Here is a 55154-nt window from a genome sequence, read left to right on the forward strand (position 1 = left end):
GAGGACCATCGACTGCTGCCGGTGCGGGGCGCCGTCCGGATCGGTCTTGCCCATGACGATGAAGACCTGGCAGCGCTCGTCGGCGGCGCCGCTGGTCCACCACTTGTGCCCGTTGATCACGTAGTCGTCGCCGTCGCGGACGATCGAGGTCTGGATGTTGCGCGCGTCCGAGGACGCGACGTCGGGCTCGGTCATCGCGAAGCCGGAGCGGATCTCGCCGGCGAGCAGCGGCTCGAGCCAGCGCTCCTTCTGCTCGGGCGTCCCGAACAGCATGAGCGTCTCCATGTTGCCGGTGTCCGGAGCGCCGCAGTTGGTCGCCTCCGGGGCGATGGTCGGGCTCCAGCCCATGATCTCGGCGACGGAGGCGTACTCCAGGTTGGTCAGCCCGCCCAGCTCGGGGGAGAAGAGGTTCCACAGGCCCCGCCGGCGTGCCTCGGCCTTGAGCTCCTCCAGCACCGGGGGGTGCCCGTGGTCGTCGTGGCCACGCTCGGCCCGCCACCGGTCGTAGACCGGCTCCGCGGGGAAGACGTGCTGACGCATGAAGTCCCACATCCGGCCGCAGACGTCCTCGGCTCGAGCGGAGAGGGCGAAGTCCATCCTGGCAACGTAGAGGGGAGGACCGACCGCCGTCCCGTCGCGGGTCAGTCCCAGGGGGTCGTCTCCCGGTCCGGCGGGACCAGCGTCAGCCCCAGGCCGATGAGGGCGCTGACGAGGTGCACCCAGTTGTTCGCCCAGTCCAGCCCCAGCAGGTCCCACGACGCGCCGGTGGCCACGAGCCCGTACACGAAGGACGCGCCGAAGCCCAGGAGCAGCACCCAGCCGAAGGCAGGGACGCCGTACGGCCGGCGGGCCAGGGCGAGGCCGACGATGCCGACGACCAGGTGCACGAGGTTGTGCGTCGGGTGCACCGCGACGCCGAGCAGTTGGTGGCCGGTGTGTTCCGCGGCGCCCTCGAAGCCGGTGACCCCGAAGCCGGCGATCCCGAGCAGGGTGTAGAAGGCGCCCACGGCGAGAGCGAGCGTCCGGGGTGCGGTCATCGGGGCCGCCCCGTCGGCTGCGGGCATGGCGGCTCCTCCATGCGGACGGGATGGCGCCGTGTCGGTTGGCTGACCACTCTCTCCCACGCCGTGCGGGAACGGCCCCCGGATGCGGATTGGACCTTCGTCGCATACCCACCCGCCGCACCGTCGTACGACCGCACCGCCGTGCCGGAGACGCCGGAGGCCGGACCCCCCTGTGGGAGCCCGGCCTCCGGGGCCGTGGAGGTTGGGGTCAGACCCGCGTGGAACGGCCGCCCACGGCCGTCCGGACCGGGCCCAACGCGATGACCAGACCCACGACCGCGGTCAGCAGGTGCAGGATGTTGTCGGCCCAGTTGAGGTTGAGGACATCCCACTCCGTGCCGACGGCGAAGATCCCGTAGACGAATGCCGCGCCGTAGCCGACGGCGAGCAGCCAGCCGTAGGTGCGCGCCCCGGCGAGCGTGCGGCCCAGGACCAGCCCCGCGACACCGATGAGGATGTGCACCACGTTGTGCGCCGGGTTGATCATGAAGCCGAGCAGGTTCTCGTCGACGTGGTGCGGCGTGCCGGCCTCGTTGCCGAAGAAGTCCCCGAAGCCGGTGATGAAGAAGCCGATGATGCCGATGAGCAGGTAGATCGCGCCGAAGGCCAGCGCCAGCATCTGGGGCCAGGTCATGGCCCCGCGGCCGGCGCCGGTGGTGTCGCGTGCAGCGGACATGGGGTTCCTCCCAGAGTTCGTCGGTCCGCCCTTTCTCGGACGGTCCGGGGCCGGAATACCCCTGGTCCGGACGCCGTAACGGTCGTCCCCCGTCCGGGGGACGACCGTTGCCGAACCGATACCTGGCAGATCCGGCCCCGACACCGGTGTGTTCGGCGCCGGCGGGGAGGGCGGTTCAGCGCGCGGTGGCCCGGGGCCGGCGGACGACGAACGGGCCGATCGCCAGCAGGTCCACCGGCGCGGAGCCGAAGCACTCCAGGGCGTCCCGCGGGTCGTCGACCATCGGCCGGCCGGCGGTGTTCAGGCTGGTGTTGACCACGACCGGGAGTCCAGTGCGCCGCTCGAAGCACTCGAGCATGCGGGCGACCAGCGGCTCCTCGGTGCGGTCGACGGTCTGGATCCGCGCCGTCCCGTCGACGTGGGTGACCGTCGGGATCCGCTCCCGCCAGTCGGGGTGCACGTCGTGGACGAAGAGCATGTACCGCGACGGGATCGGGCCCCGGGCGAAGATGTCCGCCGCGCGCTCGGCCAGCACCATCGGTGCCACCGGCCGGAACTGCTCGCGGCCCTTGACGTTGTTCATCCGCTCGAGGTTGGCCTCGAAGCCGGGGTGGGCGAGCAGCGACCGGTGGCCCAGGGCGCGCGGGCCGTACTCGCTGCGGCCCTGGAACCAGGCGACGATCCCGTTGTTCGCGAGCACCTCGGCGACGGCGTCGGCGACGTCGTGCGGCCGCTCGTAGTCGATGGCCGCGGTGATCAGCCAGGTCTCGATCTCCTCGTCGGTCCAGCCGCGGCCGAGGTCGGCGCCGGGCATGGGCGCGGTCACGTCGCCCAGTTCGGTCGCCACGGCCATCGCGCCGCCGAGGGCGGTGCCGGAGTCGCCGGCGGCCGGCTGCACCCACACGTGGTCGAACGGCCCCTCCGCGTGGATCCGGCTGTTGGCGACGCAGTTGAGCGCGACGCCGCCGGCCAGGGTGAGCGCGGTGTCGCCCGTCCGGCCGTGCAGCCAGCGGGCGAGGTCGAGCATCGTCTCCTCCAGCCGCAGCTGGACGCTGGCGGCGAGGTCGGCGTGCGCCTCGGTCCACTCGTCGCCCTTGCCCAGCCGGGGGGCGAACTCGGTGAAGTCGATCCGCTCGGTGCGGAACCCGCCGTCGCCCGTGGCGTGCACGTAGGACTCGAGCTCGCCGGCGAAGCGCGGCTTCCCGTAGGAGGCCATCGCCATGACCTTGTACTCGTCGGAGCTGCGCAGGAAGCCCAGGTGCTCGGTGAGGTCCTCGTAGAGCAGACCCAGGGAGTGCGGGAGCGCCTGGCTGGCGAGCACCTCCAGCCGGCCGTCGACGTACCGCCCGGCGAGGTGGCTCACCGCCTCGCCGCGGCCGTCGAGGACCAGCACGGAGTTGGTCGGGTACGGCGCGGCGAGCCCGGCCGACGCCGCGTGCGCCACGTGGTGGGGGACGAAGCGGACCCGGTCCTCGGTCAGCCCCGGCAGGTGGTGGGCGAGGAAGGACGGCGCCTTCTCGGCGTACATCTTCCGCATGACGTCGCCCTCGTCGTGGAGCCCGGTCTCCTCGGGGCTCGGCATCAGGCGCGGGTCGAACGAGTAGGCGACGGCGTCCAGGTCGGCGGGGGTGAGCCCGGCCTCGGCCAGCACCCACGCGGCCGACAGTTCGGGCAGTTCCCAGGCGCTCCACGGCAGCGGCCGCTTGCCGTGCTTGCGGCGGCTGAACCGCTCCTCCTCCGCGGCGGCGACCACCTGGCCGTCGACGACCAGAGCCGCGGCCGGGTCGTGGTAGAGCGCGTTGATGCCGAGGACCTTCACCCGTCAACTCCTCCCGCCGGGGGGCGATCCACCCGGTCTCGAGCTCGATGATCACGTCGTCGCCCGCGTTCCGCAGGCCGAGCTGGGACTTTCGGCGCGGAAAGTCGTCAGTCGCGGCGCGCGAGGAGGTCGTTGCCGAGGACGGCGGCGAGCCCGAGGGTCTTGTAGCCGACCTCCTCGAACAGGACGACGACCCGGTCGTCCTCCACCCGCATGACCACGCCCGGCCCCCACTCGGCGTGCTGGACCGCCGTCTGCGCGGGGAACGGCGTGTCGGCGTCGTCGGCCCCGGGCTGCTCCTGGGACGAGCCGGCGGAGCAGTTGTCGCAGTTGCCGCACGGCTTCTCCAGCTGCTCGCCGAAGTAGCCGAGGAGGAACTGTCGCCGGCACTCGGTGGTCTCCGCGTAGCCGCGCATCATCTCCACGCGGCTCTGGTCGACCCGCTCGTGGTGCTCGGCCAGCTCGCGGGCGGCGGCGGCCGCCTCCCCGGGGGCCGGGGCGCTCTCGGCCCGGTGCGCGGCGCCCTCCTCGTCGAGCACCACCGCCGACACCTGCTCCAGCAGGTTCAGGTCGCGGGCCAGCGGGGTGGCGCCGCGGCCGGTCTCCTCGCGCAGCTGCCGGACGTCGACGCCGCCGTCCAGCCCGGCGGCCTCCGCCGCCCCGACCAGCCCGGCGACCTGCTGCAGCTCCTCCTCGGCGGGGACGCCGGCGGCGAAGAACCTGCGCAGCCCGAGGTCCTCCTGCCGGTAGACCAGCACCGCCAGTGCCGGCTCGCCGTCCCGCCCGGCGCGACCGATCTCCTGGTAGTAGCTGTCCACCGAGTCGGCGGGCTCGGCGTGGACGACGAAACGGGTGTCGGGCTTGTCGATGCCCATGCCGAACGCCGTCGTCGCGACGACGACGTCCAGCTCGTCGTCCATGAACGCCCGCTGGGCGTCGTCGCGGTCGGCCTTCCGGAGGCCCGCGTGGTAGGGGCGGGCCCGCAGCCCCCGGTCGGTGAGCGCGGCGGCGAGCTCCTCGGTGCCCTTCCGGGTGGCGCTGTAGACGATCCCCGGGACGTGTCCCTCGCCGACCTCGGCGAGCACCCGGTCGAGCACCGCATGGTGCTTGCCGTGCGCGTCGGCGTGCTGCTCGACCTCCAGCCGGATCTCCGGGCGGTCGAAGCCGGCGACGACGGTGTTCGCGTTCCGCATGCCCAGCCGCTCGACGATCTCCGCGCGCACCGGGGGCGCGGCGGTGGCGGTCAGCGCGAGCACGGTGGGATGGCCGAGCTGCTCGATGACCGACCCCAGCCGCAGGTAGTCGGGGCGGAAGTCGTGCCCCCAGGCCGACACGCAGTGCGCCTCGTCGACGACGACCAGCGCCGGGTGGGTGTCGGCGATCGCCTCGACGACCTCGGGCTTGGTCAGCTGCTCGGGTGCGAGGAAGAGGTGGCGGACCGTTCCGTCACGGAGCCCCTCGAGCGCGCCCCGCTGGTCGCCGGCGGAGAGGGCCGAGTTCAGCTGCGCCGCCTCGCCGTCGAGGCCGTCCAGCTCGTCGAGCCGGTCGACCTGGTCGCGCTGCAGGGCGATGAGCGGCGAGACGACGAGCACCGGACCGTCGGTCAGCTGTCCGGCGACCTGGTAGACGGCGGACTTCCCGGCCCCCGACGGCAGCACCGCGAGGGTGTCGCGCCCCGAGACGACCGACTTCATGGCCTCCTCCTGGCCGGGCCGGAAGTCCTCGAAGCCGAGCAGCTCGCGAGCGACCTCCCGGATGCGGCGGGTGCGGACGGAGGCGGACGCCCCGGCGGGGTTGGTCTCGTCGTTGCGGGGCACCGGCACCCACTCCCCGGGTGGTGTGATCGGCAAACGACCCGCGGTGCGGTCCTGGTCACGACGACCGCCTCGCGTGACCGGGTGTGCTGACCGGCGTTCCGGCGGGAACGCCGGTCAGCTCGTCACCGGTGTCTTCGAGGGGCTGGGTGCCACGACAGAGGCCGCTGGTCACAGGGGTGTGACGTCCCCGCGGGAACGTGGCGCGGTGCGCCGGGAGCGGCGGGGACCGGCGGGCTCGAGGAGGCGGCGCGGCGGACGCGAGGGGACCTGGGCCGGGCGTCGACCCCGGGTCAGCGCACCGAGGGCCGCCGCGGGCCGACGTCGGCGCGGTCGGCCGCTGCCCGGCCGGCGTACCAGCCGCCGCCGTCGACCGATCCGCGGCTCCGGCTGCTGCGTACCCGCGGGAACAACTCGGTGACCACCGCGTCGACAGCCTCCGCCCGGCGCCGGAGGACCGGCACCAGATCAGCGCCGCGCTCGGCGGCGGCCTGCGTCGTGGCGCGCTCGCGGGCGGCCGTGAGCCGTTCGCCCACGCGGTGCGCATAGCCCAGCAGGAAGGCCCGCCGAAAGGCGCGCGACGCCGCGCCCCGTCCCGCGTCCCTCTCCGCCGACGCGAGCGCCCGGGAGGCCTGGAGCAGCAGGGACGTGAACAGCAGCTCCACCGCGGCCAGGTCCGGGGCTGCGCCCACCAGGTTCGCGATCCCGAGGCCCTGGTACCAGACCAGGCGCACGCCGTTGGCGTCGGCCACCGCGCCCAGGAGCTGCATCTTCGCACGCACGTACGGGTCGTCGACGTGCACGCGGCGGGTGCCGATCCCGGCTCCGGCCGACGGACCGGCCTCCGCGTCCAGCAGCGCGGCGTCGACGGCGTGGCGGGTCATGAGCTGCTGCGCCTTGGCGGTCAGGGCCCCGGCCTCGTCGGGGAAGTCGCTCGACTCCGCCTTGGCCAGGAGGCCGCGGATGCGCCGGAGCACCCGCCCGTCGTCCGGCGTCCGGGTGCGTTCGGCGCCGGCCGGCCCCGTGCCTCCGGTGCCCGGCCCCCAGCGGGACGGGGGCGGCACCAGCTGCTCGATGCGGGCCAGCCTGCGCAGCGCGGAGGCGAGCACCAGGACGACCCGCCACGCGTCGGCGGCCGACCGCCGCTCCGCCCGGTGCCAGGCGCCGACGACGCCGACGACGTCGGCGTCGCCGGGGCGCAGGGCACCCAGCTCGCGCAGCTGCTCGAGCCACCCCTCCGGCGCCCGCGACGCGGCGTCCCGGACCCGGGCGTCCTCCGCGATGAGTGCCAGGGTCAGCGTCCGCGCCCGAGCTGTCGCCCCCCGACCGATCACGTGCACCACGTCGGCGGGCTGCCAGCCGCGTTCCCAGGCGTCGTCGAGGGCGGCGAGCAGCGCCCTCGTCGCGCCACCGGTCCGGTCGACCGCGGGGTCGCGTTCGGCCAGGACGGCGGCCGTCTCCCCGGTGTGGCGGAGATCGGCCGGCCAGTCGCCGTGCAGCAGCAGCTCGCGGAGCCAGGCGTCGTCCGCGGGGTCGGTAGCCATGGCCCGCATGGTGCCCGGCCGCTGCGACGGAGCCCGGCTCGTCCTGTGGACGACGGAGCGCTGTCCACAGGTCCGCACCTGCCGAACCGGAACGCGCGGGACGCCGCAGGTGCGGGGTTAGGGTGCGGCGTGGCCGCCTCCTACCGCATCGCCGAGGCCGCCGAGCTGCTCGGGGTCAGCGACGACACGGTGCGCCGCTGGATCGACGGCGGCCGGCTCCCGGCCTCGCGGGAGGGAGGCGGGCCGGCGCACATCGACGGCGCCGATCTGGCCCGCGTCGCCGCGCAGCTGCGCGAGGCGCCCGAGCCGGGTGCCACGCGGCACTCCTCGGCCCGCAACCGGCTGACCGGCATCGTCACGCGCGTCGTCCGGGACGGCGTGATGGCCCAGGTCGAGATCCAGGCCGGGCCGTTCCGGGTGGTCTCGCTGATGTCCCGCGAGGCCGCGGACGAGCTCGGCCTCGACGTCGGCGTGCGCGCGGTCGCGACCGTGAAGGCGACCCAGGTCAGCGTCGACGTCCCCTGACCGACCGAGGGCTCGGACACGAGCGCGCGTCGTACACCCGCAGATGCGGGCGCACCTCGTCTAGTGTGCCGCGGGTGCGGACTCCTGCCTCCCTCGTCCTCGCGGCGCTCCTGCTGACCGGCTGCGGCACCGCGCAGTCCGGTGCCACCGACGGCGGCGGGGAGGGCCGGGACGGCGGCCTGACCGGCACGCTCACCGTCTTCGCGGCCGCCTCGCTCACCGACGTCTTCACCGAGCTGGGCGACCAGCTGGGGCAGGACAACCCCGACCTCGACGTGCAGTTCAACTTCGCCGGCAGCTCCGCGCTGGCCACGCAGCTGACCCAGGGGGCGCCGGCGGACGTCTTCGCCTCGGCGAACCAGGCGCAGATGACCGTGCTCACCGAGGCGGGGCTGCAGGCGGAGGACCCCGTGGTCTTCACCGCGAACGTGCTGCAGATCGCCGTTCCCGCGGGCAACCCCGCCGGGGTGTCCGGCCTGGCCGACTTCGGGCGGGAGGACCTGACGCTCGCGGTCTGCGCGCCGGAGGTGCCCTGTGGCGCGGCCGCCGACGACGTCTTCGCCGCAGCGGGCGTCACCGCCGTGCCCGACACCCTGGAGGAGGACGTGCGGGCGGCGCTGACCAAGGTCGAGCTCGGCGAGGTCGACGCCGCGCTGGTCTACACCACCGACGTCACCGCGGCCGGTGACGCGGTCGAGGGCCTCGACTTCCCCGAGGCCGAGGACGCGGTGAACGACTACCCGATCTGCACGCTGGCCGACGCCCCCAACCCCGCGGCGGCCGCCGCCTTCGTCGACCTGGTGCGGTCCGAGAGCGGGCAGCAGGCGCTGGCCGACGCCGGCTTCCGCACCCCGTGAGACGACGGGGGGCCGGGGTCCCGCTGCCGCTGCTCGTCCCCGCCTCGATCGCCGTCGCCTTCCTCGTCCTGCCCCTGCTCGGCCTCGTCGTCCGCACGCCGTGGACGGACCTGCCCGCGCAGCTGGCGGACCCGGCCGTCGGCGAGGCGCTGCGCCTCTCCCTGGTGTCGGCGACGCTGGCCACCGCGGTCTCGCTCGTGCTCGGTGTGCCGCTGGCCTGGGTGCTGGCCCGCTCGCGGGCCCGGGGCCGGTCGGTGCTGCGCGCCCTGGTCACGGTCCCCCTGGTGCTGCCGCCGGTCGTCGGCGGGGTCGCGCTGTTCCTCGTGCTGGGCCGGCAGGGGATCGTCGGCCGCTGGCTGGACCAGGGCTTCGACGTCACGATCCCGTTCACCACGACGGCGGTGGTGATCGCCGAGACGTTCGTGGCGATGCCGTTCCTCGTCATCAGCGTCGAGGGGGCGCTGCGGGCGGCCGACGCGCGGTTCGAGGACGCCGCGGCAACCCTCGGGGCCGACCGGTGGACGACGTTCCGCCGGGTGACCCTCCCGCTCGTGTCCCCGGGCATCGCCGCGGGCGCCGTGCTCTGCTGGGCCCGCGCGCTCGGCGAGTTCGGCGCCACGATCACCTTCGCCGGCAACTTCCCGGGGACGACGCAGACGATGCCGCTGGCCGTGTACCTGGCGCTGCAGCGCGACCCGCAGGCGGCGATCGTCCTCTCCCTCGTGCTGCTCGTGGTCTCCCTCGCCACGCTGCTGCTCCTCCGCGACCGCTGGCTGTCCCGCGCCGGAACCGCGGCATGAGCCTCGCGGCCTCGATCACCGTGGCCCGCGGCGCGCTCACCGTCGACCTGCACCTCGACGTCGCCGACGGGGAGGTGCTCGCCGTCCTCGGCCCGAACGGAGCGGGCAAGTCCACGCTGCTGCGGGTGCTGGCCGGGCTGCTGCCACCCGACGGCGGCCGGGTGGCGGTCGACGGCCGCGACGTCTGGGACGACGTCGCGGCCGGGGTGCACGTGCCCGCCCACGAGCGCCGGCTGGGCATGGTCTTCCAGGACCACCTGCTCTTCCCGCACCTGACGGTCACCGACAACGTGGCCTTCGGGCTCCGCACCCGGGGGCTGCGGAAGGCCGCGGCGCGGGCGGCGGCGGGGGAGTGGCTGGGGCGGGTCGGGCTGGCCGATCTCGGCGACCGCCGGCCCGGCCAGCTCTCCGGGGGGCAGGCGCAGCGGGCCGCGCTGGCCCGCGCGCTGGTCGGCGACCCCGCCGTCCTGCTGCTCGACGAGCCGTTGTCGGCGCTGGACGCCCGCACCCGGCTGGTCGTCCGCGCGGAGCTGCGCCGGCACCTCGCCGCGTTCGCCGGCAGCACCGTGCTGGTGACGCACGACCCGGTCGACGCGATGGCGCTGGCCGACCGGGTGGTCGTCGTCGAGGAGGGGCGGGTCGTCCAGGCCGGCACCCCGGCCGACGTCAGCCGGCACCCGCGCACCGACTACGTGGCGCGGCTGGTCGGCCTCGCCCTCCTGCCAGGCACCGGCGCGGGGTCCACAGTGCGGCTGGAGGGCGGCGGCGCGGTCGCGGTGGCCGAGGAGACGGCCGGGCCGGTGTTCGTCGCCGTCCGGCCCGAGTCGGTGGCGCTCTACCTCAGCGCTCCGCACGGCAGCCCGCGCAACGTGTGGCCGCTGCGGCTGGTGTCGGCCACCCCGCACGGCGCGACGGTCCGCTGCGAGCTGGACGGCGAGGTGCCGCTGGTCGCCGACGTCACCGCGACCGCCTTCGCCGAGCTCGGCCTGGCCCCGGGGTCGGCGGTCTGGGCCACGGTGAAGGCCTCGGAGGTGGCCGTCTACGCCCGCTGAGAGGCTGGGGCCATGAGCGCAGTCGCAGGGCTCGTCCTCGCCGCCGGGGGCGGCCGCCGGTACGGGATGCCGAAGGCGCTGGTCGAGTACGAGGGCAGCCTGCTGGTCGAGCGGGCGGTCGCGACGGCGCGGGCGGTGTGCGACCCCGTCCTGGTCGTGCTGGGCGCCCGGGCGGTCGACGTGTGGCGCACCGCGGACCTGGACGGCGCGACGGTGCTGGCCAACCGCGACTGGGAGACGGGCATGGCGTCGTCCCTGCGGACCGGGCTGGAGGGGCTGCGCGGCTGGCCGGGACGGGTCGAGGCCGCGCTCGTGCTGCTGGTCGACATGCCGGGCATGACCACCGTGGCCCTGGAGCGCCTGGCCTCGCACGCGGCACCGGACGCGCTGGCGATCGCCACCTACGACGGCGTCCGCGGGCACCCCGTCCTCCTCGGCCGCGAGCACTGGGCGGGGGTGGCCGAGACCGCGACCGGCGACGAGGGTGCCCGCCGCTACCTCGCGGCCCACCCCGTCACCGAGGTCGACTGCACGGGCCTGGCGGACCCCACCGACCTCGACGTCCCGCCTCCGGGCCCGGACCCCGGGGTACCGTCGGCGCCGTGATCGCCCGAGTCGTCGACGCGCCGCTCTCGGTCGCCGAGCACGAGGACGCCGTGGCGGACAAGGCGGCCGGCGCGGTCGTCTCCTTCTCCGGCGTCGTCCGTGACCACGACGGCGGCCGGTCGGTGACCGAGCTGGAGTACGTCGGCCACCCGACGGCGCAGTCGGTCATCGAGGAGCTGGCGCAGGAGTTCGCCGCGCGGCCCGACGTGCACGCCGTCGCCGTCTCCCACCGGGTCGGCATGCTCGGCATCGGCGACGTCGCGCTGGCCTGCGCGGTCAGCGCCTCCCACCGTGGCCAGGCGTTCGCCGCCTGCGCCGAGCTCGTCGACGAGGTGAAGAAGCGGCTGCCGATCTGGAAGCGGCAGGTCTTCACCGACGGCGACGAGGAGTGGGTCGCCTGCCCCTGAGGCGCGGGTGGCGGGTCACCGCTCGACCAGCACCACCTCGTACCGGTCCGCGGTCGGGGGGATGCCGGTGTCGAACTTGGCGTTCACCACGGCCAGGTCGTCGTCGACCACGATCAACGTGGTCGGGATCTGGAAGTCGTCGTCGGTGATCGTCTCCTCGATCGACCCGGAGGTCAGGTCCGGGCTCAGCCGGGCACGGACCACCTGGTTCAGCTGGTTCTGCACGGCCCAGAGGTCGTGGCCCTCGAGCTGGATGCCGTCCACGCTCGGCACGTCGACCCCGGCGATCTCGGCGCTCGCCCCGGTGCCGGGGTCCACGGTGTAGACGCGGCCGGTTCCCGAGTGCGCCACGATCAGCGTGTCGCCGTCCGGCGTGGCGGCGATGCCGTTGAGGCTGATGTCCGTGGGCCGCTCGGCCGCCGGGCCGGTGAGCTCGAGGGTGCGTGCCGTTCCCGGCTCACCGTGCCGGACGGGGACGAAGTGCAGCCGGGGTTCCAGACTGTCGGTGAACCACGCGCCGTCCGGGGTGACGGTGACGTCGTTGACGAAGGACGTGCCCGGGTCGCCGAACTCGTAGGCGGCGACCGTGTTCCCCGTGCAGAGGTCGTACACGTACCCGAGACCACGGGACGTGCTGGGGCCCCCGGGGAAGGCGCCGCCGCCCGCCACGAACAGCAGGTCGTGCCGGAGGTCGGCGAACATGCCGATGGCCATCCGGCCGTCCGGAGCGTCGATGAACAACTCCGCCGTCCGCCGCCCGAGGTCGCCGCGGAAGATGTCCCCGGCGAACAGGTCCCCGGCGTAGAAGGTGTCACCGCCCCCGTGGGCGATGCCCTCGGCCGAGGTCGCGCCCGGGAGCACGATGACGTCGTCGTGCGGGTGGGCCGCCGCGGGGGCGACGGTCGCGGCCCCCAGGCCCAGAGTGGCCGCCACGAGCACTGTCGCGCGGACGGACGATCGGGGGAAGGCAGACCTGGACATCCGTGCCTCCTGATCGGCGCCGCATCGCGCCGGACGGGACTGCGGGGGTCTGGCCGCCACCTTGGCACCACCGGGCTCCGACCGGAAGGGCACGACCGGGAGCGAGCCCTCCGTGGTCAGTCGGCGCGCAGCAGCCGGGCCTCCACGATCTTCGTCGCGCCGGCCGCGTGCATCTCCACCGCGTCGGTCCGTTCCCGGACCCGGTCGAGCATCTCGGTGTCGCTGATCGGCATCGTGACCACGAGGCGCTGTGCCTTGTCGACCTCGGGGTGCTCGAGGACGGCGTCGACGAGCCGGCTCCGGGTGCCCACGGGCAGGTGGCCGGACGCGACGTGCAGCTCGGAGTGGACGACGCCGGTGCCGTCGGTGGGGTGCACGTCGGCGTCGGCGAGAACGCGCCCGCCGGCGAGGATCTGGACGGAGAACGCCCGTACGGGGGACTCGCGGAGGCCGGTGGGGTCGGTCAGGGCGGATCGGTCGTCGGATCGTGTCATCGCTGGGCTCCGCACGGTCGAGGGGGAGGACGGCCCGTCGAGGGCCTCCGCGAGGGGCCCGGCGCCCGGGCCCACGACGGTGCGACGCTGCACGGTCGATCCCAGCCTGGCCGAGTCGCGGCGTGACGTGCACCACGCGATCGGGAAACGCCGCGGAGGAGCGCGCTGCGCGTCGGTTCCGACGCGGAGCGCCACATCGGAGGCCGAGCCGATCAGGAGTCCGGTGCGGGCGGGCGCAGGCCGGCGGCCATGAGCGTGCTCAGCATGCGCGCGACCATCTCCACGAGCGGGAGGTCCCGGCTCGCGCTGCGCGGCCGGGCGCGGAACCCCACCGCGCAGACGGTGCCGAACAGCTCGCCGTCGGCGGTCACCAGCGGAACGCCGAGGTAGGCCGCCACCCGGGTGACCGGTCCGAGGGAGCGCGAGGCGTACTCCGGCACCGCTGCGGTCACCGTCGCCGCACGCGGCGCCTCACCGGCCACCATGAGCCGGCAGAAGCTGTCCTCCCAGGACAGCGACGCCCCCGGTGGCAGCCCCTCCGCGGGGTGGGCGTGCAGCACCACCTGGCGGTCACCGACGACGCGGGTGACCGTCCAGACGTCCCAGCCGAGCTGCTGGTGCAGGAACTGCAGGGCACCGCACGCGGCGGCGGCGAAGTCCGGCCACGGCACCACGTCCGCGATCCCGGGTTCTGGATCCATCGCGACCGGTGCCCCCCTCCGCGCACGGCCTCGGTCCGCGCGTACGGCGCGGCGGGCACGGTCAGTGTCGCGCAGGCGCCTCGCCGTCGTCGCGGGGGGCGCGCTCGGCGGCCTCCTCCTCGGCCTCCCCCTCGAGCCGGCGGGCTTCCCCGGCCGCCTTGGCCGCTTCGTCGCCGTGCGACTCGCCGTAGACCTCCTCGGCGCGGCCGATCAGCTCGGTGGCCTTCGCCCTGGCCCTGCCCCAGATGCTCATGCCGCCATTCTCCGGTGTCGTGATCACCGGTGCAGCACCTCCGCGCGCGGGATCACCGGTGCACGGCGTCGCGGATCTCGCCCACCAGTTCCTCGAGGATGTCCTCCAGCGCCACCACGCCCAGCACCGCGCCGCCCTCCGTCACCGCGGCGAACTGCGCGCCGTCGGCCTGCATCGTCTGCAGCGTGGTGCGCAGGTCGCCGGTGGCCGGCACCCGCGGTAGCGGGCGGGTGATGTCGGCGACCCGTACCTCGGGGTCGCCGTCGGCGACCAGCACGTCCTTGACGTGGACGTAGCCGGTGAACTCGCCGTCGCGGACGACCGGGAAGCGGGAGAAGCCGGTGCGCGCCGCGGCCCGCTCGACGGCCAGGGCGCCGTCGTCGGGCGACACCGTGGTCAGCTGCGCCCTCGGGATCAGCACCGCCCGGGTGTCCCGGTCCTCGAGCGACAACGCGCCGGTGAGCAGGTCGTGCTCGCGCTTGTCGAGCAGCCCGCCGGCCCGGGACTGGTCGAGCAGCCCCGCGACCTCGTCCCGGGTGAAGGAGCTGCTGACCTCGGTCTTCGGGTCCACCCGGAGCAGCCGGAGGATGCCGTTGGCCAGGGCGTTGAGGCCGGCGATCACCGGCTTGAGCACGGTCACCACCGCCGACAGCGGGGGAGCCAGCGCCAGCGCCGCGCGGTCCGGGCCGGCCAGTGCCAGGTTCTTGGGCACCATCTCGCCGATCACCACGTGCAGCGCGACCACGACGGTGAGCGCGATGACGAAGGCGATCGGGTGGACCAGCGCCTCCGGCACGCTCAGCGCCTCGAACACCGGCTCCAGCAGGTGCGCGACGGCGGGCTCGCCGATGGCCCCGAGGCCCAGCGAGCAGACGGTGATGCCGAGCTGGGCGCCGGCCATCATCAGCGAGACCCGCTCCATCGCCGCCAGGGTGGTGCGGGCGCGACGGGAGCCGGCCTCGGCCAGCGGCTCGATCGACGACCGCCGCGCGGAGACCAGCGCGAACTCCGCGCCCACGAAGAAGGCGTTGGCCAGCAGCAGGACGACGGCGACGAGCACTCCGGTCCAGTCACCCACGGGGGGCCTCCTCGGTCTCGTCCCCGGCGGGGATCGCGCCGACGCGGGCGCGGTCGACGCGCGTGCCGTCGAGGGTCTCGACCTCGACCCAGACCCCGCCCGGGTGTCCCTCGGCCTCCGCGGCGAGCTCGGGTGGGAGCTGGCGCAGCGCGGTCACCCGGTCGCCGGGCTCCGGGATGCGGCCCAGGTGGTGCAGCACGAGGCCGCCGAGCGTCTCGTAGTGCCGGTCGGCGGGGACGGCGAGCCCGGTCAGGGCGCTCACCTCGTCGGGACGCAGCAGCCCGGACACCGACCAGGTGCCGTCACCGCGGTCGACGACCTCCTGCTCGAGCAGCTCGTCGTGCTCGTCGGAGACCGCCCCGACCAGTTCCTCGACGAGGTCCTCGACGGTCACCACGCCGTCCGTGCCGCCGTACTCGTCGATGACGACGGCCATCTGCAGCCCGCCGCGGCGCAGGTCGACGAGCAGCTCGTCGAGCTGGCGGGAGGTGGGGACGAACAGCGGCGCGATCATCACCTGCTCGACCGGCACGGTCGACCGCTCGTCCCGCGCGACGGCCAGTGCGTGTTTCACGTGGACCATCCCGACCACGTCGTCGGCCCCGGCCCCGGCGACCACCGGGAACCGGGAGTGCCCGGACTCCCGTGCGGTGGCCAGGACGGCGGCGACGGGGGCGTCCACCGGCACGGTGGTCATCCGGATCCGCGGGGTGGCGACGTCGCTGGCGCGCAGCTCGCCGAAGGCCAGCCCCCGCTCGAGCAGCCTCGCCGTCTCGACGGGCAGCGTGCCGACCGTGCGCGAGCGGCGGACCAGGGAGGTCAGCTCCTCCGGCGACCGGGCCGACGCCAGCTCCTCCTGCGGCTCGACGCCGAAGACCCGGCGCAGGATGCCGTTGGCCCAGCCGTTGAGGAACCGGATGAGCAGCGCGGTGGACTTGGTGAAGCCGCGCTGGAACCCGGACACGGCCTTGGCCACCCGCAGCGGGTCCGAGATCGCCAGGTTCTTGGGCACCAGCTCGCCGAACACCATGGTCAGCACGGTGGCCAGGACCAGCGCGACGGTGATCGACACCGAGCGGGCCGCCGCGCCGGACAGGCCCATCGAGGCGAGCGGGCCCTGCAGCAGCGCGGCGATCGACGGCTCGGCGACGAAGCCGATCGCCAGGTTGGTCACGGTGATGCCGAGCTGGGCCCCGGAGAGCTGGGTGGACAGCGTCTTCATCGAGGTCAGGACGCCGGCGGCCCGGGGCCGGCCGGCCTCGACCTCACGCTCCACGGTGGCGCGGTCGACGGTGACCAGCGCGAACTCGAAGGCGACGAAGCCGGCGCAGCCGAGGATGAGCAGGACGCCGACCGCGACGAGCAACCACTCGATCATCGGACGCTGCCGGCTCGGCGGGACCTCGCGGGGTCGGTCAGTTCAGGGGACGGGCGATGGTGAGGCAGCGCCTTCACGAGCGGGGGGTCATCCTCCGGCGAACGGGGGCAGCACGTCGACGACCGCCCCGGGTTCCAGGGCCAACGCGCGGTCCCGCGTCTGCGTTCCGTCGACGAGGAACGAACAGGCGGTGAGCACCCGCTCCAGCTTCTCGCCGTGGCTGTCCACGATCTGCCCGATCAGCTCGTCGAGCGTGGTCGCGGTGCGGATCTCGGTGTCCACGCCCGCGGCGGCGCGGGCCCCGGCGAAGTACCGCACGGTGACCGATGTCATCGTCGGCCCTCGCGGTCGGCTGCACTCCCGGCCACGTCAGCCACCGATCGCCGACATCGGCCGGGACGGCTGCAGGAAGCTCGGGTCGTCGATGCCGTGCCCGGGCAGCTTGGCCAGCGTGGCGATCCGCCAGCGGTCGGCCAGCTCCTGGTCGGTCGCGCCCTCGCGCATCGGCGTCCGCAGGTCGGACTCCTCGCGGGCGAACAGGCAGTTGCGGATCTGCCCGTCGGCGGTCAGCCGGGTGCGGTCACAGGTGCCGCAGAACGAGCGGGTCACCGAGGCGATGACGCCGACGGTCGCGGGGCCGCCGTCGACCAGCCAGCGCTCCGCAGGCGCCGACCCGCGCTCCTCGGTGTCGGGGGTGAGCGTGTGGGCCGCCGAGAGCCGCTCGAGGATGTCCTCGGCGGTGACCATCCGGCCGCGGGTCCAGGCGTGGTGGGCGTCCAGCGGCATCTGCTCGATGAACCGGAGCTGGTACCCCTGCTCCAGGCAGAAGTCGAGCAGCGGAACGGCGTCGACGTCGTTCATCCCGTGCAGCAGGACGGCGTTGACCTTCACCGGGGTCAGGCCGGCGTCCCGGGCGGCGGCGAGACCGGCCAGGACGTCGTCGAGCCGGTCGCGGTGAGTGAGCTGCTTGAACCGGTCGCGGTCGAGGGTGTCGAGGCTGACGTTGATCCGGTCGAGGCCGGCCGCGGCCAGCGCCGGGGCGATGCGCACGAGGCCGATCGCGTTGGTGGTGAGGCTGACCTCGGGGCGCGGCGCGAGCGCGGTGGCGGCCTGCACGATGCCGACCAGGCCGGGGCGCAGCAGCGGTTCGCCCCCGGTGAAGCGGACCTCGCGGATGCCCAGCTGCTCCACGCCGATGCGCACCAGCCGGGCGATCTCGTCGTCGGTCAGCACCTCGACCTTCGGCAGCCAGTCCAGGCCCTCCGGCGGCATGCAGTAGGTGCAGCGCAGGTTGCAGCGGTCGGTCAGGGACACGCGCAGGTCGGTGGCGACGCGGCCGTGCCGGTCGACCAGCCCACCGGAACCGGGCACCGGGTCGGGCCGGCGCAGCACCGGGTCGGGCAGCGGGCTCGTCGAGGTCACCCCTCGAATGTAGTGGCGGAGGACGACGGTGTGCCGCGTCCCGGACGTGCGACGGGGGCGACCGGAGCTCCGGTCGCCCCCGTCGGGGTGTGTCGGTCAGCCGATCGGGGTGGGGGACACCGGGTCCGGCGGCACCGGGACCGAGCCCTGGATGCGGTTGCGGGCCTGACAGTCGGTGGTGCAGTTGGTCGCGCCGGCCGACAGCTCGATCGCGTCCTCGCCGAGCACGCCGCCCATCCGGCCGCCGGAGGCCACCGACCAGCGGGTCGTCGTCCCGTCCTGGTACAGCTTCGTGGCCACCTGCGGGCTGTCCTTGCCCAGCAGCATCTGGTGCGTCGCGTCCCCGGCGACGCCGTCGCCGAAGTTGATCTTCCCGGTGAACTCGTTGACGAAGAAGAACAGCGTCGGGCCGAGGGTGTGGACGTACTCCACCGGGCCGCCGAACTCCTGTTCCATCTGGAAGATGCCGCCCTGCGGGGCGTCCTTGGCCTGGACCTTGAACTTCCCGCCGGCGGCCGAGAACTCGGCGACGAGGACGCCGTCGCGCAGCCGCAACTCGGTGATCCGGACGCCGCGCAGCTGCGCTGCGGTCAGCTGCGGCACCTTCGAGGCGAAGACGACCGTCGGCGCGGTGACCATGCGCTGCGGATCCGGCGCGCCGGTCAGGGTGTAGGCGTAGACCCCGAGCGTCGCCGGGTCGATCGTGAAGGTGACGTGCCGGCCCCGGACGGCGATCGGCCCGGTGGGCGTCACGTCCCGCAGCCGGGCCTCGTTGCCGGCGGTCGGGTTGGTGGTCCGGCCGTTGACGGTGACGGCGAAGTCCCCGGCGGTCACGGCGCCGCCGCCGGCCCCGCCGCCCCCGTCGTCGGATGCCGCTCCGTCGTCGCTGCCGCCCTTCGCGGCGGCGACGCCCGGGACGAGCAGGACGCCGAGGGCGAGCAGGAGGGCGAGCAGGGGAGCGAGCGGGAGGCGCGGGCGGGCGGTCGGTGGCACGGGGCTCCTCCGAGTGAGGTGAGTGCTCCGCGTGTGCGGTCGCTCACACAGCGTCCATGAAGGTTCATGGACTGCGGCGGCGCCACGCCATCGGCCCGCGAGAATCCGGCGGCGGGCCGGCGGCGGGCGTTGCTACGGTCGAGCGGCCACCCGAGAGACCGGCGGCCAGCCCCGCACTCGCTCGTGGCCAGGAAGCGCGAGAGTCCCGTGTCGCCCCGCACCGTCTTCGCCCCCTACGCCCGCCTGTTCGCCGTTCCCGGCTCGGTGGCGTTCTCCTTCGCCGGGTGGGTCGCCCGGCTGCCCATCCCCATGCTCGGCCTCGGCGCGGTGCTGCTGGTCGCCGGCGAGACCGGCAGCTACGGCCTGGCCGGTGCCGTCTCGGGCACACTCGCCCTCAGCTTCTCCGTCGCCAGCCCGCAGTGGGCCCGCGCGATGGACCGGCGCGGTCAGGGCGCCGTCCTCCGCTGGGCGATGACCGCCTACCTGCTCTCCGGTGTCGCCTTCGTCGCCGCGGTGACCGCCGGGGCGCCGCGCTGGTCGTGGTTCGCGCTCGCGGCGGTGTGCGGGGCGAGCGGGCCGAACATCGGCTCGCTGGTGCGCGCGCGGTGGGTCGCGGCCCTGGAGGACGCCGGCCGCCGGCAGACCGCCTTCGCGCTGGAAGCCGTCGTCGACGAGGTGGTCTTCGTCGTCGGCCCGCCGCTGGTGACGCTGCTCGCCACGCTGGTCGCCCCGCCGGTCGGCTTCCTCACCGGCATCGTGCTCGGCTCGGCCGGCGGGTTCTGGCTGGCCGGCCAGCGCGGCACCGAACCGGCGCTGCACCGGCCCGACCCGGCGTCCCCGGTCCGGCGCTGGGCGGCGGTCAACGCCACGGTGCTGGTCGTCGCGGTGACCTACGTGGCCGTCGGCGCGGTCTTCGGTGCGGTGGACGTCGTCGTCGTGGGGTTCGCCGACGCCGAGGGTGCCCCCGCGCTGGCCGGGCTCGCGCTGGCCGTCTACGCCGGCGGCAGCCTGGTGGCCGGGTTGCTCTACGGCGTCGTCCGGCTGCCCGGCACGCTGACCGCGCGCTTCCTGGCCACCGCCGTGGCCTTCGGCGTCGCCGCCCAGCTGATGTGGGGCGTCAGCTCGCTGGTCGTTCTGGTCGGTGCCGGCTTCCTGGCCGGCCTGGCGATCGCCCCCGTGCTGGTCTCGGGCACCTCGCTGGTGGAGTCCCGGGTGCCGCGCGCCGCGCTGACCGAGGCGCTGTCGTGGACCACCACCGGGCTCACCCTCGGCGTCACCGCGGGCTCGGCGCTGGCCGGGGCGGCCGTCGACGCGTGGGGTGCCGAGACCGCGTTCGCCGTCCCCGCGACGGCCGCCGCGCTGGCCGCTCTCGTCGCCCTGGCCGGCGCGCCGCTGCTGCGCCGCCGACCCCCGGCGGCCACGGGCGCACCCGCTGTGCGGGTTGACGACGGCGTCATCGGGTAGCGGGCTGCCGGGCCGCACCACCGCGACCGGAGTGTGCCGCCCTCCCCGACCCGAGAGGAACTGCCTGTGGCCACCGTGCCCACCATCCGTCTGAACAACGGCGTCGAGATCCCGCAGCTGGGCTTCGGCGTCTTCCAGATCCCGCCGGCCGAGACCGCCGAGGCCACGCGCACCGCGCTGGAGATCGGCTACCGGCACATCGACACCGCGCAGATGTACGGCAACGAGAAGGGCGTGGGCGAGGCCGTCCGCGACTCGGGCCTCCCGCGCGAGGAGGTGTTCGTCACCAGCAAGCTGAACAACAACCGGCAGACGCGCGACGACATCCTCCGCGCGTTCGACGAGAGCCTCGCCCAGCTCGGTCTCGACCAGCTCGACCTCTTCCTCGTCCACTGGCCGCTGCCGACCGTGAGCGACTACGTGGCCCGCTGGACGGTGATGGAGGAGATCTACGCGAGCGGCCGGGTCCGGGCCATCGGCGTCTCGAACTTCCAGCCCGAGCACCTGCGCGACCTCTTCGCGGCCACCGAGGTCCGCCCGGCGGTCAACCAGATCGAGGTGCACCCCTACCTGGCCAACGACGAGGTCCGGGCGTTCGGGGCCGAGCACGAGATCGTCACGGAGGCGTGGTCGCCGATCGCCAAGGGGAAGGTCGCCACCGATCCCGTGATCGCGGAGATCGCGGCCGGCCTGGGGCGGACCCCGGCGCAGGTGACCCTCCGCTGGCACGTGCAGCGGGGTGACGTCGTCTTCCCGAAGTCGGTGACCCGCAGCCGGGTGGAGGAGAACTTCGCGATCTTCGACTTCGAGCTCGACGAGTCGGCGATGGCCGCCATCAGCGGCCTCGACCGGGCCGAGCGGACCGGGCCCGATCCCGACACGTTCGCGTTCATCCCCCAGTGAGCCCGTTGGAGTGGATCCGTGGGCGTGACGCCCACGGATCCACTCCATCAGCGGTGCTGCAGCAGGGCCGCGCGGACGAGCGCCAGCACCGTCTCGCCGTCCACGCCCGCCGCCCGGGCCCGCACGACGAGGTCGTCCGCGGCGCTGCGCAGCCCGGTCGTGTCCGGTGCCGTGGTCGGGGCCCCGGTGACGACGGTGCCGGTGCGGCGCCGGCTGGCGACCAGCCCGGCCGCCTCCAGCTCGGTGTAGGCGCGCGCCACCGTGCCCGTGGCCACCCCCAGGTCGGCCGCCAGGGCGCGCATGGCGGGGAGCCGGTCGCCCGCGCGCAGCAGGCCGGCGTGCACGTAGGCGGCCACCTGGCTGCGGATCTGCTCGTACGGCGGCGTGGGGCTGGCGACGTCGACGGTGATGTCCAGCGCCATGACGGTCAGGCGGGCACCGGCCGGTCGGCGGGGACGCCGGGTGCCCGGACGCAGGCGACGAGCACCCCGGCGAGCAGGGCGGCCAGCCCGCAGCCGCCCACGCCGACGCCCAGTACGGCGAGCACTCCGCCTCCGGTGGTGGAGGAGATGCTCCACGCCGCGTTGCCGGCCACGGCCAGCAACCCGCCGGCGACCACCAGGGTCGTCGCGGCCGCCGCGCGCAGGACGCGGTGCGCCGAGGCCCGGCGCACCGCGTCCTCGATCCGGTCGTCCTCGGTCACGACGGCGGAGCGGGTGGCGACGATCCACAGCGCGGCCACGGTCACCGCGGCCAGGACGAGCAGCCCGAGCCCGGCCGGGCGGCCGTAGACGAGCCCCGGGAACGGGCCCGCCGTCGAGCGGAACGGGGGGTCCTCGACCAGCAGGCTGCGGCCGTCGGGGGCGGCCAGCGCGGCTCCCAGGGCGATGGTGACGACGGCGGCGACCCCGGCGCCCACCGTCGTCCGGACCAGCCACCGCGGCGCGGCGTCCAGCAGCCGGCGGCGCACCAGCCGGGCGCGCCGGACCTGCCCCTGCGGGCGCGGCCAGGTGAGCTCCCCCAGCCCCAGGACGACGACGTGCACGACCCCCGCGGCGACCGGCACCAGGAGGGCGGTTCTGCCGAGGCTGCCGGGCGAGGCGTTCCCCAGCCCCGCCACGCCGACCGCTGTCGCTGCGGCGGCGCCCACCAGCAGCGCCGTCGCCGTCGTGCCGACCGCGTGGGTGCGGGCGGCCGCGACGGTGGTCTCCCGGCTCGGCGGTGAGCGCCGGGCCACCGCGGTGCCGACGGCGAGCGCGCCGGCCAGGGCCAGCACCAGCAGGAGCGGCACCAGCGCCACGACGTCCTCACTGCCTCATTGAGTCAAGCGATTGACACAATGGAGGTCGGGGGCGCCGGGCGCAAGGGCCCGGGCGCTCCGGTCAGTCGGTCGTGACGAAGTCGATGAGCTCCTCGACCCGGCCGATCAGCGCCGGCTCCAGATCGGTCCACGTGCGCACCCGGGCGAGGATGCGCTGCGCCCAGACGTAGCCGGTGTCGTCCTCCCAGCCCAGCCGGCGGCAGACCCCCTCCTTCCACGACTCCCCCTTGGGCACCGTCGGCCAGGCGCGGATGCCGACCACCTGCGGCTTGACCGCCTGCCAGATGTCGATGAACGGGTGCCCGACGACCAGCGCGTGCTCGCCGGTCACCCGGTCGGCGATCCGCGACTCCTTGGAGCCCGTCACCAGGTGGTCGACCAGCACGCCCAGCCGCCGTCCGGAGGAGGGGCGGAACTCCCGCACGATCGCCGGCAGGTCGTCGACGCCGTGCAGCGGCTCGACGACGACGCCCTCGATCCGCAGGTCGTGGCCCCAGACCTTCTCGACCAGCTCGGCGTCGTGCTTGCCCTCGACGTAGATGCGGCCCTCGCGGGCGACCCGCGCCCGGGCGCCGGCGACGTAGGTCGAGCCCGACGCGCTGCGGGCCGGCGCGGCCGGCGCCTGCGGCTTCGGCCGCACGAGCACCACGGGCCTGCCGTCGACCCAGAACCCGGGGCCGAGCGGGTAGGCGCGCACCTTCCCGAACCGGTCCTCGAGGTGGACGACGTCCTTCTCGCAGCGCACCACGGCGCCCACGAAGCCCGAGCTGGGGTCCTCGACGACGAGGTCGCGCTCGGCCTCGACCTGCGGGCTGGGCTTCTTGACGGTGCGCGGGTGGACCAGGTCGTCGTACGGCGAGCGGGGAGGCACGCCGTCCAGGATGAGCAGAGACCGGCCCGCTCACGGAGGCGACGCGCCGGGTGGCGACGAGCACGACACGCCCGGCGGTGTCCCGCTCACCGTTGGTGAACGGATGGACCGGCCGGTTCCGGTTCCCGGCGGCGCCGCGTGTCCGCGCGTCTGACCAGCGCGGACGGCGCGTTGCGCGACCGACGGCCGGCCCCGGCCCGGTGGCGCGTCGGCGTGCCGGGCATGTTGCAACGGCCGTTGACCGTTTCGCGGGCCCGTGCCCGGTCACTCATCTGCCGACCGTTCCACCAGTGCTCAGATGGGAGCGACGAACGACGATGATCGGAACCGAGACCATCAGCCGCGTGATCGGCAAGGACGTGTACGACGAGAGCGGCGACAAGATCGGGTCTGCCTCCGAGGTGTACCTGGACGACGAGACCGGCCAGCCGGAGTGGGTGACCGTGCGCACCGGGCTGTTCGGGACGAAGGAGTCCTTCGTCCCCATCCGGGACGCCGACCTGACCGACGACGGCCTGCGCGTGCCGGTCAGCAAGAGCGCCGTGAAGGACGCCCCGAAGATCGACACCAACGGGCACCTCTCCCCGCAGGAGGAGCAGGAGCTCTACCGCTACTACAACCTGCAGGCCGGCACCGGCACCAGCGGCCGCACCGACACCACCGTCGGCCGGCACGAGACGACCGCCGGCACGACCGACCGGGACCGCGACCTCACCGACCGGGACCGCGACCTGACCGGTCGCGACACGACCGGGGTGGACACCCGTCCCGCCGTCGGCCGCGACACCTCCGGCCCGACCACGGACAACGCGATGACCCGTTCCGAGGAGCGGCTCAACGTCGGCACGCGTACCGAGGAGGTCGGCCGCGCCCGGCTGCGCAAGTACGTCGTCACCGAGAACGTGACCGAGACCGTGCCGGTCTCCCGCGAGGAGGTCCGGGTCGAGCGCGAGCCGATCACCGAGGGCAACGTCGGCAACGCCATGGACGGCCCCGCCATCAGCGAGGAGGAGCACGAGGTCACCCTCCACGCCGAGCGCCCGGTCGTGGAAAAGGAGGCCGTACCGGTCGAGCGCGTGCGCCTGGACACCGAGACGGTGACCGGCCACGAGACCGTGTCGGAGGACGTGCGCCGGGAGGAGATCGACGTCGACGGGGACACCACCCGCGACCGTCGCGTCTGACTCCCCGCCCGGCGCGTGCCGGGCGACCCGCACCGGCAGTGGCCGGCCGAGACCCGTTCTCGGCCGGCCACTGCCGTCCGGGGGGAGCCGCCGCGCCGCGGGTGGGATGCTCGGGGCGTGAGTGAGAGCACGGTCGCCCGCGTGGCCACCTCCGACGTCGGTTTCGCCGACCCCGACGAGCTCGCCGCAGCCCTGGAGGCCACCGGGTACCTGCCCGACGAGGGCCTGGCGACGGCGGCCTACCTGGCCCTGGCGATGCACCGGCCGCTGTTCCTGGAGGGGGAGGCCGGCGTCGGGAAGACGGCGCTGGCGCAGGCGCTCGCCCAGGTCACCAGCCGCCCGATCTACCGGCTGCAGTGCTACGAGGGGCTGGAGGCCAGCCAGGCGCTCTACGACTGGGACTTCGGCCGTCAGCTGCTGCACCTGCGCGCCGCCGAGGCCGCGCACGCCACGAGCGACACCGAGAGCCTCGAGGCCTCGCTCTACGACCGCCGCTTCCTCCTGGCCCGGCCGCTGCTCCAGGCGCTGGAGGACTCGCCCAGCGTGCTGCTGGTCGACGAGGTCGACCGCGCCGACGACGAGTTCGAGGCGTTCCTCCTCGAGGTGCTGTCGGACTTCACCATCTCCATCCCGGAGCTCGGCACGATCCGCGCGGTCACCCCGCCGCTCGTCGTCCTCACCTCCAACCGCACCCGCGAGGTGCACGACGCGCTCAAGCGGCGCTGCCTCTACCACTGGTTGCAGCACCCGGACTTCGACCGCGAGGTGGCGATCCTCCGCCGCCGGCTGCCCGACGTGACCGAGCAGCTGGCCCGCGAGGTCGCCCGGGCGACGGCGAAGCTGCGCACGCTCGACCTGCTCAAGCCGCCCGGCATCGCCGAGGCCATGGACTGGGCGACCGCCCTGCACACCCTCGGCGCCCGCGACCTCGACCCCGACGTCGCGGCCCGCACGCTGGGCGCGGTCCTCAAGTACCGGGAGGACACCGACCGGGTGCACAGCCTGGTGCGGGGGACCCTCTTCGGTGGCTGAGTCCCGCGGTTTTGGAAGCTCTACCCACGTCCGGGACCCCTCCGACGCGGGTAGAGCTTCCAATGCCTCGGCGCGGCGGGACGTCGTCGACACGGTGCTGGGCTTCGCGCGCACCCTCCGGCACGCCGGGGTGACCGCGTCGCCGGACCGGGTCGAGGCGATGCTGGCCGCCGTCGGCGCGCTCGACGTCCTCGACGCCACCGACGTCTACTGGGCCGGCCGGCTGACCCTCTGTGCCGGTCCCGACGACCTCGACCGCTACGACGCCGCCTTCGCCGCGTACTTCGGCGGCGAGGCGCCCCGGCCGACCCGCTCGACACAGCAGCCGGAGCGACAGCTGGCGACGACGGCGCCGCTGGAGCCGGGGACGGGCACGGACGACGAAGCCGACCAGCCCCGCGAGCTCGCCGGCACGGCCAGTGCCGAGGAGGTGCTGCGCCACCGCGACGTGGCCGAGATGACCGTGGCCGAGCGCGAGCACCTGCGCCGGCTGTTCGCCCTGCTGGTGCCCGCGTCGCCGATGCGCCCGTCGCGGCGCCGGCGGCCCAGCGCCCACGGCGCCGTGCACGCCTCCCGCACCGTGCGGCACGCCCTGCACGACGGCGGCGAGGTCAGCCGGCTGCTCTACCGGCGGTCGCGGCCCCGCCCGCGGCGCGTCGTGCTGCTCATCGACGTCTCCGGCTCGATGAGCCCCTACGCCGACGCGCTGCTGCGGTTCGCGCACGCGGCGGTGCGGGCGCACCCTTCCGCGACCGAGGTGTTCACCATCGGCACCCGGCTCACCCGGGTGACCCGCGAGATGCGGCTGCGCGACGCCGACAAGGCGCTGGCGGCCAGCGGCGGGGCGATCCCGGACTGGTCGGGCGGCACCCGCCTCGGCGACGTGCTCAAGGCCTTCCTGGACCGGTGGGGGCAGCGGGGGACCGCGCGCGGTGCGGTGGTCGTCGTCTGCAGCGACGGCTGGGAGCGCGGCGGCACCGACGTCCTGGGCGAGCAGATGGCGCGGCTGCACCGGCTGGCGCACGCGGTGGTCTGGGTGAACCCGCACAAGGGGCGGGAGGGGTACGAGCCGCTCACCGCGGGCATGCAGGCGGCGCTGCCCTCGATCGACCACTTCGTCGCCGGGCACAGCATGGTCGCGTTCGAGGAACTGGTGGGAGTGATCTCCCGTGCCTGAGGCGTTCACCGGAGTGGGTTCGTCGGCGTCACCGCCACGGATCCACTCCGAGCAGAGGAGGAGCAGCGATGCGTGACGTTCTCGAGGACCTGATCGGCTGGTGGCAGGCCGGCGAGACCGTCGGGATGGGGACGGTGGTCGCCACCTGGCGCTCGGCGCCCCGGCCGGCGGGCGCGTCGATGCTGGTCGGCCCCGACGGCACCGCGGTGGGCAGCGTCTCCGGCGGCTGCGTCGAAGGCGCGGTCTACGAGGAGGCCAAGGACGTCGTCGAGACCGGCGTCCCCACGCTGGAGCGCTACGGCGTCAGCGACGACGACGCCTTCGCCGTGGGGCTGACCTGCGGCGGCATCCTCGACGTCTTCGTCGAGCGGGTCTCCCGCGAGTCGTTCCCGGAGCTCGGCGAGATCGCCGAGTCCGTCGAGCGGCACGAGCCGGTCGCCGTCGTCACGTGCGTCGCCGGTCCGGACGACCGGGTCGGCCGGCGGCTGGTCATCTGGCCCGACCGGAGCTCCGGCACGCTCGGGCTGCAGCGGCTGGACGACGCCGTCGCCGCCGACGCCCGCGGCATGCTCGCCGCCGGCCGCACCGGGATGCTGCACGTCGGGCACGACGGTGAGCGCCGCGGCGACGAGCTGTCGCTGTTCGTCAACTCCTTCGCCCCGGCGGCCCGGATGGTCGTCTTCGGCGCGATCGACTTCGCCGCCGCCGTCGCCCGTGTGGGTGCCTTCCTCGGCTACCGGGTCACCGTGTGCGACGCCCGCCCGGTGTTCGCGACGCCCAAGCGCTTCCCAGACGCGCACGAGGTGGTCGTCGAGTGGCCGCACCGTTACCTGCAGGCCGAGGTCGACGCCGAACGGATCGACGAGCGCACCGTGCTGTGCGTGCTCACCCACGACCCGAAGTTCGACGTCCCGCTGCTGGAGGTCGCGCTGCGGATCCCGGTCGCCTACGTCGGCGCCATGGGCTCGCGGCGCACGCACGAGGAGCGCCTGGTCCGGCTGGAGGAGGCGGGCCTGGACAAGGAGGAGCTGGCGCGGCTCTCCTCGCCGATCGGCCTGGACCTCGGCGCGCGGACGCCGGAGGAGACGGCCATCTCCATCGCCGCCGAGATCATCGCTGGGCGGTGGGGTGGCTCCGGTGAGCGGCTGACCGGCATCGAGGGGCCGATCCACAAGACCGCCGACCGCTGAGACTGAGCCGAGGGCAGAAATGGCCATTTCTGCCCTCGGCCGGGTCCCGTCATAGCGGCGGAGGTATACCGTTGCAGGTATGCCGCCGTCGCCGCGCCGGTCGAGGTTCCCGGGTCTGGAGGGCCTGGGCGAGCGGCGCCGTGAGCTCATCGAGGAGCTGGTCCGGGCCCGCCGGGAGAGCGAGCTGAGCCAGACGGAGATCGCCGCGCGGATGGGGACGTCGCAGTCCGCCGTCGCCCGGCTGGAGAGCGGTGAGCTGGACGCCCGGCTGTCGACGCTCGAGCGCTACGCGGCCGCACTGGGCCGCACCGTCGACTGGCGAATCCGACCGTCCGAGGAGTCCCCGTGAGCCGTCCCCTGGGCACCACCCCGCCACTGCCGCCCGAGCCGTTCCCGCCGGAGCCGCCGCGGTTCCCGCGCAGCCCCTGGCAGCCCGAGCCGCGCCCGCCGTCGCACGGGCCGGTGTCGGCGACGGCCTCCCTGGTCGTCGGTGCGCCCGACTGGCTGGCCGAGCGGCTCCTCGACCAGCGCGTGGTGGTCCTCTCCGGGGAGCTGGACGCCGACGCGGTGAACCGGGCGGTGGCCGAGCTGGCGTTGCTCGACGCGACCGGTGACGGACCGGTCCGGCTGCGGCTGTCCGGGGTGGCCGCCGACCTCGACGGCGCCCTCACGCTCGTCGACGCGATCGACCTCGTGGGCGTCCCCGTCCACGCAACCTGCCTGGGCGCGCTGACCGGGCCGGCCGTCGCCGTCCTCGCGGTGGCCGACCGGCGGATGGCCGGGGCGCACGCGACCGTGCACCTGTGCGAGCCGCGGGCGCCGCGGGGGGTGCCCCGGCACGAGGTCGAGGCGTGGGCGGCGGCGCACGCTCGGCAGCTGCACCGGCTGCAGGAACGGCTGGCCGAGGCGTGCGGGCGACCGGTCGAGGAGATCGCGGCCGACATGCGTGCCGGACGGCTGCTCGACGTCGCGGAGGCCCGCGCCTACGGCCTGGTGGACGATTAGGCCCCCTCCCGGGTCCCGCCCCGAGCGTGCGAGGGGTGGGGAGGAGGGGGTCCTCCTCCGGTACGACGTCGAGGTCGTCGGGCTGCTCGCCTCGCCGGTGCACCGGTACGACGGGCGGCCCGGCGTCAGCCCGCCCGACGGGGACGGCGACCATCGCGCGGCGATCGAGGTGCGGGCCGGGATCGGGGTGGTCGGCGACCGCTACGCCGGCCGGCCCGCGCACCGCGACGCCCAGCTCACGGTGCTCGCCGTCGAGGCGCTCGAGGCACTGGCCGCCGAACTCGGGACGCCCCCGTTCGACCCCCTGCTGGCCCGGCGCACCGTGGTCCTGCGCGGCGCCGAGGTGGAGGCGCTGCGGGGGCAGGAGTTCGCGCTCGACAGCGGCGGCGGCCGGGTCCTCCTGCGCGGGGGACGGCCGGCCAACCCGTGCGCGTGGATGGACGTCGTCCTCGCGCCCGGCGCCCACCGGGGGCTGCGGGGGCGCGGCGGAGTGCGCTGCGCGGCGCTGTCCGACGGCGTGCTGCGGCTGGGCCCGGCCGTCCTCACGTCCGCCGTCCCCCTCGACCCCCGTCGCGCCGGGGACGCCGTCGTCCGCAGGCCCGGCCGGGGCAGCTGAGGCGCACGAGGCAGAAGGCATGCTCCGCGACCCGGCTGTGGGCTCGACCGGTGGTGTCGTCGACTCCCGGCTCAGCCCAGCACGGCGCGCACCGCGGCCGGCGCCTGGGTGGGGCGGTGCAGCGGGGCGACCCGGCCGTCGCCCGCCGCGGCGAGCGCGGCGCAGTTGGCCACGGACTCCGGGTCGTCGGACAGCGACAGGACGTGCAGGTGCGCGCCGGCGCGGGCGAGGGCCGCGGCGGCCGGTAGCGGGTCGGGGCTGTCGGTGGGCATGCCGTCGGAGAGCAGCAGCACGTCACGGGCGGCCGCGCGGGAGCGGGCCAGCTGCGCGGCCGCGGTGCGCAGCCCCAGGTCGAGGTCCGTGGTGCCGCCGCCCTCGAGGTCGAACAGCCGGTCGATGACGACGTCGGTGCGCGGGTCGGGCGAGAGCGGCCGCAGCACGACGGCCTGCGACCAGAACGCGACGACGGCCAGCTCGTCCTCCGGGCGCATCCGCTGGGCCAGGGCCGAGGCGGTGAGGACGGCGACCGCCAGCTCGTCCCCGGCGACCGACCCGGAGGCGTCCACCAGCAGCACGCAGGCCCGGCCGGTGGAGCGCCAGCCGCGGGTGTGCAGGTGCTCGGCCCGCCAGTGCGGCTCGGCCCCGCGCGCGGCCAGCGTGGCGTCGAGGTCGATGTCGGTGCCGGTCTCGTCCCGGCGGGTCACCACCCGGCGGGTGCCGGGCCGGTCGGGGACGCCGGCGCGCGGGGTGGCCACCGGCAGCCGGCCGGCCAGCGCCCGGGCGGCGGCGCGCAGCCGCGGGTCGAAGGCCCGCCCCATCGCGGTGAGCAGCCGGTTCGCGGCGTCCGGGTCGCGGGCGGTGAGCTCGCTCATCGCGTCCTCGTCGAGCTCCCCGAGCTGTGGGGAGACCTGCTGGAAGTCCGGGTGCGCGCGGGCCAGCTCCTCCCGCCCGGCCCGCCGTGCGGTGTGCTGCTTGAGCAGCTGCTCGACGTCGTCGGCGTCCTCCACCGGCGCGGGCTGCGGCGGCCGGCGTCCGGGCGGGTCCTTGAGCCCGCCGGCGCCCGGTGGGGGCGGCGGGGGAGGGGGCGGCTCGGCGTCGGGGTCGCCCGGCTCCTCGGGCGTCAGGCTTTTCCCAGCTCCTCACCCGCCCGGCGCCAGATGTCGGCGACGACGTCCTCGACCGGCCGGGCCGTGCCGTCGGCGAGGGTGACCTTGCCGGTGAGCGCGGCGAGCGCGGCGTCCACGCCGGTGCTGTCCTCCACGGCCTCGTTGCCCCGGACGGTGGCGAGCTCCAGCGCGATGAGCACGGCGTCGAGGGCGCCGCGCACCGACGAGCCGATCCGCAGCTCCGGGTGGTCGCGGGTGATCCGCACCGCGCGCACCGCCTGGGCGACCAGCGCCTCCGGGCCGCCGGTGGCCGCGCCGACGACGGCGAGCTCGGCCTCCTCGTCCTGGTAGCCCATCGCCACCCGGCAGGAGCGGTCGTAGAGCGCGGGGGTCACCCGCGCGGTCCCGACGGCGTCGAACGGGTTCATGGCCGCGACCAGCCGGAACGTGGGGCGCGCGGTCACCCGGCCGAACCGGGGCACGTGCATCTCCCGTTCCGACAGGACACCGAGGAGGACGTTCATCGTCTCCTCGGGGACCCGGTTGAACTCCTCGACGTAGAGGATCGCGCCGTCGGTCATCGCCCGGGTGAGCGGGCCGGGCACGAAGTTCTCGGCGCGGTAGTCCTCGGTGAGCACGCGGGAGGCGTCGTGGTGGCCGACCAGCCGGGTGGGGGTCAGCTCGGCGTTGCCCTCGACCAGCACCAGCGGGACGCCGGCTCCGTCGGCCAGCGCGCGCAGCAGCGTCGTCTTCCCGGTGCCCGGCGGGCCCTCCAGCAGGACGTTGCGCCCGGCCGACAGCGCCGCGGCGACGACCTCGGCCTCGCGCAGGCGGGCGACGACCCGCTCCCGGGCGACGCGGACCATGCCGGCCACGTCGAGCCGCCGTGCGGTGGTGGTGCTGCTCACGAAGGGGATGCTCCTCGGGTCGTTCGACGCGCGACCGGGGCGCCCCCCTCAGGGGAGCGCCCCGGTCCCGACCGGCCCCCGTCAGGGGGTCCTTCCTCAGTCGTGGATGATCACGCCGCGGAGGTTCTTGCCGGCGTGCATGTCCTCGTAGCCCTGGTTGATGTCGTCGAGCTTGTACTTGTTGGTGATCAGCTCGTCGAGCTTGAGCTTCCCCTCCTGGTAGAGCCGCAGCATCTTCAGCATGTCGGCGCTGGGGTTCTGGTCGCCGAACAGGGCGCCGCGGATCTCCTTGGTGAACAGCGCGAGCATGCTCGGGTTGATCGGGATGCCGACGTCGGTGAGGTCACCGAGGCCGGTGACGACGACCCGCCCGCCCTTGCCGATCGCCTCGAACGCCTGGGCCACGTGCTCGCCCTTCAGCACGCCGACGGTGATCAGCGCCTTGTCCGCGCCCTGGCCGTTGGTCACGCTGCGGCCGAACTCGGCGGCCTCCTCGATGCTGCCGAAGGCGTGCGTCGCGCCGAACTCCTGCGCCTTCTCGCGCTTGAACCCGACCGGGTCGACGGCGATGACGTGGCTGGCCCCGGCGTGCGCCGCACCCTGCACGGCGTTGATGCCGATGCCGCCGATGCCCATGACGATCACCGTGTCGCCGGCCTTCACCTCACCGGCCTGTACCGCGGTGCCCCAGCCGGTGCCGACGCCGCAGCCGACGAGGCAGGCCACCTCCAGCGGGATGTCGTCGGGGATCTTCACCGTCGAGCGGACGTCGACGGTGGTCACCTCGGCGAAGGTGCCCAGGCCGCACATCTGTCCGACCCGGGTGCCGTCGGAGGTCTGGAAGCGGAAGCTCTCCGCGTCGTCCCAGCGGGAGCCCACGAGCAGGTTGGCGCCGGAGTCGCAGATGTACTGCTGGCCGTTGGCGCAGTAGCGACAGCGGCCGCAGCCGGGCAGGAAGGAGAAGACGACGTGGTCGCCCTCCTTGAAGCCCCTGGTCCCGGGACCGACCCCGGTGACCACGCCGGCGCCCTCGTGGCCGCCGAGGAAGGGGTAGTGGCCGACCGGCATGTCGCCGGTCGCGATGTGGTCGTCGGAGTGGCAGAGACCCGAGGCGGCCACCTTGACCTGGAGTTCGCCGGCCTGCGGATCATCCGCCTCCAGCTCGACGACCTCCCACTTGCCGGGAGCGGAGCGCAGGATCGCTCCGCGCGTCTTAACGGGCACAGGTGACCTCCTCGTCGCCCTCGTCGTCGAGGGCTCTCGCGCATGCAGGGCGCATGACCGTGCCGACCACGCTATGGCGTGGCTCACACGAATGGGAAGCCGGGTGCAACCTTTCCGCTACCCCGCTCCGACCCCCTGGGAGAGTGGCCGCGTGGGAGGCAGCCCGGTCGTCGTGGTGGGCGCCGGCCCGGTCGGGCTGACCGCGGCCCTGCTCCTCGCCCGGCGCGGGCCGGCCGTGGTGGTGCTCGAGCGGCAGCCGGCCCCGTACGACCGGCCGCGCGCGGTGCACCTGGACGACGAGGCGCTGCGGGTGCTGGCCGACGCCGGGGTCGCCGCGCCGTTCCTGGCGGCCAGCCGGCCCATGGCCGGGCTGCGGCTGCTGGACGGGCGGCGGCGGGTCCTCGCGGAGTTCCGCCGGGACGTCGCCGGCGGGGTGCACGGCTGGCCGCAGGGCTCGATGTTCCACCAGCCCGACCTCGAGGACCTGCTGCTCGCCGCCGTCCGCCGCACCCCGGGCATCGAGCTGCGCACCGGCGTGGAGGTGGTGGGGCTGGGCCGCGACGGCGGGCTGAGCGTGACGGCCGTCGACCGCTCCTCGGGCGCCCGGACGGAGCTGGCCGCCGCCGCGGTGCTCGGCTGCGACGGCGCGAACAGCACCGTCCGCGGGTTGGCCGGGTTGCCGATGCGCGACCTCGGCCGCCCCGACCGCTGGCTGGTCGCCGACCTCCGCTCCGCCACGCCGCTGCCGGTGTGGCCCGGCGCGCACCAGGTCTGCGACCCGCACCGGCCGGCCACGTTCATGCCGGTCGCCGGCGACCGCTACCGCTGGGAGTTCCGGCTGCGGCCCGGGGAGACGGCCGACTCGCTGTCCGGCCGGCTGCCCGAGCTGCTGGCCCCGTTCGGCGCGGCGGACGCCGAGGTGGTGCGCGTCGCCGAGTACGCCTACCGGGCCCAGGTGGCCGACCGCTGGCGGGCGGGCCGGGTGCTGCTGGCCGGCGACGCGGCGCACCTGACCCCGCCGTTCATCGGGCAGGGTCTGGGCCTCGGGCTGCGCGACGTCCACCAGCTGTCCTGGAAGCTGGCGGCGGTGCTGGCCGGGGAGGCGGACGAGGCCCTGCTGGACACCCACGGCGCCGAGCGTGGCCCGCACGCCCGCTCCCTGGTGCGGGTCGCGCTGCTGATCGGCGTCCTCATGACCGGTGGCGGACGCGCAGCGGCGGTGCTGCGCCGGGGGGTGCTGGCCGGCGCCGGCCGGCTGCCCGCCGTCGCCGGGCTGGCCACCGACAGCCGGACGCCGCCACTGCGCCCGGGTCCGCTGGTGGTGCGGCGCGGCCGGGCGGGACGGCGGCTGGCCGGCACCCTGCTCCCACGCGCGCCGGTGGCCGACGGCGGCCGGACCTGCCCGGTGGACGACGTCCTGGGGGCCGGGTGGGCGCGGGTGCGGCTGCTGCGGCCGGGGCGGGTGGCGGTGCGTCCGCGGGGCGGCGCGGAGGTCGAGGTGGCCGACGTCGAGGGCGTGCTGACCGCGTGGCTGCGGCGGGCCGGGGCGGCCGAGGTCGTCGTCCGCCCGGACCGGATCGTCGCGTCCGCGCGCTGACCCGTGCGGACCGGCTCGCGGCGGCTGGGCATCCTGGCGGGGTGAGCTACGACGTCGACGCCGTCCGGTCCTGCTTCCCGGCGCTGCGTGCCGGGGCCGCGCACTTCGACGGTCCGGGTGGGTCGCAGGTGCCCGAGTCGGTCGCCGCGGCGGTCGCGGCCACGCTGACCGCACCGATCGCCAACCGCGGCCGGGTGACGCAGGCGGAGCGCAACGCCGACGACGTCGTCGTGGCCGCGCGCCGGGCGGTCGCGGACCTCGTCGGCGGGGACCCCGGCGGGGTCGTGTTCGGGCGCAGCATGACCGCGCTGACCTATGACCTGTCCCGCGCGCTGTCCGCGGAGTGGGGCCCCGGCGACGAGGTGGTGGTGACCCGGCTGGACCACGACGCCAACGTCCGGCCGTGGGTGCAGGCGGCGCAGCGGAGCGGGGCGACCGTCCGGTGGGCGGAGTTCGACCCGGCCACCGGGGAGCTCCCGCCCGAGGCGGTCGGCCGGCTGCTCACCGACCGGACCCGGCTGGTGGCGGTGACCGGGGCGTCCAACCTCATCGGCACGCGCCCGGACGTCGCCGCGATCACCGCCCTGGCGTCGGCCGCCGGGGCGCTCAGCTACGTCGACGGGGTCCACCTGACCGCGCACGCCCCGGTGGACGTCGCGGAGCTCGGCGCGGACTTCTACGCCTGCTCCCCGTACAAGTTCCTCGGCCCGCACTGCGGCTGCGTCGTCGCGGCGCCCGCCCTGCTGGAGACGCTGCACACCGACAAGCTGCTGCCCTCCACCGATGCCGTCCCCGAGCGGTTCGAGCTGGGCACGCTGCCCTACGAGCTGCTGGCCGGGACGACCGCGGCGGTCGACTTCCTCGCTGGCCTCGGCGGCCCCGAGGGCGACCGCCGGGCGCGGCTGCGCGCCGGCCTGGCGGCGGTGGCGGCGCACGAGGACCGGCTCCGGGAGCGCATCGACGACGCCCTCGGCGCGCTGCCCGGGGTGACGGTGTGGTCGCGGGCGCGGTGGCGCACGCCCACCCTGCTGCTGACCTTCGCCGGGCGGGACGCCTCCGACGCCGCGCGCGCGCTCGCCGCTCGCGGGGTCAACGCCCCGGCCGGCTCCTTCTACGCGATCGAGGCCTCGCGGTGGCTCGGGCTGGGCGACGCCGGCGGCCTGCGGGTTGGGCTGGCGCCGTACACCGACGACTCCGACGTCTACCGCCTGCTGGCCGGCCTGGAGGCGTGGGCCGCCGGCTGACAGCGGTCCGGCTGGACGGCGAGGCCGGCTGGACGGGCGGGGCCGGCTGGACGCAGCCTGGGAAGTTGCTGTGATCAACCGTCTGCCAGGCCGGTCGCACCGTCGGTGAGGACACGACCGCGAGCGGGTGCCCACCCCCCACAACAGGGCGCTGGACGCGCCCCACCTTCCGGGTGGGAGGCCGTCGACCTGCCGGGGACTCTTTCGGCGATACCAGCTCGGGGGTCCCGGAAGGAGCCACAACCGTGCCCAACCCTCGTCTCACCCGCCGCGACGCCCTCAAGGTGGGAGCCTTCGGGGCGGCCGCCGTGGCGCTGCCGTTCGCCGCGACGCTCCACGCGGCATCGGCGTCGAAGATCGCGGCCAGCAAGCTGCCGAAGCCGTACACCGTCCCCTTCGACGCGCCGGACCCCGCGGTCGGCACCGTTACCACCGCCCACGGCGGAGCCACCTTCTACCGCCTCGAGCAGAAGCTCGCGACGCCGGAGATCATCCCCGGCTTCAAGACCCCCCTCTTCGGCTACAACGGCCTGGTCCCCGGCCCGACGATCATCGTCAACCAGAACGAGCGGGTCGTCGTCCGCCAGGTGAACTCCCTGCCGGAGAACCACCCGGCGCTCGCCTACCGGGACTGGACCTCCACCCACCTGCACGGCTCGCCGTCCAAGCCGCAGTACGACGGTTACGCCAGCGACATCACCCAGCCGGGCGAGTGGAAGGACTACGTCTACGAGAACACGATGAACGCCCGCACGCTCTGGTACCACGACCACGGCGTGCACCACACCGCCGAGAACGCCTACATGGGCCTGGCCGCCATGTACATCGCCTACGACCCGGTGGAGCGGGGGCTGCCGCTGCCCAAGGGCTACAAGAAGTACGACTGGCCGCTGATCCTCAGCGACAAGGCGTTCGCCGCCGACGGGTCCCTGCTGATGGACGACCGGGGCCACTCCGGCATCTACGGCGACGTGGTCCTCGTGAACGGCCGGCCGTGGCCGACGCAGAAGGTCCAGCGCCGCAAGTACCGGTACCGGGTGCTCAACGCCTCCACGGGCCGCAGCTACCGGCTCGCGCTGAGCGACGCCTCGTCGTTCCAGGTGATCGCCACCGATGGCGGCCTCATGCAGGCGCCGCAGACGATCACGGACTTCCGGATCGGCATGGCCGAGCGGTACGAGATCGTCATCGACTTCGCGAAGTACCAGGCCGGCACCAGGGTCCAGCTGGTCAACAAGGGCCTGCCGAACTCCCCGAACTTCGACAACACCGACAAGGTCATGCAGTTCGAGGTCGTCGCGGACCCCCCGGAGGACCTGGCGAACAACGCCGTCCCCGACGTCCTCTTCCCGGGGACGCCGGCGATGGACCTCACCCGGGGCCAGGTCAAGCGCGAGCTGCAGGTCACCCGCGACAACGGCATCTGGACCCTCGGCGGGCTCACGTGGGACCAGGTCGTCGAGTCCGAGTACGACAAGGTCTTCGCCAACCCGCAGCCGGGGACGACCGGCGTCACCGAGCAGTGGACGATCGTCAACAGGTCCGGCGGCTGGTTCCACCCGGTGCACATCCACCTCGTGGACTTCAAGATCGTGGCGCGCGACGGCAAGCCCCCGCACCCCTACGAGAAGGGGCCCAAGGACGTCGTCTACGTCGGCGAGAACGAGCGGGTGGACCTGCTCATGCGCTTCCGGCCGGAGGACCACGGGCGGTACATGATCCACTGCCACAACCTGTCCCACGAGGACCACGACATGATGACCCAGTTCCGGGTGGGCGACGAGAAGCCGGTCCGCGCCGACGCCGACCACCCCGAGCTGGGCGCGCACTTCACCGACGGCGACCCGTTCCTCGACGACGACGGCGAGCAGGTGGCCTGCGACGTGGACGACCCGATCTTCGCCGCGCACCCCTGCGCGCACGGGGAGACCGAGGTCTGAGCGACCCGCGTCCCTCCGCCGGCCCCGGGCACGGGGCCGGCGGAGGCGTCAGCGGGTGCGCAGCGTGGGGAAGCCGGCGGCGAGCTGGTCGAACGCGGTGTGCAGGTCGTCGGCGAGGGACGTCGTGCCGTCGGCGAGCCACACCTCGAAGGCCGTCGTCGCCGCGGCGCGGGTGGTCGTCGCGACCAGGCGCGGGAGCAGCGCGGCGGGCGTCTCGCCGGTGCGCCGGCCGACGTGCTCGGCGACCACCCGGTCGACGTCGGCGTAGCGCACCTGGGAGTGCGCCTGCAGCGCCGGCTCGCCGAGGATCAGCGCCATCCGCTGGCGCAGCATCGGCAGGTCGGCCGCGGCGTAGGCGTTGACCTCGACGTAGGCCGCGCAGATGGAGGCCAGCACCGGCTGGTCGGTGCGGGCGGTGGCGAGCAGGTGGTCCAGCCGGTCGACGTGCGACGCGAAGTCGCCCCACACCGCGTCGGCCTTGGTGGCGAAGTAGCGGAAGAAGGTGCGCCGGCTGATCCCCGCCACGTCGGCGATCTCGTCGGTGGTGACCTGCTCGAAGCCCTTGCGGGCGAACAGGTCCAGCGCCGCCTGCTCGATGCGGGCGCGGGTGTCGGCGCGCGCATCGGGCAGCAGGTCCGTCACGGGTCCATCTTGCGCCACACCGGAGCCGAACCGGCGCGACTGCACGGCGCGCACCGCCGCCCGGTCCCCCGGACGCGGGACCCGCTGGCGGCGGCCCGCCCGGCCGGACCCCGGTGTTGCCGGTGGCACTGGGTGTCACTAACGTCCCCTTCGCTCCGTAACCCCGATCACAGGAGGCGCCATGCCAGAGACCACCGACACCCAGGCCGCCGAGGCGCCCGCCGCGGAAGAGGTCCTGGTCGAGGAGTCGCTCGTCGAGGAGGTCTCCATCGACGGCATGTGCGGGGTGTACTGATCGACGCCCCCGCCGCGACGCCGGCGGCACCCGTGAGTGACGCCGGCGTCGCACCCTCGTTCGACCCGTCCCTGCCCTGGCGACGGGCCCGCTCGGTGGCGCTGCGCCCCGAGCCGTTCGGCGCGCTGGTCTACCACTTCGGCAACCGGAAGCTGTCCTTCCTCAAGTCGAAGACGCTGGTCACCGTCGTCGAGACGCTCGCCGACCACCCCAGCGCCGAGGCCACCCTCGTCGCGTGCGGGGTTCCCGAGTCCCAGCGGCCCGCCTACGTCAAGGCGCTGGCCGACCTCGCACGTTCGCAGATGATCGAAGTCCGGGAGAGCCCTGCATGAGCACCCCACGACGTTGCGCCGCTCCGCTCCACGACGCAGCGGGGACCCCGCGGTGACCGCCGTCCTGCCGTCCCGCGCCCCCGTCCCCGAACGCCCCGTCGGCGGCCGGCTCATCGACCAGTTCGAGTACGGGCTGGACGCGCCGATCTGCCTGACCTGGGAGCTCACCTACGCCTGCAACCTGGCGTGCGTGCACTGCCTGTCCTCGTCGGGCCGGCGGGACCCCCGCGAGCTCAGCACCGCCGAGGCCGAGGCGGTCATCGACGAGCTGCAGCGGATGCAGGTCTTCTACGTCAACGTCGGCGGCGGCGAGCCCACCGTGCGGCCGGACTTCTGGCACCTGCTCGACTACGCGATCGACCACCAGGTCGGGGTCAAGTTCTCGACCAACGGCGTGAAGCTCGACAAGACCCGCGCCGCGCAGCTGGCCCGCACCGACTACGTCGACGTCCAGATCTCCCTCGACGGCGCGACCGCCGAGGTCAACGACGCCGTCCGCGGGACCGGCTCGTTCGCCACCGCCACCCGGGCGCTGGAGAACCTGGCCGAGGCCGGGATGAAGGACTTCAAGGTCTCGGTCGTCGTCACCCGGGAGAACGCCGGCCAGCTCGACCAGTTCAAGGCGCTCACCGACTCCTACGGCGCCCAGCTCCGGATCACCCGGCTGCGCCCGTCCGGCCGCGGCGCCGACGTCTGGGACCAGCTGCACCCCACCCAGCAGCAGCAGCGGGAGCTCTACTCCTGGCTGCTGGCCAACGGCGAGCACGTCCTGACCGGTGACTCGTTCTTCCACCTGTCCGCCTTCGGCGAGGCCCTGCCCGGCCTGAACCTGTGCGGCGCGGGCCGCGTGGTGTGCCTGATCGACCCGGTGGGCGACGTCTACGCCTGCCCGTTCGCCATCCACGAGAACTTCCTCGCCGGCAACGTCCGGGACGAGGGCGGCTTCCAGCGGGTGTGGCAGCGGTCGGAGCTGTTCGCCGACCTGCGCAGCCCCCAGACCGGCGGCGCGTGCACCAAGTGCAGCCACTTCGACGCCTGTCGCGGCGGGTGCATGGCGGCCAAGTTCTTCACCGGCCTGCCGCTCGACGGGCCCGACCCCGAGTGCGTGCAGGGCTACGGCGAGGCGGCCCTGGCCTCCCGCGACCTCGAGCTGGTCACGCCCCGGAGCCACATCGACCACTCGCACACGGGCCCGGTCCGCGGCCAGCCGACGCTGCTCGGCATGCCGTCCGTCCCGCCCGCGAAGATCTGCGACGAGTCGCCGCTGGCCGGGCTCGACCTGCGCTGAGACTCCTCGACCCGCTGGTCCTGGCGGGCCGGACGGCGCCCTCGCGGGTGCTGTTCGGCCCGCACGAGACCAACCTCGGTCGCGGGCGGTCGCTGTCGGAGCGGCACGTCGGCTACTACGCCCGCCGGGCCGCCGGCGGTTGCGGGGTGCTGGTCACCGAGACCGCCTCGGTGCACGGCAGCGACTGGCCCTACGAGCGCGCTCCGCTGGCCGCGGACTGCGGCCCCGGCTGGGCCGACGTCGTCGCCGCCTGCCGACGGCACGGCACGCTCGTCCTCGCCGGCCTGGGCCACACCGGCGGGCAGGGCACCTCGGCGTACGCGCAGACCGCGCTGTGGGCGCCGTCCCGGGTGCCCGACGTCGCCACCCGCGAGGTGCCGGCCGAGATGGAGCTGCCCGAGATCGTCGCGCTGGTCGACGGCTTCGCGGCGGCCACCCGCCTCGCCACGGCGGCCGGGGTGGACGGCGTGGAGGTCGACGCCGGGCCGCGGTCGCTGCTGCGCCAGTTCGCCTCCGGGCTGACCAACACCCGTACCGACGCCCACGGCACCGACCGGTGGCGGCTGCTGCGCGAGGTGCTGTCCGCCGTCCGCGGAGAGCTCGGGTCGGGGCGGGTGCTGGCGCTGCGGCTCTCCTGCGACGAGGGGGCGCCGTGGGCCGGGATCACGCCCGAGGTGGCCTGCGCCGCCGTCGCCGGGCTCGCCCCGCTCGTCGACCTGCTGGTCGTCGTCCGGGGCAGCGCGCTCGCGCCGTCGGCCTACCGGCCCGACGGGCACACCCCGCCGGGCTCCACCACCGGGCTGGCCCGGGCCGTGCGCGCCGCGGCCGGCGGGACGCCGGTGGTGCTGCAGGGCTCGGTGGTCGACGTCGCCGCGGCCGAGGCCGCGCTGGCCGGCGGGGTCGCCGACGCCGTGGAGATGACCCGCGCGCAGATCGCCGAGGCCGACCTGGTGGCCCGGGTCCGGGCGGGTCTGCCGGTACGGCCGTGCACCCTGTGCAACCAGGCCTGCCAGGTGCGCGACGTCCGGAACCCGCTGGTCAGCTGCGTCGCCGACCCGGGGAGCGGCCACGAGACCGAGGAGCCGGCCCCGGAGGGCAGAGATGGCCATCCCTGCCCTCCGGAGCGGGAGGTCACCGTCCTGGGTGGCGGGCCGGCCGGGCTCGAGGCCGCGCGGGTGCTGGCCGGTGCGGGGGCGGCCGTCCGGCTGGTGGAACGGTCGGACCGTCTGGGCGGGGCACTGCCGCTGGTCGCGGCGCTCCCCGGGCGCGAGCGCTTCACCGACCTGGCCCGGTGGCTGGCCGACGAGTGCCGGCGGCTGGGGGTCCGCGTCGAGCTCGGCACGGCCGCGGCGGACGGCGACGTCGTCGCGACCGGCGCGCGTCCGCGGCCGCCCGCACCCGTCGGCGCGGTCGCCGCCGCCGACGTCCTCGCCGGCGCCGAACTCCCGGCCGGTCCGGTGGTCGTGCACGACCCCGCCGGCGGTCCGGCCGGCACGGGTGTGGCCGAGCTGCTGGCCGCGGAGGGCCGGCCGGTCACCGTGGTGACGCCGGACGACGTCGTCGGCGCGCGGCTCGGCGGCGACCTGGCGCCGGCCAACACCCGGCTGCTGCGGGCGGGGGTGCGGCGCGAGACCGGGTGCGTGCTGCGGGCGGTCGGCGACGGCGAAGCCGTGGTCGCGGACCGCTGGACGGGGGAGGAGCGCCGCATCCCCTGCGCCGTGCTGGTCGACGCCGGCCCCCCGCTGCCCGGCGAGCCGTCGGGCTCCGGGATCCCCGCGGGGGACGTCGTCGCGCCGCGCACCGTGCTGGAGGCGGTGCTGGAGGGCCGGCGGGCCGCGTTCGCCGTGCTCGCGGGAACGGGAGGTTGTCCGCCGGCATAAGGGCCGCATAGTTTGTGGCCCACCTCACAGCGCGTGACACGGAGGAGCGGCATGGGCAGGCTCGACGGCAAGGTCGTCTTCATCACCGGTGCGGGGCGGGGCATGGGCCGCAGCCACGCGGTCCGGTTGGCGCGCGAGGGCGCCGACGTCATCGGGATGGACATCTGCGGGCCGATCCCGAGCGCGAACGGCCCGGTGACCACGCCGGAGGACCTCGCCGAGACCGTCCGCGCCGTGGAGTCGCTGGACCGTCGCATGGTGTCCTTCCAGGCGAACGTCACCGACGAGGAGGCGCTCACCGCGGGCCTGGCCGAGGGCGTGGCCCAGCTCGGCCGGCTCGACGTCGCCGTCGCCAACGCCGGCATCGGCGTCCCGCCGCACGAGGTCGCCGAGACGCCGGCGCAGGAGTGGCGGGACATGATCGAGACCAACCTGACCGGCGTCTTCCTCACCGCCAAGGCGGCGATCCCGCACCTGCGCGCGCACGGGGACGGCGGCGCGCTCATCCTGATCAGCTCCGCGCTCGGCCTGCGCGGCATGCAGAACGTCGCCTCCTACGTGGCCGCCAAGCACGGCGTGGTCGGGCTGATGCGCAGCCTGGCGATCGAGCTCGCCCCCGACAGGATCCGGGTCAACTCGATCCACCCGACGAACGTGGACACGCCCCTGATCCAGAACGAGAACGTCTACAAGCTCTTCCGGCCCGACCTCGAGCACCCCACCCGCGACGACGTGAGCGACGTCTTCCAGTCGCTCAACCTGCTCGCGACGCCGTGGGTGCAGCCGGAGGACGTCAGCGAGGCGGTGCTGTACCTGGCCGCGGACTCCGGTCGCTTCGTCACCGGCACCCGCCACACCGTCGACGCCGGCTGGATCACCAAGTGACCGGGGCGCGGTGAGCAGCACCGCGCCGTCCCGAGAAGAGGGGAGCACGCCGTCATGGGCAAACTGGAGGGCAAGGTCGCGTTCATCACGGGGGCCGCGCGCGGGCAGGGACGCTCGCACGCCGTCCGCCTCGCCCAGGAGGGCGCCGACATCATCGCCGTCGACCTCTGCGAGCAGATCGGCACCGTCCCCTACCCGATGGCGACGCCGCAGGACCTCGACCAGACGGTCAAGGAGGTCGAGGCGCTCGACCGGCGGATCGTGGCCGGCCAGGCCGACGTGCGCAGCATCTCCGCCCTGCGGGACGCCGTCCGGGACGGCGTGGCCCAGCTGGGCCGGCTCGACATCGTGCTCGCCAACGCCGGGATCGCCCCGGTGGGCGACGGCGACGACCCCGACCAGGCGTGGCAGGACGTCATCGACGTGAACCTCACCGGCGTCTGGAACACCCTGCGGGCGGCGACCCCGGCGATGGTCGAGGGTGGCGGGGGTGGCGCGATCGTCATCACCAGCTCCACCGCCGGCCTCAAGGGCATCGGCGGCGAGGCGGCGGGCATGCTCGGCTACACCGCGGCCAAGCACGGCGTCGTGGGCCTCATGCGCTCGTACGCCACCGCCCTCGCACCGCACAGCATCCGGGTGAACAGCGTGCACCCGACCGCGGTGAACACCCCGATGGTGGTCAACGACTTCATGCAGAAGTGGCTGGAGGAGGACCCCGCCATCGCCGGCGCGATGACCAACATGCTGCCGGTGGAGATGATCGAACCGGTCGACATCAGCAACGCCATCGTCTGGCTGGTCAGCGACGACGCCCGGTACGTCACGGGCGTGACCCTGCCCGTCGACGCCGGCTTCACCACCAAGTAGGGAGTGGGAACGTGCCAGGACGCGTCGAGGGCAAGGTCGCCTTCATCACGGGGGCGGCCCGCAGCCAGGGCCGCAGTCACGCGCTGCGGCTGGCGCAGGAGGGTGCCGACATCATCGCCGTCGACATCTGCGAGCCGGTGCCGAGCATCCAGATGTACCCGCCGGCCACCGAGGAGGACCTCGCCGAGACGGTCCGCCAGGTGGAGGCGCTCGACCGGCGGATCGTGGCCACCAAGGCCGACGTCCGGGACACCGCGGGACTCAGGGCGGCGGTGGACGACGGGGTGTCGCAGCTGGGCCGGCTGGACATCGTGCTGGCCAACGCCGGCGTCTTCGAGCTGGCGCCGGCGCTGGAGCTCGGCGACGACGCGTGGCAGGAGATGATCGACATCAACCTCACCGGCGTCTGGAACACCTGCAAGGTGGCGCTGCCGCACCTGATCGACGGCGGCCGCGGCGGGTCCATCGTCATCACCAGCTCGACCGCCGGGCTCAAGGGGACGGCGAACACCATCCACTACACCGCGGCCAAGCACGGCGTCATCGGCATCATGCGGACGCTGGCCAACGAGTTCGGCAAGCAGGCGATCCGGGTCAACACGGTGCACCCCACCGGCGTCGACACGGTGATGATCCAGAACCCGAAGACCTGGGGGCTGTTCACCCCGGACGACCCGGAGCCCAGCCGGGAGAAGTTCGCCGAGCTGTTCGAGACGCTGCACCCGCTGCCGGTGTCCTACGTGGACCCGGTCGACATCTCGAACGCGATCCTGTTCCTCGTCTCCGACGAGGCGCGCTACATCACCGGCGTCACCCTGCCCGTCGACGCCGGCTACACCATCCGCTGAGCGCACCGGGTGCGGCGGCCGGCCGCCGCACCCGGGCCGTCAGAGGTCGACCTTCGCGTTCTCGCCGGCGTCGATGCGCTGACCGGTGGCCTTGGCCTTCACGAAGCTGAACGCGGTCGCCAGGCGTCCGCCGGGGGCGTCCCAGTACTCCGCGGAGTCGGCGTCGACCTTCACGAGGACCACCGAGGGGTCCTCGGGCCCCTGGGGCAGCCACGCCTCGGCGCCGCTGTTCCACAGCTCCTTCTTCTTCGCCGGGTCGGTGACGACGAGGGCGTGCCCGGTCAGCGACACCCACGTGCCCCCGGAGCCGACGCCCACGTTGACCTCGGGCGACGCCGCGATGTGGGTGATCCAGTCGGAGTCCCGCTCCGCGAAGAACCACAGGTCGCCGTCGAACTCGACCTCCTGCAGCGCCATGGGGCGGCTGGTCAGCTTCCCCTCGGGCGTCGTGGTGGTGAGGAAGCCGAAGCGCTCCCCCTGGAGGAGCTCGGCGACCTTGCGGGTGTCCTCGGCGCTCATGTCGTCCTCTCGTCCTGGAACCGGTGTCCTCCCCTCCCTGCCCACGCCGCCGGACCCCGACACCGCAGGGCAGAAATGGCCATTTCCGCCCTCGAGGGGCCTTTGTGGCCACGATGACCCTCAGAGGGCGTCGAGGTAGCGCCAGGCGCCGTCCTCGCGGACGAACCGGCTGACCTCGTGCTGGGAACCCGTCTCGCCCTCGTGCCGGTACCAGGCGCGGAACTCGACGGTCCCCTCGCCGGCCAGCAGCCCGCCGCCGGTGGTCGCGAGCACGTCGAGCCCGGTCCAGCGCACCGCGGGGTCGAGCGCCAGCGACGCCGGCCGCGTCGCCGGGTGCCAGGTGGCCAGCAGGTACGCCGGGTCGCCGACGGCGAAGGCGCTGTAGCGCGACCGCATGAGCTGCTCGGCGGTCGCCGCGGCGGCGGTGCCCTCGAGCAGCCGGCCGCAGCACTCGGGGTAGGGCAGACCGGTGCCGCACGGGCAGTGTCGCGGTGCCATGCGGGAGAGTGTCCCGGGCTGGTCGGGCGGGAGGAGGCGGAGTGGGACACGAGCGGCTGTCCGCCCCGCTCCGGGTCGGCCCGGTCACCGTCCCCCGCCGGGTCGTCTTCCCGGCCCACCTCACCAACTACGCCGTCGACGGGCTGCCCACCGCGCGGCACGCCGCCTACTACGCGGCCCGGGCCGCCGGCGGCGCCGGCCTGGTGGTCACCGAGGAGTCCACGACCGACCCGGCCGACCGGCCCTACGAGAAGCTGGTCCGCGGGCACGACCCCGCCGTCCTACCCGGGTACCGGCTGGTCACCGACGCCGTCCACGCGCACGGGGTGCCGGTGTTCGCGCAGCTCAACCACAACGGCGGGCAGTCCGACGGCCGGCACACCCGCCGGCCGGTGACCGCACCGTCCGCCGTCCCGGACCCGCTGTTCCGCGAGGTGCCACGGGCGGCGACCACCGCCGAGATCGCCCGGCTGGTCGCGGGCTACGCCGACGTCGCGGCCCGCTGCGCCGCGGGCGGGTTCGACGGCGTGGAGGTGCAGGGCTCGCAGTCCTCGCTGGTCCGCCAGTTCCTGTCCCGCGCCACCAACCGGCGCACCGACGGCTACGGCGGTCCGCTCGAGCACCGCGCCCGCTTCCTGGTCGAGGTGCTCACCGCGGTCCGGGAGGCGCTCGGGCCCGGTCGCGCGCTGGGCGTCCGGCTGGCCGGCGAGGAGGGGGTGGACGACGGGACGACGCTCGACGAGGCGGTCGCCACCGCCCGGCTGCTCGCCGCCCGCGGCCTGGTCGACTACGTGAGCACCACCGTCGGCGTCGCGACGGCGACCCTCCACCTCGTCATCCCGCCGATGACCACCCCGCCCGGCTACGCGCGGCACGTCGCGGCCGCCATCCGGGCCGCGGTCGACGTCCCGGTCATCGGGGTCGGCCGGTTCCTGACCCCTGGCCAGGCCGAGCGGGCGCTGGCCGACGGGGACTGCGACCTCGTCGGCGTCGTCCGCGGTCAGATCGCCGACCCCCAGTTCGCCGCCAAGGCGCTCGCCGGCCGGGCCGGGGAGATCCGCACCTGCCTGGGCTGCAACCAGGAGTGCGCCGGAGCCGTGGGGGTGAACCGGCCGCTGGGCTGCGTGACCAACCCCCGCGCCGGGCGGGAGGCGCCGCTCCCGGTGCCGGTCCGCCGCCGCCGGGTGCTCGTCGTCGGCGGCGGGCCGGCCGGGCTCCGGGCCGCCGCGACGGCGGCTCAGCGCGGGCACGCGGTCACCCTGCTGGAGCGGGGAACGGCGACCGGCGGCGCGATCCGCCTCGCGGCGTCGGCCCCCGGCCGGGAGGGGCTGCGGCCGCTGGTCGACGACCTGGCCGCCGAGTGCGCCCGGGCCGGCGTCGACGTCCGGACCGGGGTGCGGGCGACCGCCGACGTCGTCCGCGCGCAGGCCCCCGACGTCGTCGTCCTCGCCACCGGCGCGCGCCCGGCCCGGCCCGCGTGGGCGGGGGGAAGCGACCGGGTGGTCGACGTGCGGGAGGTGCTCGCGGGCGGGGCCGCCCCCGCCGGCGACGTCCTGGTCGTCGACGAGCTGGGTGCGGCGGCCGCGACCTCCGTCGCCGAGCTGCTCGCCGGGCGCGGCTGCACGGTCGAGGTGACCACCGCGGCGATGGTCGTGGGCCAGGACCTCGGCCTGACCCTCGACCTGCCGCGCTGGCGCCGCCGGGCCGCCGAGCTGGGCATCCGGCTGGGCACCGACCGGGTGGTCGAGGGGATCGAGGGACGGCTCGTCCGGCTGCTGCACCACCCGACCGGGGTCGTCGAGACCCGCACCGTCGACCGGGTGGTGGTCGCGGCGCCGGCCGAGCCCGCCGACGAGCTGTGGCGGACGCTGCGCGGCAGCGGGCTGGAGGTGCACCGGATCGGCGACTGCCTCGCCCCGCGCCGGGCCTCGGCGGCCACCCTGGACGGCGAGCGGCTGGGCGCGGCCCTCTAACGCTCGTACCGGGTGCGCAGGCCGGCGACCAGCAGGTCCAGGCCGAACTCGAAGGTGGTGCGGTGCGGCTCGTCGAGCACCTCGGTGATCGCGGCCAGCAGGGTCGGGTGCCCGGCCAGGATCTCCTCGCGCAGCGCGGTGAGCTCGGCGTCGTCCTTCGTGGGCAGCGGCTGGCCGGCGCTGCGCTCGGCCTCGGCCTGCCACTCGATCGCGCTGCCGAGCACGTAGGAGCCCAGGGCGAACAGGGCGTGCTGGGCGTCCCCCGGGGCCAGGCCGGCGTCGACGAGGACGGCGAGGGCGCGGTCGATCGAGGCCAGGCTGTCCCGGCTCGGCCGGTTCCCGGCCAGCACGCGGGGGGCGTCCCGGGTGGCGACGAGCGCGTCGAACATCCGCTCGGCGTCCGCCCGCAGCCACTCCCACCAGGGCTGTCCCGGCGCGGGCCCGGCGTGGTCGACCCCCGCGCGGCGCAGCAGCTCCTCGGCCATGAGGTCCATGAGCTGGCGCTTGTTGTCCACGTGCCAGTAGAGCGTCGGCCCGGCGACGCCGAGCCGCGCCGCGATCCGCCGGAACGACACCGCCTCCAGACCGCCCTCGGCCAGCAGGGCCAGGGCCGCGTCGACGACCGCCTCGCGGGTCACCGGGGAGCGCTCTGCCGCTTTCACGCTTGACACCCTAACGGTGTTAGAGAACTCTCCTCGCCGTGCCTGACGCTGCGAGAGTGCCGGCCATCGAGGTGGCCGGGTTGACCAAGACCTACAAGACCGGCGACTCCGTCGTCGAGGCGGTCAAGGGGATCGACCTGCGGGTGGAGACCGGGCAGACCTACGGCTTCCTCGGCCCCAACGGGGCGGGCAAGTCCACGACCATCGAGATGCTCTGCACGATCCGGAACCCCAGTGCCGGCGCGGCCCGGGTGGCCGGCTTCGACGTCGTCCGCCAGCGCGACCAGGTGCGCCGCCGGATCGGCCTGGTCTTCCAGCAGCAGACGCTGGACCTGCAGCTCACCGCCGAGCAGAACCTGCGCTTCCACGCCGAGCTCTACGGCCTGCCGCGCGCGGTCGCCGAGCGCCGCATTCGCGAGGTGCTGGAGATGGTGGCGCTGACCGACCGCCGCACCGACACGGTGCAGCGCTTCTCCGGCGGGATGAAGCGCCGGCTGGAGATCGCCCGCGGGCTGGTGCACGCCCCGCAGGTGCTCTTCCTCGACGAGCCGACGATCGGCCTGGACCCGCAGACGCGCGCCGCGATCTGGGACTACCTGCACGACCTGCGCCGGACGACGGAGATCACCGTCTTCGTCACCACGCACTACATGGACGAGGCCGAGCACTGCGACCGGATCGCGATCATGGACCACGGGGAGATCGTCGTGGAGGACACGCCGGAGGCGCTCAAGTCCAGCATCGGCACCGACCGGATCGCGTTGCGCACCGACGACGACGAGCTGGCGATCGCCCGCGTCCGCGAGCGGCTGGGCATCGAGGCGGGCATCCACGAGGGCCAGGTGACCCTCGCCGTCGCGCACGGCGCGCAGGTCGTGCCCCGGCTGTTCACCGAGCTCGGCGTCGGCATCCGGTCGGTCACCGTGACCCGCCCCAGCCTGGACGACGTCTTCCTGACCTACACCGGCCGCACCATCCGCGACTCCGAGGGGCCCGGGCACCCGGCGTTCCCCTTCGCCGGGAGGCGATGACATGACCGACTCCGTCGACGAGCACGACATGACGACCCGCGACACCGCCGTTCCGCCCGCGCCGAGCCCGGAACTGCTGCCCGAGGTCCGCAGCGACCTCGCCCACGAGCTGCGCGCCACCTGGGTCGTCATGCGCCGGGAGCTGATCCGGCTGCGCCAGGACAAGGCCCGCATCCTCACCATGCTGCTGCAGCCGGTGCTGTTCATCTTCGTGATGGGCACCGGGCTGGCCAGCATCGTCGACACGGGCGGCGGCACCAGCTTCCGCACGTTCCTCTTCCCCGGCGTGCTGGCGACGTCGGTGCTGTTCACCGCCGCGTTCGCCGGCATCTCGCTGGTGTGGGACCGGGAGTTCGGGTTCCTGCGCGAGATGATGGTCGCGCCGATCTCCCGCGAGGCGATCATCTGGGGCAAGTGCCTCGGCGGCGCCGTCGTCGCCACCGTGCAGAGCCTGGTGCTGCTGGCGCTGGTCGGCACCGTCGGCATCCCCTACTCGCCGCCGCTGCTGCTCGCCCTGGTCGGCTGCCTGTTCCTCGGCTCGCTGCTGCTGACCGCGCTGGGCGTGCTGCTCTCCACCCGGATCAAGACCATCCAGACGGCGATGCCGGTCAGCCAGCTGCTGATCATGCCGATGATGTTCCTGTCGGGCGCGCTGTTCCCGGTCTCCGCGTTGCCCGACTGGCTCGCCGTCCTGACCCGGCTCAACCCGCTCACCTACGTGGTCCAGCCGATGCGGTACCTGACCCTGCAGCACCTGGCCCTGACCGCGGAGGAGCGCGAGCGGCTGCTCCCGGTGCTCACCTGGTGGGGCTGGGAGGTGCCGGTCGGCGTCCAGCTGCTCACCGTCGCCGTCATCACCCTCGGCCTGGTCACCCTCGCGGCACGGGTCTTCCGGACGACGGAGTGACAGGACCCCGTCCTCCTCGCCGCTCGCAGCGGGACCCTGGACGGGGCCGTCCGTAGGCTGCCCCGGTGAGTTCCCTCGCCGGGGCGTTCTGGCCCGAGCTGCCCGAGCGCCCGCTCCTCCTCGTTCCGCTCGGCGCGGTCGAGCAGCACGGCCACCACCTCCCCCTGGCGACCGACACCACGGTCGCCTGCGCGGTCGCCGGGACCGCCGTCGACGACCTGGACGGCGCGCTGCTGGCCCCGGCTCTGGCCTACGGCGCCAGCGGGGAGCACGAGGGCTTCCCGGGCACCGTGTCGATCGGCACCGAGGCCCTGACCGGGCTGCTCGTGGAGTACGGGCGGTCGGCGTGCCGCTGGGCCGGCCGGCTGGTGCTGGTGAACGGGCACGGCGGCAACCTCGACGCGCTGCGCACGGCGGTCCCGCAGCTGCGGTCGGAGGGCCGGGACGTCGCCTGGTTCCCGTGCGGGTCGCCCGGCGCCGACGCGCACGCCGGCCGCACCGAGACGTCGCTGGTGTTGCACGTGGAACCTCGGGCGGTGCGGCTGGACCGGGCGGTGGCGGGGGAGACCGCCCCGATCGCCGAGCTGCTGCCGCGGCTGCGCGCCGAGGGCGTCCGCGGGGTCAGCCCCACCGGCGTCCTCGGCGACCCGGCCGGCGCCTCGGCGGAGGAGGGCGCCGCGCTGCTGGCGGACCTGGCCGGCCGCCTGGCCGGCGCCGTAGGAGCGTGGGACGTCGACCCGGCCGGCCGGCTGCGGGGCTGAGCGCGGACTTCCGCGGTGTGGGCGTCAGCCGCTCGCGGCGCCTGTGCGGGTCCCCGCGCACCGTGTGGTGATCTCGGCAGGGCGTCGGCCGGGACGACCCCGGCGGGCGAGATCCGGGCGCTGTCAGACAGTCCGGTCGGCCTGCGTACGGACGCGGAAGCGGAGGATGGTGGCGTCGCCCGACCGCGTGCTGCTGATCGGTTCCAGATCTGTCCGCGCCACGCCCGGTGACGAGAAGCGGATGCCGTCGCCGAGCAGGACCGGCAGGACGTACACCAGGATCTCGTCGACGAGTCCCCGCTGCAGGCACTGGCCGGCCACGTCGGCACCGAGGATCTCGAGGTCCTTGCCGCCGGCAGCGTCCAGTGCCGTGGCGACCGCTTCGCCGATGTCGCCGGTGAGGATCGTGACGTTCGCGTTCGGCGGCACCAGCGGCCTGTGGGTGAGGAGGAACATGGATCCGGAGAAGGGGTAGTCGGCGCTGCCCGGCTTCTCGGCCTTCATCCGCTCGCCCACCTCCCAGGTCCGCCGGCCGACGAGCATGGCGCCGGTGGCCGCTGCGATCTGCGCGAGATCGTCCGGTGCCACGAAGTCGGCGAGATCCCGGTCGTCCCCCCAGTCCATGGAATCGCCGGGACCGGCGATGAAGCCGTCGAGCGACATGCACCGGTTCACGACGACCTTGCTGCTCACGTCACGACCGCCATCCCCGGTTCGTCACCGCACGTCTGCCCTCTCCCGAGCCGACGTCTGCGAGACCTCGGCGCGCTGTCACGGGTCGGATCTTCCCGCCCGTCGAGGCAGTCGGGGAAGTGCCGCGCCAACTCGACCACGCGTGACGACCCGGCCGGGCAGTGCCTACGTCACGGGTAGCGGCACCGAGGGCGTGCCGAGACTGCGGGCGAAGCCGAACTGCAGGGCGGCGTCACGGTCGGCGATGAACCGCTGGGACACCGCGGCGTGCGGGACCATGCGGTCGAACCCGTGGTGGGCGGCCCGGTAGACGTGCAGCTCGGTCGGGACGCCTGCCCGCATGAGGCGCTGGGCGTAGTCGATGTCCTCGTCGACGAACAGGTCGAGCTCCCCGGTCAGCACGGTCGCCGGGGGGAGACCGGCCAGGTTCTCCATCCGGGTCGGCGCGGCATAGGGAGAGACGTCGTCCGTGCCGTACGCGTCACCGAGGTAGCCGCGCCAGCCGATCTCGTTGCTCGTGCGGTTCCACACCTGGGCGTCGGTCACCAGATGGCTGAACGGTGTGGAGTTGGTGTCGTCGAGCATCGGGTAGATGAGCAACTGGTGGGCGACGGTGAACTCGCCACGATCGCGGACGAGCAGAGCGAGCCCGGCGGTCGAGCCCCCACCGGAGCTGTGCCCGCCGATCACGATCCGGCTCGGGTCGATGCCCAGCTCGTCGGCCTGGGAGACGGTCCAGGCCAGGCCGGCGTAACAGTCCTCGGCAGGTGCCGGGAAGGGGTGCTCGGGCGCTCTGCGCCAGTCGACCGAGACGACGACGCACTCGTGCCTGTCGACGATCTCCTGGCAGAACTGGTCGTCCATGTCGGGAGCCGTCAGGACGTAGCCGCCGCCTTGGGTCCAGTACAGACACGGCAGCAGCCCCGAGGCGGCGGCGACGGGACGGAAGACCCGGACCATGACGTCGGGATTGCCGTCGCGTCCGGGCGCCATGTGGTCCGCGTGGCTGACGCGCGGGTTGGGACCGCCGGTGTTGATCTGCGCGTAGAGCTCCGCGAGCGAGGCGCGAGCGGCCGGGATGTCGGTGAGGTCGAGCGCCGGGATCTGCTCGACGACGACCCGCAGCTCCGGGTCGAGACGGTCCATGATCGACACGCGTGCCTCCTGGTCGGCAACCGGTCACATCGAAGGGTGGGGAACGCTACGCCCGGCCGGTGGTGCCCGGAAGTCGCGGTCGGGTGGCTGCCCCGGCCCGGGTCAGTCGGAGAAGGGGGTGCGCGGCCGCGCCTGCCGCACGCCGTCGACGACGACGTCGACCTTCTCGTCGTAGAAGGCCACCAGCCCCGCGATGGCGAGCATCTCGCGGGTCGGGAAGTCGTAGGACCACGCGAGGTCCGGGCGCACCGTGCCGCCGAGCTCGACCGACCAGTACGCGCTCGTCTGACCCTTGTAGGGGCACTGGGTCCGGGTCGCGCTGGGCACGAGGTGGGTGAAGTCGACCGCGGAGCGGGGGAAGTAGGTGCGCGGCGGCAGCCCGGTCTCGAACACCACGACCGGTGACGAGGACTCCGCCAGCACGGCGCCGTCGAGCTCGACCCGCACGTGCCGGGTGGAGCGGAGCGCGTCGACCCGCGAGTAGGGGTTGCGCGGGTGGACGAAGACCTCCTCGTCCTCCTCGAACCACGCGTCCAGCGCCGACCACTCGAACCGGACGGTGTCCCGCAGCGGCTCGGGGGCGTCGGCGCCGTACAGCCACGCCGCACCGGGCCGGCGCACGTCCCCGGCCACGAGCGCGGCCCGGCGGGCGGTGCCGCGCGGTGTCGCCTCCGTCGTCCCCTCGTCGGCCAGCAGCGCGGTGTCGACGTCGGCGAGCGGGACGTAGTACTGCGGATACGGCGGCCACTCCCACACGTAGCGGGCGCGCACGGTGTCCAGGACGGGCTGGCCGGCCAGGAACGCGCGCACCCGGCGCGGCGCGGGCGCGACGGCGTCGGCCGGGACGAACGACGGCGGGTACTCGGACACCGGGCCTCCTCTGCCGGCAGGGCGCTCCGGGCGGACGGTTATCGTCCGAAGCATGGCAGCGCCGCCCGGTTGGTTGGTCGTCGTCGACTACCAGGAGGTCTTCCGCGACCCCGGCTCCCCCTGGACGACACCCCGCTTCGACGAGATCCGGCCGCGGGTCCGCTCGCTCGTGGAGGCCTTCGGCGACCGGGTGGTGTTCACCCGGTTCGTCGTGCCCGAGGAGCCGACCGGCGCCTGGGTGGACTACTACGCGAAGTACGCCTACTTCCGCGAGCCGCACGCGATCCCGCTGTTCCAGCTCTCCGAGGACCCGGGCGACCGTCCCGTGGTCGACGCCCCGACCTTCGGCAAGTGGGTCCCGGCCGTCACGGAGCTGGTCGGCGGCGGGCCGGTGACCGTCGCCGGCGTCGCCACCGACTGCTGCGTGCTCTCGACCGTGCTCCCCGCGGCCGACGCCGGCGTGCCGGTGCGCGTGGTCGCCGACGCGTGCGCCGGGGCGAGCGACGAGGCGCACGAGGACACGCTGCAGGTCCTCGGCTGCTACGCCCCGCTGATCGAGGTGACGACGACCGCCGAGGTGCTCGCCGAGGGATGACCTCGGTCCCCGCGCCGCCCCCGGACCGGCTGCCCGACGGGTTCGCCGTCCGGCTCGACCCGCGCACCCGGCGGCGGGACGGGGGGACGGCGCTGCTCGGCGGCTCACCCCTGCGGCTGCTCCGCCTGCTGCCCCGGGCCCGCGACCTGCTGCGCGGCGACCGGCTGGTCGTCGGCGACGCCGCGACCGCCGCGCTCGCCGCCCGGCTGCTCGACGCCGGGCTGGCCCACCCCGAGCCGGTCGCCGCGGCCTCGGCCGACCTCACCGTCGTGGTCCCCGTGAAGGACCGCCCGGCCGAGCTGGACCGGCTGCTCGGCGCCCTGCGGGCGGATCGCGCCACCGCCGCCGTCCCGGTGGTCGTGGTGGACGACGGCTCCGCGGACCCGGCCGCGGTGTGCGCGACGGCCGGCCGGCACGGCGCGCGGGTGCTGCGCCACGACGTCAGCCGCGGCCCCGCCGCCGCCCGCAACGCCGGGCTGGCCGCGGCCGGCACCGACCTCGTCGCCTTCCTCGACTCGGACTGCGTGCCGCGGCCGGGCTGGTCCGGGGTGCTCGCCGGCCACACCGCCGATCCGCGCCTGGCCCTCGTCGCCCCCCGGATCACCGCGCTGGAGTCCGCCGCCGGCGGGTGGGTGGAGCGCTACGAGGCGGCGGTCAGCGCCCTCGACATGGGGCGGCACCCCGCCCGGGTCGCTGCGGGGACGGCGGTCTCCTACGTGCCCAGCGCCGCGCTGCTGGCCCGCCGCGGCGCCCTCGGGACGGGGTTCGACGAGTCGATGCGCGTGGCCGAGGACGTCGACCTGGTCTGGCGGCTCACCGTGGCCGGCTGGCGGGTGCGCTACGAGCCGGCGGCCGCCGTCGCGCACGAGCACCCCGCGACCACGCGGGAGTGGCTGCGCCGGCGGGCCTTCTACGGCACCGGCGCCGCGCAGCTCGCCGCCCGGCACGGCGCGGCCGTCGCCCCGGTGGTCGTCTCGCCGTCGACGGCGGCGGCCTGCGCGCTGCTCCTCTCCGGACGCCGCCCCGCCGTGCTGGCGGCCGGCGGGGTCCTCGCCGTGACCGCGGGCCGGCTGGCCCGGAGGCTGGCGCGGCCCGGGCAGCGGGCGCCGGCCGGGCTGGCCGCTGTCCTGGTGCTGCGCGGGAGCGCCGCCGCCGGCCGCACGCTGGCCCGCTCGGCCACCCGGCACCACTGGCCGCTGAAGTC

At 74.8% G+C, this 55154-nt stretch carries 59 protein-coding genes and 1 pseudogene (1 of these 60 only partly in view); 32 read left to right on the top strand and 28 right to left on the bottom strand.

All coding sequences use genetic code 11. From position 1 onward, the window contains the following. The 6 genes from MY526_RS11495 to MY526_RS11520 form a co-directional block, all read right to left on the bottom strand. Window positions 1-597 carry the beginning of an acyl-CoA dehydrogenase family protein gene (locus tag MY526_RS11495; RefSeq protein ID WP_436691982.1) on the bottom strand. It extends 615 nt beyond the left edge of the window, so only the first 597 of its 1212 coding nucleotides appear in the window; it begins with the start codon at window positions 595-597; its stop codon lies beyond the left edge, outside the window. Window positions 598-641: 44 nt separating this feature from the next. Further along, complete coding sequence (locus tag MY526_RS11500) at window positions 642-1064, bottom strand: DUF4383 domain-containing protein (protein ID WP_436691983.1); 423 nt, start codon at window positions 1062-1064, stop codon at window positions 642-644. A gap of 208 nt (window positions 1065-1272) precedes the next feature. After that, window positions 1273-1740 carry a DUF4383 domain-containing protein gene (locus tag MY526_RS11505; RefSeq protein WP_436691984.1) on the bottom strand — a complete coding sequence of 156 codons (468 nt, stop codon included), beginning with the start codon at window positions 1738-1740 and terminating at the stop codon, window positions 1273-1275. 175 nt (window positions 1741-1915) lie between these two features. Beyond that, the gene (locus MY526_RS11510) at window positions 1916-3559 is read right to left on the bottom strand and encodes a carbamoyltransferase family protein (protein WP_436703913.1); all 1644 of its coding nucleotides are present in this window, start codon (window positions 3557-3559) and stop codon (window positions 1916-1918) included. Window positions 3560-3666: 107 nt separating this feature from the next. Continuing rightward, window positions 3667-5376: a RecQ family ATP-dependent DNA helicase gene (locus MY526_RS11515; protein ID WP_436703914.1), complete on the bottom strand. Its 1710-nt coding sequence runs from the start codon at window positions 5374-5376 to the stop codon at window positions 3667-3669. A gap of 290 nt (window positions 5377-5666) precedes the next feature. Continuing rightward, window positions 5667-6917, bottom strand: coding sequence for a DUF2786 domain-containing protein (locus MY526_RS11520; RefSeq protein WP_436703915.1), 1251 nt, complete (start codon window positions 6915-6917; stop codon window positions 5667-5669). Window positions 6918-7046: 129 nt separating this feature from the next. On the opposite strand from MY526_RS11520, the gene MY526_RS11525 reads away from it, so the two are divergent. From MY526_RS11525 to MY526_RS11555, 7 genes and pseudogenes are all read left to right on the top strand, one after another. Further along, window positions 7047-7442 carry a TOBE domain-containing protein gene (locus MY526_RS11525; protein WP_436691988.1) on the top strand — a complete coding sequence of 132 codons (396 nt, stop codon included), beginning with the start codon at window positions 7047-7049 and terminating at the stop codon, window positions 7440-7442. A 74-nt stretch (window positions 7443-7516) separates the two neighbouring features. Continuing rightward, on the top strand, window positions 7517-8299 hold the full coding sequence (gene modA, locus MY526_RS11530) for a molybdate ABC transporter substrate-binding protein (protein WP_436691989.1): 783 nt from the start codon (window positions 7517-7519) through the stop codon (window positions 8297-8299). Next, a complete protein-coding gene (gene modB / locus MY526_RS11535; RefSeq protein WP_436703916.1) occupies window positions 8296-9099 on the top strand; it encodes a molybdate ABC transporter permease subunit in 804 nt (267 codons plus the stop codon). Before modA ends, modB begins: the two co-directional genes overlap by 4 nt. A gap of 29 nt (window positions 9100-9128) precedes the next feature. Further along, window positions 9129-9575, top strand: a pseudogene (locus tag MY526_RS11540) (ATP-binding cassette domain-containing protein); the annotation flags it as partial. A 120-nt stretch (window positions 9576-9695) separates the two neighbouring features. Further along, window positions 9696-10151, top strand: coding sequence for a TOBE domain-containing protein (locus MY526_RS11545; protein ID WP_436692038.1), 456 nt, complete (start codon window positions 9696-9698; stop codon window positions 10149-10151). Between the two features lie 12 nt (window positions 10152-10163). Further along, window positions 10164-10757, top strand: coding sequence for a nucleotidyltransferase family protein (locus MY526_RS11550; RefSeq protein ID WP_436703917.1), 594 nt, complete (start codon window positions 10164-10166; stop codon window positions 10755-10757). Then, window positions 10754-11164 carry a molybdenum cofactor biosynthesis protein MoaE gene (locus MY526_RS11555; RefSeq protein ID WP_436691992.1) on the top strand — a complete coding sequence of 137 codons (411 nt, stop codon included), beginning with the start codon at window positions 10754-10756 and terminating at the stop codon, window positions 11162-11164. The genes MY526_RS11550 and MY526_RS11555 overlap by 4 nt, the downstream gene beginning before the upstream one ends. A gap of 15 nt (window positions 11165-11179) precedes the next feature. Here the strand turns inward: MY526_RS11555 and MY526_RS11560 are convergent, their stop codons facing one another. The 9 genes from MY526_RS11560 to MY526_RS11600 all read right to left on the bottom strand — a co-directional run bounded on the left by MY526_RS11560 (window position 11180) and on the right by MY526_RS11600 (window position 18464). After that, window positions 11180-12145 (bottom strand): SMP-30/gluconolactonase/LRE family protein, encoded by a 966-nt coding sequence (locus MY526_RS11560; protein ID WP_436703918.1) that lies wholly within the window; start codon window positions 12143-12145, stop codon window positions 11180-11182. A gap of 116 nt (window positions 12146-12261) precedes the next feature. Beyond that, window positions 12262-12639, bottom strand: a complete 378-nt coding sequence (locus tag MY526_RS11565; RefSeq protein WP_436703919.1) for a hypothetical protein — start codon at window positions 12637-12639, stop codon at window positions 12262-12264. Between the two features lie 212 nt (window positions 12640-12851). Next, window positions 12852-13340, bottom strand: coding sequence for a GAF domain-containing protein (locus MY526_RS11570; RefSeq protein WP_436703920.1), 489 nt, complete (start codon window positions 13338-13340; stop codon window positions 12852-12854). Window positions 13341-13401: 61 nt separating this feature from the next. Beyond that, window positions 13402-13593 carry a hypothetical protein gene (locus MY526_RS11575; protein ID WP_436691996.1) on the bottom strand — a complete coding sequence of 64 codons (192 nt, stop codon included), beginning with the start codon at window positions 13591-13593 and terminating at the stop codon, window positions 13402-13404. A 52-nt stretch (window positions 13594-13645) separates the two neighbouring features. Next, window positions 13646-14671: a hemolysin family protein gene (locus MY526_RS11580; protein ID WP_436691997.1), complete on the bottom strand. Its 1026-nt coding sequence runs from the start codon at window positions 14669-14671 to the stop codon at window positions 13646-13648. Further along, a complete protein-coding gene (locus MY526_RS11585; protein ID WP_436703921.1) occupies window positions 14664-16049 on the bottom strand; it encodes a hemolysin family protein in 1386 nt (461 codons plus the stop codon). Before MY526_RS11585 ends, MY526_RS11580 begins: the two co-directional genes overlap by 8 nt. 87 nt (window positions 16050-16136) lie before the next feature. Next, entirely contained in the window at window positions 16137-16382 is a 246-nt protein-coding gene (locus MY526_RS11590) for a MoaD/ThiS family protein (protein WP_436691999.1), read from the bottom strand. A 36-nt stretch (window positions 16383-16418) separates the two neighbouring features. Continuing rightward, on the bottom strand, window positions 16419-17471 hold the full coding sequence (moaA, locus tag MY526_RS11595; RefSeq protein WP_436692000.1) for a GTP 3',8-cyclase MoaA: 1053 nt from the start codon (window positions 17469-17471) through the stop codon (window positions 16419-16421). A 96-nt stretch (window positions 17472-17567) separates the two neighbouring features. Beyond that, window positions 17568-18464 (bottom strand): hypothetical protein, encoded by an 897-nt coding sequence (locus MY526_RS11600; RefSeq protein WP_436692001.1) that lies wholly within the window; start codon window positions 18462-18464, stop codon window positions 17568-17570. 207 nt (window positions 18465-18671) lie between these two features. Between MY526_RS11600 and MY526_RS11605 the strand changes: the two genes are divergently transcribed. Continuing rightward, window positions 18672-19928: an MFS transporter gene (locus MY526_RS11605; RefSeq protein ID WP_436692002.1), complete on the top strand. Its 1257-nt coding sequence runs from the start codon at window positions 18672-18674 to the stop codon at window positions 19926-19928. Between the two features lie 66 nt (window positions 19929-19994). Then, entirely contained in the window at window positions 19995-20831 is an 837-nt protein-coding gene (locus MY526_RS11610; protein WP_436703922.1) for an aldo/keto reductase, read from the top strand. A 47-nt stretch (window positions 20832-20878) separates the two neighbouring features. Here the strand turns inward: MY526_RS11610 and MY526_RS11615 are convergent, their stop codons facing one another. The 3 genes from MY526_RS11615 to MY526_RS11625 form a co-directional block, all read right to left on the bottom strand. Next, entirely contained in the window at window positions 20879-21253 is a 375-nt protein-coding gene (locus tag MY526_RS11615; RefSeq protein ID WP_436692004.1) for a GntR family transcriptional regulator, read from the bottom strand. Window positions 21254-21258: 5 nt separating this feature from the next. Continuing rightward, window positions 21259-22131, bottom strand: a complete 873-nt coding sequence (locus tag MY526_RS11620) for a hypothetical protein (protein WP_436703923.1) — start codon at window positions 22129-22131, stop codon at window positions 21259-21261. Between the two features lie 82 nt (window positions 22132-22213). Beyond that, window positions 22214-23023 (bottom strand): DUF3097 domain-containing protein, encoded by an 810-nt coding sequence (locus MY526_RS11625; protein ID WP_436692006.1) that lies wholly within the window; start codon window positions 23021-23023, stop codon window positions 22214-22216. Window positions 23024-23340: 317 nt separating this feature from the next. Here MY526_RS11625 and MY526_RS11630 point away from each other — a divergent pair, with 317 nt between their 5' ends. The 7 genes from MY526_RS11630 to MY526_RS11660 all read left to right on the top strand — a co-directional run bounded on the left by MY526_RS11630 (window position 23341) and on the right by MY526_RS11660 (window position 29227). Further along, window positions 23341-24207 (top strand): DUF2382 domain-containing protein, encoded by an 867-nt coding sequence (locus MY526_RS11630; RefSeq protein ID WP_436703924.1) that lies wholly within the window; start codon window positions 23341-23343, stop codon window positions 24205-24207. A 117-nt stretch (window positions 24208-24324) separates the two neighbouring features. Beyond that, window positions 24325-25239, top strand: a complete 915-nt coding sequence (locus MY526_RS11635; RefSeq protein WP_436692008.1) for an AAA family ATPase — start codon at window positions 24325-24327, stop codon at window positions 25237-25239. A 130-nt stretch (window positions 25240-25369) separates the two neighbouring features. Continuing rightward, window positions 25370-26416 carry a vWA domain-containing protein gene (locus MY526_RS11640; protein WP_436692009.1) on the top strand — a complete coding sequence of 349 codons (1047 nt, stop codon included), beginning with the start codon at window positions 25370-25372 and terminating at the stop codon, window positions 26414-26416. 68 nt (window positions 26417-26484) lie between these two features. Continuing rightward, a complete protein-coding gene (locus tag MY526_RS11645; RefSeq protein ID WP_436692010.1) occupies window positions 26485-27606 on the top strand; it encodes an XdhC family protein in 1122 nt (373 codons plus the stop codon). A 79-nt stretch (window positions 27607-27685) separates the two neighbouring features. Continuing rightward, complete coding sequence (locus MY526_RS11650; RefSeq protein WP_436692011.1) at window positions 27686-27955, top strand: helix-turn-helix domain-containing protein; 270 nt, start codon at window positions 27686-27688, stop codon at window positions 27953-27955. Then, a complete protein-coding gene (locus MY526_RS11655) occupies window positions 27952-28611 on the top strand; it encodes an ATP-dependent Clp protease proteolytic subunit (RefSeq protein WP_436692012.1) in 660 nt (219 codons plus the stop codon). The genes MY526_RS11650 and MY526_RS11655 overlap by 4 nt, the downstream gene beginning before the upstream one ends. Window positions 28612-28708: 97 nt before the next feature. Beyond that, window positions 28709-29227 (top strand): MOSC domain-containing protein, encoded by a 519-nt coding sequence (locus MY526_RS11660; protein ID WP_436703925.1) that lies wholly within the window; start codon window positions 28709-28711, stop codon window positions 29225-29227. A 71-nt stretch (window positions 29228-29298) separates the two neighbouring features. Here the strand turns inward: MY526_RS11660 and MY526_RS11665 are convergent, their stop codons facing one another. The 3 genes from MY526_RS11665 to MY526_RS11675 all read right to left on the bottom strand — a co-directional run bounded on the left by MY526_RS11665 (window position 29299) and on the right by MY526_RS11675 (window position 32465). Next, window positions 29299-30234: a vWA domain-containing protein gene (locus MY526_RS11665; RefSeq protein ID WP_436692014.1), complete on the bottom strand. Its 936-nt coding sequence runs from the start codon at window positions 30232-30234 to the stop codon at window positions 29299-29301. Between the two features lie 113 nt (window positions 30235-30347). Continuing rightward, the gene (locus tag MY526_RS11670) at window positions 30348-31241 is read right to left on the bottom strand and encodes an AAA family ATPase (protein WP_436692015.1); all 894 of its coding nucleotides are present in this window, start codon (window positions 31239-31241) and stop codon (window positions 30348-30350) included. 96 nt (window positions 31242-31337) lie between these two features. Beyond that, the gene (locus tag MY526_RS11675) at window positions 31338-32465 is read right to left on the bottom strand and encodes an NDMA-dependent alcohol dehydrogenase (RefSeq protein ID WP_436692016.1); all 1128 of its coding nucleotides are present in this window, start codon (window positions 32463-32465) and stop codon (window positions 31338-31340) included. Between the two features lie 151 nt (window positions 32466-32616). On the opposite strand from MY526_RS11675, the gene MY526_RS11680 reads away from it, so the two are divergent. From MY526_RS11680 to MY526_RS11690, 3 genes are all read left to right on the top strand, one after another. Further along, on the top strand, window positions 32617-34062 hold the full coding sequence (locus tag MY526_RS11680; RefSeq protein WP_436692017.1) for a bifunctional 3-(3-hydroxy-phenyl)propionate/3-hydroxycinnamic acid hydroxylase: 1446 nt from the start codon (window positions 32617-32619) through the stop codon (window positions 34060-34062). Between the two features lie 41 nt (window positions 34063-34103). Further along, the gene (locus MY526_RS11685; RefSeq protein WP_436703926.1) at window positions 34104-35306 is read left to right on the top strand and encodes a cysteine desulfurase-like protein; all 1203 of its coding nucleotides are present in this window, start codon (window positions 34104-34106) and stop codon (window positions 35304-35306) included. 245 nt (window positions 35307-35551) lie between these two features. Then, window positions 35552-37246: a multicopper oxidase family protein gene (locus MY526_RS11690; RefSeq protein WP_436692019.1), complete on the top strand. Its 1695-nt coding sequence runs from the start codon at window positions 35552-35554 to the stop codon at window positions 37244-37246. Window positions 37247-37294: 48 nt separating this feature from the next. On the opposite strand, the gene mftR is transcribed toward MY526_RS11690, so the two are convergent. Beyond that, a complete protein-coding gene (mftR, locus tag MY526_RS11695) occupies window positions 37295-37888 on the bottom strand; it encodes a mycofactocin system transcriptional regulator (RefSeq protein ID WP_436692020.1) in 594 nt (197 codons plus the stop codon). Window positions 37889-38069: 181 nt separating this feature from the next. On the opposite strand from mftR, the gene mftA reads away from it, so the two are divergent. The 7 genes from mftA to MY526_RS11730 are packed head-to-tail and all read left to right on the top strand — an operon-like array spanning window position 38070 to window position 44286. Further along, window positions 38070-38183 carry a mycofactocin precursor MftA gene (gene mftA, locus MY526_RS11700; protein WP_436692021.1) on the top strand — a complete coding sequence of 38 codons (114 nt, stop codon included), beginning with the start codon at window positions 38070-38072 and terminating at the stop codon, window positions 38181-38183. A 32-nt stretch (window positions 38184-38215) separates the two neighbouring features. Then, window positions 38216-38515, top strand: a complete 300-nt coding sequence (gene mftB, locus MY526_RS11705; protein WP_436692022.1) for a mycofactocin biosynthesis chaperone MftB — start codon at window positions 38216-38218, stop codon at window positions 38513-38515. A gap of 52 nt (window positions 38516-38567) precedes the next feature. Then, on the top strand, window positions 38568-39803 hold the full coding sequence (gene mftC / locus MY526_RS11710) for a mycofactocin radical SAM maturase (RefSeq protein WP_436703927.1): 1236 nt from the start codon (window positions 38568-38570) through the stop codon (window positions 39801-39803). Between the two features lie 14 nt (window positions 39804-39817). Beyond that, window positions 39818-41683 carry a mycofactocin system FadH/OYE family oxidoreductase 1 gene (locus tag MY526_RS11715; RefSeq protein WP_436703932.1) on the top strand — a complete coding sequence of 622 codons (1866 nt, stop codon included), beginning with the start codon at window positions 39818-39820 and terminating at the stop codon, window positions 41681-41683. A gap of 51 nt (window positions 41684-41734) precedes the next feature. Continuing rightward, window positions 41735-42568, top strand: coding sequence for a mycofactocin-coupled SDR family oxidoreductase (locus MY526_RS11720; protein WP_436692024.1), 834 nt, complete (start codon window positions 41735-41737; stop codon window positions 42566-42568). A gap of 54 nt (window positions 42569-42622) precedes the next feature. Further along, window positions 42623-43438 carry a mycofactocin-coupled SDR family oxidoreductase gene (locus MY526_RS11725; protein WP_436692025.1) on the top strand — a complete coding sequence of 272 codons (816 nt, stop codon included), beginning with the start codon at window positions 42623-42625 and terminating at the stop codon, window positions 43436-43438. An 11-nt stretch (window positions 43439-43449) separates the two neighbouring features. Continuing rightward, window positions 43450-44286 (top strand): mycofactocin-coupled SDR family oxidoreductase, encoded by an 837-nt coding sequence (locus MY526_RS11730; RefSeq protein WP_436692026.1) that lies wholly within the window; start codon window positions 43450-43452, stop codon window positions 44284-44286. Between the two features lie 39 nt (window positions 44287-44325). Here the strand turns inward: MY526_RS11730 and MY526_RS11735 are convergent, their stop codons facing one another. Both MY526_RS11735 and MY526_RS11740 read right to left on the bottom strand, forming a co-directional pair. Beyond that, window positions 44326-44805: a pyridoxamine 5'-phosphate oxidase family protein gene (locus MY526_RS11735; RefSeq protein ID WP_436692027.1), complete on the bottom strand. Its 480-nt coding sequence runs from the start codon at window positions 44803-44805 to the stop codon at window positions 44326-44328. 120 nt (window positions 44806-44925) lie between these two features. Continuing rightward, window positions 44926-45303: a YchJ family protein gene (locus MY526_RS11740; protein ID WP_436692028.1), complete on the bottom strand. Its 378-nt coding sequence runs from the start codon at window positions 45301-45303 to the stop codon at window positions 44926-44928. A 41-nt stretch (window positions 45304-45344) separates the two neighbouring features. Between MY526_RS11740 and MY526_RS11745 the strand changes: the two genes are divergently transcribed. Further along, window positions 45345-47276, top strand: coding sequence for a mycofactocin system FadH/OYE family oxidoreductase 2 (locus tag MY526_RS11745; protein WP_436703928.1), 1932 nt, complete (start codon window positions 45345-45347; stop codon window positions 47274-47276). Here the strand turns inward: MY526_RS11745 and MY526_RS11750 are convergent. Continuing rightward, complete coding sequence (locus MY526_RS11750) at window positions 47273-47938, bottom strand: TetR/AcrR family transcriptional regulator C-terminal domain-containing protein (protein WP_436692030.1); 666 nt, start codon at window positions 47936-47938, stop codon at window positions 47273-47275. The two genes, MY526_RS11745 and MY526_RS11750, sit on opposite strands and share 4 nt — an antisense overlap. Before the next feature lie 56 nt (window positions 47939-47994). Here MY526_RS11750 and MY526_RS11755 point away from each other — a divergent pair, with 56 nt between their 5' ends. From MY526_RS11755 to mftE, 3 genes are all read left to right on the top strand, one after another. Then, window positions 47995-48969, top strand: coding sequence for an ATP-binding cassette domain-containing protein (locus MY526_RS11755; RefSeq protein ID WP_436692031.1), 975 nt, complete (start codon window positions 47995-47997; stop codon window positions 48967-48969). Window position 48970: 1 nt separating this feature from the next. Next, the gene (locus MY526_RS11760; RefSeq protein ID WP_436692032.1) at window positions 48971-49876 is read left to right on the top strand and encodes an ABC transporter permease; all 906 of its coding nucleotides are present in this window, start codon (window positions 48971-48973) and stop codon (window positions 49874-49876) included. Window positions 49877-49941: 65 nt separating this feature from the next. Continuing rightward, window positions 49942-50637, top strand: a complete 696-nt coding sequence (gene mftE / locus MY526_RS11765) for a mycofactocin biosynthesis peptidyl-dipeptidase MftE (RefSeq protein ID WP_436703929.1) — start codon at window positions 49942-49944, stop codon at window positions 50635-50637. A gap of 123 nt (window positions 50638-50760) precedes the next feature. Here mftE and MY526_RS11770 read toward each other — a convergent pair whose 3' ends face one another. The 3 genes from MY526_RS11770 to MY526_RS11780 form a co-directional block, all read right to left on the bottom strand. Then, complete coding sequence (locus tag MY526_RS11770; RefSeq protein ID WP_436692034.1) at window positions 50761-51330, bottom strand: dihydrofolate reductase family protein; 570 nt, start codon at window positions 51328-51330, stop codon at window positions 50761-50763. Window positions 51331-51495: 165 nt separating this feature from the next. Next, window positions 51496-52476, bottom strand: coding sequence for an alpha/beta hydrolase (locus MY526_RS11775; RefSeq protein ID WP_436692040.1), 981 nt, complete (start codon window positions 52474-52476; stop codon window positions 51496-51498). A 111-nt stretch (window positions 52477-52587) separates the two neighbouring features. Then, window positions 52588-53355: a DUF427 domain-containing protein gene (locus MY526_RS11780; protein WP_436703930.1), complete on the bottom strand. Its 768-nt coding sequence runs from the start codon at window positions 53353-53355 to the stop codon at window positions 52588-52590. 52 nt (window positions 53356-53407) lie between these two features. Between MY526_RS11780 and MY526_RS11785 the strand changes: the two genes are divergently transcribed. Together MY526_RS11785 and mftF are read left to right on the top strand one after the other, a co-directional pair. Continuing rightward, window positions 53408-53950, top strand: coding sequence for a cysteine hydrolase family protein (locus tag MY526_RS11785; protein ID WP_436692036.1), 543 nt, complete (start codon window positions 53408-53410; stop codon window positions 53948-53950). Next, a partial coding sequence (mftF, locus tag MY526_RS11790) for a mycofactocin biosynthesis glycosyltransferase MftF (protein WP_436703931.1) occupies window positions 53947-55154 on the top strand: 1208 nt, incomplete at its 3' end. The genes MY526_RS11785 and mftF, both read left to right, overlap by 4 nt.

The organism is Geodermatophilus sp. CPCC 205761 (assembly GCF_051383655.1).
Lineage (GTDB): Bacteria > Actinomycetota > Actinomycetes > Mycobacteriales > Geodermatophilaceae > Geodermatophilus.

Excerpts from the sequence above, each read along its gene's own strand:
- MY526_RS11500 (WP_436691983.1), bottom strand. The coding sequence starts at position 1,064 with ATGCCCGCAGCCGACGGGGCGGCCCCGATGACCGCACCCCGGACGCTC.
- MY526_RS11505 (WP_436691984.1), bottom strand. The coding sequence starts at position 1,740 with ATGTCCGCTGCACGCGACACCACCGGCGCCGGCCGCGGGGCCATGACC.
- MY526_RS11520 (WP_436703915.1), bottom strand. The coding sequence starts at position 6,917 with ATGGCTACCGACCCCGCGGACGACGCCTGGCTCCGCGAGCTGCTGCTG.
- MY526_RS11545 (WP_436692038.1), top strand. The coding sequence starts at position 9,696 with ATGGCGCTGGCCGACCGGGTGGTCGTCGTCGAGGAGGGGCGGGTCGTC.
- MY526_RS11550 (WP_436703917.1), top strand. The coding sequence starts at position 10,164 with ATGAGCGCAGTCGCAGGGCTCGTCCTCGCCGCCGGGGGCGGCCGCCGG.
- MY526_RS11560 (WP_436703918.1), bottom strand. The coding sequence starts at position 12,145 with ATGTCCAGGTCTGCCTTCCCCCGATCGTCCGTCCGCGCGACAGTGCTC.
- MY526_RS11565 (WP_436703919.1), bottom strand. The coding sequence starts at position 12,639 with ATGACACGATCCGACGACCGATCCGCCCTGACCGACCCCACCGGCCTC.
- MY526_RS11570 (WP_436703920.1), bottom strand. The coding sequence starts at position 13,340 with ATGGATCCAGAACCCGGGATCGCGGACGTGGTGCCGTGGCCGGACTTC.
- MY526_RS11575 (WP_436691996.1), bottom strand. The coding sequence starts at position 13,593 with ATGAGCATCTGGGGCAGGGCCAGGGCGAAGGCCACCGAGCTGATCGGC.
- MY526_RS11585 (WP_436703921.1), bottom strand. The coding sequence starts at position 16,049 with ATGATCGAGTGGTTGCTCGTCGCGGTCGGCGTCCTGCTCATCCTCGGC.
- MY526_RS11590 (WP_436691999.1), bottom strand. The coding sequence starts at position 16,382 with ATGACATCGGTCACCGTGCGGTACTTCGCCGGGGCCCGCGCCGCCGCG.
- MY526_RS11615 (WP_436692004.1), bottom strand. The coding sequence starts at position 21,253 with ATGGCGCTGGACATCACCGTCGACGTCGCCAGCCCCACGCCGCCGTAC.
- MY526_RS11630 (WP_436703924.1), top strand. The coding sequence starts at position 23,341 with ATGATCGGAACCGAGACCATCAGCCGCGTGATCGGCAAGGACGTGTAC.
- MY526_RS11645 (WP_436692010.1), top strand. The coding sequence starts at position 26,485 with ATGCGTGACGTTCTCGAGGACCTGATCGGCTGGTGGCAGGCCGGCGAG.
- MY526_RS11650 (WP_436692011.1), top strand. The coding sequence starts at position 27,686 with ATGCCGCCGTCGCCGCGCCGGTCGAGGTTCCCGGGTCTGGAGGGCCTG.
- mftA (WP_436692021.1), top strand. The coding sequence starts at position 38,070 with ATGCCAGAGACCACCGACACCCAGGCCGCCGAGGCGCCCGCCGCGGAA.
- MY526_RS11720 (WP_436692024.1), top strand. The coding sequence starts at position 41,735 with ATGGGCAGGCTCGACGGCAAGGTCGTCTTCATCACCGGTGCGGGGCGG.
- MY526_RS11725 (WP_436692025.1), top strand. The coding sequence starts at position 42,623 with ATGGGCAAACTGGAGGGCAAGGTCGCGTTCATCACGGGGGCCGCGCGC.
- MY526_RS11735 (WP_436692027.1), bottom strand. The coding sequence starts at position 44,805 with ATGAGCGCCGAGGACACCCGCAAGGTCGCCGAGCTCCTCCAGGGGGAG.
- MY526_RS11740 (WP_436692028.1), bottom strand. The coding sequence starts at position 45,303 with ATGGCACCGCGACACTGCCCGTGCGGCACCGGTCTGCCCTACCCCGAG.
- MY526_RS11760 (WP_436692032.1), top strand. The coding sequence starts at position 48,971 with ATGACCGACTCCGTCGACGAGCACGACATGACGACCCGCGACACCGCC.
- MY526_RS11775 (WP_436692040.1), bottom strand. The coding sequence starts at position 52,476 with ATGGACCGTCTCGACCCGGAGCTGCGGGTCGTCGTCGAGCAGATCCCG.
- MY526_RS11785 (WP_436692036.1), top strand. The coding sequence starts at position 53,408 with ATGGCAGCGCCGCCCGGTTGGTTGGTCGTCGTCGACTACCAGGAGGTC.